The organism is Niabella beijingensis (genome assembly GCF_020034665.1).
GTDB classification, from domain to species: Bacteria; Bacteroidota; Bacteroidia; order Chitinophagales; family Chitinophagaceae; genus Niabella; species Niabella beijingensis.
Genome location: NZ_JAIQDI010000001.1, coordinates 1 through 57,671, shown reverse-complemented (window position 1 = coordinate 57,671; position 57,671 = coordinate 1). Strand labels below are relative to the sequence as shown.

52 protein-coding genes and 3 tRNA genes (1 of these 55 running past the window's edge) are annotated in these 57,671 nt (G+C 47.8%); 29 read left to right on the top strand and 26 right to left on the bottom strand.

Annotation, left to right across the window (positions count from 1 at the left end; all coding sequences use genetic code 11):
• Window positions 1-617, bottom strand: partial view of an acyl-CoA mutase large subunit family protein gene (locus K7B07_RS00275; RefSeq protein ID WP_223706375.1) — the start only. It extends 940 nt beyond the left edge of the window; the window shows 617 of its 1,557 coding nt (coding positions 1-617); its start codon is at window positions 615-617; its stop codon lies beyond the left edge, outside the window.
• 270 nt (window positions 618-887) lie between these two features.
• On the opposite strand from K7B07_RS00275, the gene K7B07_RS00270 reads away from it, so the two are divergent.
• The 3 genes from K7B07_RS00270 (at window position 888) to K7B07_RS00260 (ending at window position 4,893) form a co-directional block, all read left to right on the top strand.
• Window positions 888-2,042 (top strand): acyl-CoA dehydrogenase family protein, encoded by a 1,155-nt coding sequence (locus tag K7B07_RS00270; protein ID WP_223706373.1) that lies wholly within the window; start codon window positions 888-890, stop codon window positions 2,040-2,042.
• A 452-nt stretch (window positions 2,043-2,494) separates the two neighbouring features.
• Window positions 2,495-4,069 (top strand): M60 family metallopeptidase, encoded by a 1,575-nt coding sequence (locus K7B07_RS00265; protein WP_223706371.1) that lies wholly within the window; start codon window positions 2,495-2,497, stop codon window positions 4,067-4,069.
• A gap of 143 nt (window positions 4,070-4,212) precedes the next feature.
• Window positions 4,213-4,893 carry a YggS family pyridoxal phosphate-dependent enzyme gene (locus tag K7B07_RS00260; RefSeq protein ID WP_223706370.1) on the top strand — a complete coding sequence of 227 codons (681 nt, stop codon included), beginning with the start codon at window positions 4,213-4,215 and terminating at the stop codon, window positions 4,891-4,893.
• 1,030 nt (window positions 4,894-5,923) lie between these two features.
• On the opposite strand, the gene K7B07_RS00255 is transcribed toward K7B07_RS00260, so the two are convergent.
• Entirely contained in the window at window positions 5,924-6,628 is a 705-nt protein-coding gene (locus K7B07_RS00255; protein ID WP_223706368.1) for a DUF2490 domain-containing protein, read from the bottom strand.
• Between the two features lie 74 nt (window positions 6,629-6,702).
• Between K7B07_RS00255 and K7B07_RS00250 the strand changes: the two genes are divergently transcribed.
• Together K7B07_RS00250 and K7B07_RS00245 are read left to right on the top strand one after the other, a co-directional pair.
• Entirely contained in the window at window positions 6,703-7,653 is a 951-nt protein-coding gene (locus K7B07_RS00250; RefSeq protein WP_223706366.1) for an exonuclease/endonuclease/phosphatase family protein, read from the top strand.
• Window positions 7,654-7,817: 164 nt separating this feature from the next.
• On the top strand, window positions 7,818-8,264 hold the full coding sequence (locus K7B07_RS00245) for a DoxX family membrane protein (protein ID WP_223706364.1): 447 nt from the start codon (window positions 7,818-7,820) through the stop codon (window positions 8,262-8,264).
• Window positions 8,265-8,282: 18 nt separating this feature from the next.
• Here the strand turns inward: K7B07_RS00245 and K7B07_RS00240 are convergent, their stop codons facing one another.
• The 4 genes from K7B07_RS00240 to K7B07_RS00225 all read right to left on the bottom strand — a co-directional run bounded on the left by K7B07_RS00240 (window position 8,283) and on the right by K7B07_RS00225 (window position 11,691).
• Window positions 8,283-9,350 carry a DNA polymerase beta superfamily protein gene (locus K7B07_RS00240; protein WP_223706362.1) on the bottom strand — a complete coding sequence of 356 codons (1,068 nt, stop codon included), beginning with the start codon at window positions 9,348-9,350 and terminating at the stop codon, window positions 8,283-8,285.
• Window positions 9,337-10,092 carry a nucleotidyltransferase domain-containing protein gene (locus K7B07_RS00235; protein WP_223706359.1) on the bottom strand — a complete coding sequence of 252 codons (756 nt, stop codon included), beginning with the start codon at window positions 10,090-10,092 and terminating at the stop codon, window positions 9,337-9,339. Before K7B07_RS00235 ends, K7B07_RS00240 begins: the two co-directional genes overlap by 14 nt.
• Window positions 10,093-10,162: 70 nt before the next feature.
• A complete protein-coding gene (locus tag K7B07_RS00230; protein ID WP_223706356.1) occupies window positions 10,163-11,260 on the bottom strand; it encodes a slipin family protein in 1,098 nt (365 codons plus the stop codon).
• Between the two features lie 371 nt (window positions 11,261-11,631).
• A tRNA-Ser gene (locus tag K7B07_RS00225) sits at window positions 11,632-11,691 on the bottom strand.
• A gap of 519 nt (window positions 11,692-12,210) precedes the next feature.
• Here K7B07_RS00225 and K7B07_RS00220 point away from each other — a divergent pair.
• Window positions 12,211-13,239 carry a helix-turn-helix transcriptional regulator gene (locus K7B07_RS00220; protein WP_223706354.1) on the top strand — a complete coding sequence of 343 codons (1,029 nt, stop codon included), beginning with the start codon at window positions 12,211-12,213 and terminating at the stop codon, window positions 13,237-13,239.
• Window positions 13,240-13,304: 65 nt separating this feature from the next.
• Here K7B07_RS00220 and K7B07_RS00215 read toward each other — a convergent pair whose 3' ends face one another.
• From K7B07_RS00215 to K7B07_RS00195, 5 genes are all read right to left on the bottom strand, one after another.
• Window positions 13,305-14,384 carry an AAA family ATPase gene (locus tag K7B07_RS00215; protein WP_223706352.1) on the bottom strand — a complete coding sequence of 360 codons (1,080 nt, stop codon included), beginning with the start codon at window positions 14,382-14,384 and terminating at the stop codon, window positions 13,305-13,307.
• A 79-nt stretch (window positions 14,385-14,463) separates the two neighbouring features.
• The gene (locus K7B07_RS00210) at window positions 14,464-14,946 is read right to left on the bottom strand and encodes a ribonuclease H-like YkuK family protein (RefSeq protein WP_223706350.1); all 483 of its coding nucleotides are present in this window, start codon (window positions 14,944-14,946) and stop codon (window positions 14,464-14,466) included.
• Window positions 14,947-14,957: 11 nt separating this feature from the next.
• Complete coding sequence (locus tag K7B07_RS00205) at window positions 14,958-15,710, bottom strand: hypothetical protein (protein ID WP_223706349.1); 753 nt, start codon at window positions 15,708-15,710, stop codon at window positions 14,958-14,960.
• A gap of 95 nt (window positions 15,711-15,805) precedes the next feature.
• Window positions 15,806-15,876, bottom strand: a tRNA-Trp gene (locus K7B07_RS00200).
• A gap of 204 nt (window positions 15,877-16,080) precedes the next feature.
• Window positions 16,081-16,152 (bottom strand) — tRNA-His (locus K7B07_RS00195).
• Window positions 16,153-16,872: 720 nt separating this feature from the next.
• On the opposite strand from K7B07_RS00195, the gene K7B07_RS00190 reads away from it, so the two are divergent.
• Complete coding sequence (locus K7B07_RS00190; RefSeq protein WP_223706347.1) at window positions 16,873-17,301, top strand: GNAT family N-acetyltransferase; 429 nt, start codon at window positions 16,873-16,875, stop codon at window positions 17,299-17,301.
• Between the two features lie 23 nt (window positions 17,302-17,324).
• Here the strand turns inward: K7B07_RS00190 and K7B07_RS00185 are convergent, their stop codons facing one another.
• Window positions 17,325-17,933 (bottom strand): MiaE family protein, encoded by a 609-nt coding sequence (locus K7B07_RS00185; protein ID WP_223706345.1) that lies wholly within the window; start codon window positions 17,931-17,933, stop codon window positions 17,325-17,327.
• Window positions 17,934-18,202: 269 nt separating this feature from the next.
• Here K7B07_RS00185 and K7B07_RS00180 point away from each other — a divergent pair, with 269 nt between their 5' ends.
• Genes K7B07_RS00180 through K7B07_RS00155 form a run of 6 tightly spaced genes read left to right on the top strand, consistent with a single transcriptional unit; the run spans window position 18,203 to window position 24,465 of the window.
• The gene (locus tag K7B07_RS00180; RefSeq protein ID WP_223706343.1) at window positions 18,203-18,610 is read left to right on the top strand and encodes a hypothetical protein; all 408 of its coding nucleotides are present in this window, start codon (window positions 18,203-18,205) and stop codon (window positions 18,608-18,610) included.
• Window positions 18,611-18,615: 5 nt separating this feature from the next.
• Window positions 18,616-19,647: a phosphoenolpyruvate carboxykinase (ATP) gene (locus K7B07_RS00175; RefSeq protein ID WP_223706341.1), complete on the top strand. Its 1,032-nt coding sequence runs from the start codon at window positions 18,616-18,618 to the stop codon at window positions 19,645-19,647.
• A complete protein-coding gene (locus tag K7B07_RS00170; RefSeq protein WP_223706339.1) occupies window positions 19,634-21,052 on the top strand; it encodes a glycosyltransferase family 2 protein in 1,419 nt (472 codons plus the stop codon). The genes K7B07_RS00175 and K7B07_RS00170 overlap by 14 nt, the downstream gene beginning before the upstream one ends.
• On the top strand, window positions 21,049-21,726 hold the full coding sequence (locus K7B07_RS00165; protein ID WP_223706337.1) for a glycosyltransferase family 2 protein: 678 nt from the start codon (window positions 21,049-21,051) through the stop codon (window positions 21,724-21,726). Before K7B07_RS00170 ends, K7B07_RS00165 begins: the two co-directional genes overlap by 4 nt.
• 5 nt (window positions 21,727-21,731) lie before the next feature.
• Entirely contained in the window at window positions 21,732-23,360 is a 1,629-nt protein-coding gene (locus K7B07_RS00160; RefSeq protein ID WP_223706335.1) for an ATP-binding cassette domain-containing protein, read from the top strand.
• Window positions 23,341-24,465 carry a nucleotidyltransferase family protein gene (locus tag K7B07_RS00155; RefSeq protein WP_223706333.1) on the top strand — a complete coding sequence of 375 codons (1,125 nt, stop codon included), beginning with the start codon at window positions 23,341-23,343 and terminating at the stop codon, window positions 24,463-24,465. The genes K7B07_RS00160 and K7B07_RS00155 overlap by 20 nt, the downstream gene beginning before the upstream one ends.
• A 45-nt stretch (window positions 24,466-24,510) precedes the next feature.
• On the opposite strand, the gene K7B07_RS00150 is transcribed toward K7B07_RS00155, so the two are convergent.
• The 4 genes from K7B07_RS00150 to K7B07_RS00135 form a co-directional block, all read right to left on the bottom strand.
• On the bottom strand, window positions 24,511-26,085 hold the full coding sequence (locus K7B07_RS00150) for a RagB/SusD family nutrient uptake outer membrane protein (protein ID WP_223706331.1): 1,575 nt from the start codon (window positions 26,083-26,085) through the stop codon (window positions 24,511-24,513).
• A 12-nt stretch (window positions 26,086-26,097) separates the two neighbouring features.
• The gene (locus K7B07_RS00145; RefSeq protein ID WP_223706329.1) at window positions 26,098-29,082 is read right to left on the bottom strand and encodes a SusC/RagA family TonB-linked outer membrane protein; all 2,985 of its coding nucleotides are present in this window, start codon (window positions 29,080-29,082) and stop codon (window positions 26,098-26,100) included.
• A 285-nt stretch (window positions 29,083-29,367) separates the two neighbouring features.
• Window positions 29,368-29,751, bottom strand: a complete 384-nt coding sequence (locus tag K7B07_RS00140; protein ID WP_223706327.1) for a DUF1801 domain-containing protein — start codon at window positions 29,749-29,751, stop codon at window positions 29,368-29,370.
• A gap of 39 nt (window positions 29,752-29,790) precedes the next feature.
• Window positions 29,791-30,126: a YciI family protein gene (locus K7B07_RS00135; protein WP_223706325.1), complete on the bottom strand. Its 336-nt coding sequence runs from the start codon at window positions 30,124-30,126 to the stop codon at window positions 29,791-29,793.
• Window positions 30,127-30,545: 419 nt separating this feature from the next.
• Here K7B07_RS00135 and rpsO point away from each other — a divergent pair, with 419 nt between their 5' ends.
• Together rpsO and pnp are read left to right on the top strand one after the other, a co-directional pair.
• A complete protein-coding gene (gene rpsO / locus K7B07_RS00130) occupies window positions 30,546-30,815 on the top strand; it encodes a 30S ribosomal protein S15 (RefSeq protein ID WP_223706323.1) in 270 nt (89 codons plus the stop codon).
• A 285-nt stretch (window positions 30,816-31,100) separates the two neighbouring features.
• Window positions 31,101-33,269, top strand: coding sequence for a polyribonucleotide nucleotidyltransferase (pnp, locus tag K7B07_RS00125; RefSeq protein WP_223706321.1), 2,169 nt, complete (start codon window positions 31,101-31,103; stop codon window positions 33,267-33,269).
• Window positions 33,270-33,412: 143 nt separating this feature from the next.
• Here pnp and K7B07_RS00120 read toward each other — a convergent pair whose 3' ends face one another.
• Window positions 33,413-33,841, bottom strand: coding sequence for a hotdog fold thioesterase (locus tag K7B07_RS00120; RefSeq protein ID WP_223706319.1), 429 nt, complete (start codon window positions 33,839-33,841; stop codon window positions 33,413-33,415).
• A 1,172-nt stretch (window positions 33,842-35,013) separates the two neighbouring features.
• Between K7B07_RS00120 and K7B07_RS00115 the strand changes: the two genes are divergently transcribed.
• From K7B07_RS00115 to mqo, 3 genes are all read left to right on the top strand, one after another.
• A complete protein-coding gene (locus K7B07_RS00115; RefSeq protein ID WP_223706317.1) occupies window positions 35,014-35,355 on the top strand; it encodes a YciI family protein in 342 nt (113 codons plus the stop codon).
• Between the two features lie 3 nt (window positions 35,356-35,358).
• Window positions 35,359-36,615, top strand: a complete 1,257-nt coding sequence (locus tag K7B07_RS00110) for an RNA polymerase sigma factor (RefSeq protein ID WP_223706315.1) — start codon at window positions 35,359-35,361, stop codon at window positions 36,613-36,615.
• A 186-nt stretch (window positions 36,616-36,801) separates the two neighbouring features.
• On the top strand, window positions 36,802-38,328 hold the full coding sequence (mqo, locus tag K7B07_RS00105) for a malate dehydrogenase (quinone) (protein WP_223706313.1): 1,527 nt from the start codon (window positions 36,802-36,804) through the stop codon (window positions 38,326-38,328).
• A gap of 307 nt (window positions 38,329-38,635) precedes the next feature.
• Here mqo and dinD read toward each other — a convergent pair whose 3' ends face one another.
• Together dinD and K7B07_RS00095 are read right to left on the bottom strand one after the other, a co-directional pair.
• Complete coding sequence (gene dinD, locus K7B07_RS00100; protein WP_223706311.1) at window positions 38,636-39,493, bottom strand: DNA damage-inducible protein D; 858 nt, start codon at window positions 39,491-39,493, stop codon at window positions 38,636-38,638.
• Window positions 39,494-39,569: 76 nt separating this feature from the next.
• The gene (locus K7B07_RS00095) at window positions 39,570-39,857 is read right to left on the bottom strand and encodes a helix-turn-helix domain-containing protein (RefSeq protein WP_223706309.1); all 288 of its coding nucleotides are present in this window, start codon (window positions 39,855-39,857) and stop codon (window positions 39,570-39,572) included.
• A gap of 207 nt (window positions 39,858-40,064) precedes the next feature.
• Between K7B07_RS00095 and K7B07_RS00090 the strand changes: the two genes are divergently transcribed.
• The 8 genes from K7B07_RS00090 to K7B07_RS00055 all read left to right on the top strand — a co-directional run bounded on the left by K7B07_RS00090 (window position 40,065) and on the right by K7B07_RS00055 (window position 51,319).
• Window positions 40,065-40,454, top strand: a complete 390-nt coding sequence (locus K7B07_RS00090) for a BlaI/MecI/CopY family transcriptional regulator (protein WP_223706307.1) — start codon at window positions 40,065-40,067, stop codon at window positions 40,452-40,454.
• A complete protein-coding gene (locus K7B07_RS00085; RefSeq protein ID WP_223706305.1) occupies window positions 40,451-42,088 on the top strand; it encodes a M56 family metallopeptidase in 1,638 nt (545 codons plus the stop codon). Before K7B07_RS00090 ends, K7B07_RS00085 begins: the two co-directional genes overlap by 4 nt.
• A 34-nt stretch (window positions 42,089-42,122) precedes the next feature.
• Entirely contained in the window at window positions 42,123-43,802 is a 1,680-nt protein-coding gene (locus K7B07_RS00080; RefSeq protein ID WP_223706303.1) for a M56 family metallopeptidase, read from the top strand.
• Between the two features lie 457 nt (window positions 43,803-44,259).
• Window positions 44,260-44,985, top strand: coding sequence for a porin family protein (locus K7B07_RS00075; RefSeq protein WP_223706301.1), 726 nt, complete (start codon window positions 44,260-44,262; stop codon window positions 44,983-44,985).
• Window positions 44,986-45,160: 175 nt separating this feature from the next.
• On the top strand, window positions 45,161-46,243 hold the full coding sequence (gene rhaT / locus K7B07_RS00070; RefSeq protein ID WP_223706299.1) for an L-rhamnose/proton symporter RhaT: 1,083 nt from the start codon (window positions 45,161-45,163) through the stop codon (window positions 46,241-46,243).
• A 22-nt stretch (window positions 46,244-46,265) separates the two neighbouring features.
• On the top strand, window positions 46,266-48,386 hold the full coding sequence (locus K7B07_RS00065) for a bifunctional aldolase/short-chain dehydrogenase (protein ID WP_223706296.1): 2,121 nt from the start codon (window positions 46,266-46,268) through the stop codon (window positions 48,384-48,386).
• 194 nt (window positions 48,387-48,580) lie between these two features.
• Entirely contained in the window at window positions 48,581-49,855 is a 1,275-nt protein-coding gene (locus K7B07_RS00060) for a sugar isomerase (protein ID WP_223706294.1), read from the top strand.
• 135 nt (window positions 49,856-49,990) lie between these two features.
• Complete coding sequence (locus tag K7B07_RS00055) at window positions 49,991-51,319, top strand: FGGY-family carbohydrate kinase (RefSeq protein ID WP_223706292.1); 1,329 nt, start codon at window positions 49,991-49,993, stop codon at window positions 51,317-51,319.
• On the opposite strand, the gene K7B07_RS00050 is transcribed toward K7B07_RS00055, so the two are convergent.
• The 3 genes from K7B07_RS00050 to K7B07_RS00040 are packed head-to-tail and all read right to left on the bottom strand — an operon-like array spanning window position 51,293 to window position 52,955.
• A complete protein-coding gene (locus tag K7B07_RS00050; protein WP_223706290.1) occupies window positions 51,293-51,856 on the bottom strand; it encodes a cysteine hydrolase family protein in 564 nt (187 codons plus the stop codon). The two genes, K7B07_RS00055 and K7B07_RS00050, sit on opposite strands and share 27 nt — an antisense overlap.
• A 21-nt stretch (window positions 51,857-51,877) precedes the next feature.
• Window positions 51,878-52,372, bottom strand: a complete 495-nt coding sequence (locus K7B07_RS00045) for a DUF6691 family protein (protein WP_223706288.1) — start codon at window positions 52,370-52,372, stop codon at window positions 51,878-51,880.
• Between the two features lie 19 nt (window positions 52,373-52,391).
• Window positions 52,392-52,955 carry a YeeE/YedE family protein gene (locus K7B07_RS00040; protein ID WP_223706286.1) on the bottom strand — a complete coding sequence of 188 codons (564 nt, stop codon included), beginning with the start codon at window positions 52,953-52,955 and terminating at the stop codon, window positions 52,392-52,394.
• Window positions 52,956-53,261: 306 nt separating this feature from the next.
• On the opposite strand from K7B07_RS00040, the gene K7B07_RS00035 reads away from it, so the two are divergent.
• Complete coding sequence (locus tag K7B07_RS00035) at window positions 53,262-53,798, top strand: NADPH-dependent FMN reductase (RefSeq protein ID WP_223706284.1); 537 nt, start codon at window positions 53,262-53,264, stop codon at window positions 53,796-53,798.
• Window positions 53,799-53,822: 24 nt separating this feature from the next.
• Here K7B07_RS00035 and K7B07_RS00030 read toward each other — a convergent pair whose 3' ends face one another.
• Window positions 53,823-54,392 (bottom strand): hypothetical protein, encoded by a 570-nt coding sequence (locus K7B07_RS00030; protein ID WP_223706282.1) that lies wholly within the window; start codon window positions 54,390-54,392, stop codon window positions 53,823-53,825.
• A gap of 65 nt (window positions 54,393-54,457) precedes the next feature.
• On the opposite strand from K7B07_RS00030, the gene K7B07_RS00025 reads away from it, so the two are divergent.
• The gene (locus K7B07_RS00025; RefSeq protein ID WP_223706279.1) at window positions 54,458-55,078 is read left to right on the top strand and encodes an HD domain-containing protein; all 621 of its coding nucleotides are present in this window, start codon (window positions 54,458-54,460) and stop codon (window positions 55,076-55,078) included.
• 43 nt (window positions 55,079-55,121) lie between these two features.
• On the top strand, window positions 55,122-55,565 hold the full coding sequence (locus K7B07_RS00020; protein WP_223706277.1) for an SRPBCC family protein: 444 nt from the start codon (window positions 55,122-55,124) through the stop codon (window positions 55,563-55,565).
• Window positions 55,566-55,595: 30 nt separating this feature from the next.
• Here K7B07_RS00020 and K7B07_RS00015 read toward each other — a convergent pair whose 3' ends face one another.
• From K7B07_RS00015 to K7B07_RS00005, 3 genes are all read right to left on the bottom strand, one after another.
• A complete protein-coding gene (locus K7B07_RS00015; RefSeq protein ID WP_223706275.1) occupies window positions 55,596-56,021 on the bottom strand; it encodes an SgcJ/EcaC family oxidoreductase in 426 nt (141 codons plus the stop codon).
• A gap of 162 nt (window positions 56,022-56,183) precedes the next feature.
• Complete coding sequence (locus K7B07_RS00010; protein WP_223706273.1) at window positions 56,184-56,582, bottom strand: cytidine deaminase family protein; 399 nt, start codon at window positions 56,580-56,582, stop codon at window positions 56,184-56,186.
• Between the two features lie 43 nt (window positions 56,583-56,625).
• Complete coding sequence (locus tag K7B07_RS00005) at window positions 56,626-57,237, bottom strand: GrpB family protein (protein ID WP_223706271.1); 612 nt, start codon at window positions 57,235-57,237, stop codon at window positions 56,626-56,628.
• Between the last annotated feature and the right edge of the window lie 434 nt (window positions 57,238-57,671).

Sequence of the window (57,671 nt, the reverse complement as noted above, 5' to 3'; positions counted from 1 at the left end):
ATGGAAATGGTATTCCATTTGGGCAGTTCTTTTGAACACCATTCAAAGATATCGGTGATGATCCGCATGGAAGGTTTGGGCGGATAGCGATAAGTGCCTCTTGCGGCATATTCTTTCAGAATATCGTTCTGGATGGTGCCGGATATTTTTGACAGGTCAGCCCCCTGGGTCTTTGCCTGCGCCACATACAGGGCCAGCAAAATAAAAGCAGTAGCGTTAATGGTCATGCTGGTAGATACTTCTTCCAGCCGGATGCCGTTGAACAGCTCTGCCATATCTTCAATACTGTCGATGGCCACACCTACTTTTCCCACCTCGCCTTCTGCGAGGGGATGGTCGCTGTCGTAACCGATCTGCGTGGGGAGATCAAAGGCCACGCTTAATCCCATTACGCCCTGCGACAATAAATAATGATACCGTTTATTGCTTTCTGCGGCTGTGCTGAAGCCGGCATACTGGCGCATGGTCCATAGCCGGCCGCGGTACATATCGGGTTGTATTCCGCGGGTAAACGGGAATTTTCCCGGCAGCTCCTGCTCCTGTTGCGGTGCGTCATCAGCCGTGTACAGGGTGTTTACCGGTATGTCGCTGTCTGTATAGATTTTTTTTTCTTCCATGTTATTTTTTTACTGATGCGTCCATAATAAGCGGCTGACACCTGAATGCTTAAAGCTGATAGCTGATCGCTTCAGCCTGTCGCCCTATGCACCACAGCACAAGTGTGCGACGCAACACCGATGCCCTCTGTTCTGCTGCCCGGTCCATAAAAAACAGGGTTGCACCAGTCTGAGAATTGTTTCGCATCAATTTCGGGGAGGTAAATATATGAACACTTGTTCGTTTCAGAAAACAGTCTTTTATATTTGTGGAAACAAAACGATGCACGCATGGATTTTCAATTGTCAGAAGAGCAAAAAATGATTCAGCAGGCCGCCCGGGATTTTGCCAACCAGGAATGCCTTCCGGGGGTGATCGAACGCGATGAGCAACAGAAATTTCCTAAGGAGCAGATCGAGAAACTGGCCGACCTCGGCTTTATGGGCATGATGGTAAAGCCGGAATACGGAGGTGCGGGGCTGGATACGATCAGTTATGTGCTGGCAATGGAGGAGATCTCAAAAGTGGATGCCAGCGTAAGTGTTTGCATGAGTGTGAACAACAGCCTGGTTTGCTATGGGTTGCAGGAATTTGGCACGGAAGAACAGAAACAAAAATACCTGGTGCCCCTGGCGCAGGGGAAAAAAGACGGGCAGCTTTATATCGGGGCTTTTTTACTGAGTGAGCCGGAAGCAGGCAGCGACGCCACTTCCCAGCAAACCACGGCGGAAGATAAAGGCGATCATTATATTTTGAACGGCACCAAGAACTGGATCACCAATGGCAGCAGCGCTTCCGTTTACCTGGTGATTGCCCAGACCGACCGGTCGAAGGGCTCCAAAGGGATCAATGCGTTCATCGTGGAAAAAAGCTGGCCGGGTGTTACGGTGGCTGCAAAAGAAAATAAGCTGGGCATCCGGGGAAGTGATACCCATACGATCCTTTTATCGGATGTAAAAGTACCAAAGGGAAACCGGATCGGGGAGGATGGCTTTGGATTTAAGTTTGCGATGAAAACACTGGCCGGAGGCCGCATTGGTATTGCCTCCCAGGCCCTGGGCATCGCGGGCGGTGCGTTTGAACGGGCAAGGAATTATGCGAAAACGCGGAAATCCTTTGGCACGGAAATTATGAACCACCAGGTAATTGCCTTTAAGCTGGCGGATATGGCGCTGAAAATTGAAGCAGCGCGCCTGTTGTGTTTGAAAGCGGCCTGGGAAAAAGATCAGCACCTGAATTATGATATCAGTTCGTCGATGGCAAAACTCTATGCTTCTGAGACTGCGATGTGGGCAGCCGTGGAAGCCGTGCAGGTGCATGGCGGGTATGGTTTTGTAAAGGAATACCATGTGGAGCGGCTGATGCGTGATGCCAAGATCACCCAGATCTATGAAGGCACCAGCGAGGTGCAGCGGATCGTGATCAGCAGGGGGATCCTGAAGTAGTTTGAACCATGAACCATTAAGGCATTAAGGATCATTTAGGGGCCTGGTGGTTCTGAACTTCTAATGGTTTAAGTGCCGGATCATGACAGGAGGAGGATCTTGAAGCAGGGTGCTTTTTTGTGTATTGGCGTTCCTTGCGGTTAGAATTTAATTGTGAAGTGCGCAGGGGATCCGCAAAGTCCGAAAAGGAGAAAGACCTCCGCCAGATATTTATGTGAACCTTGCGCATGCTTAGTGTTCCTTTCACTTAAAATTTGCCACGAAGGGCGTGAAGCGCCAAAAAGATCGTTACGGAGTGGCGAAGCCGCTACAGCGACTGCAAAAAAACCGTGCTGCTGTGTTTCGGCGGCTTATTCTCTATGCACAATCGTTTGCGCATTTTTTAGCGGTACGATCCGCGAGCCAGAGCGGAAATAATCTGTATTTTACCGCAATCATCAAATCATATGAATATGAGAATCGGACTGCTTATTGTTTGTTTTTGCGGATGGCTGGCTGCCGGGGCGCAAACTCCGGATCTGCAACAGGTCGAAAAAGATCTGAAGGTTTTTAAAACGCCCCTGGCGCTGGAATTAAAAAAACGCGTAAAGAAAAAAGATATTGAACGAATCAATGACCCGCAGCTGAAGGCTGCTGCCTTGCTAATGGCGGATAAAAAATACCAAACGGACTACCGCGTAGCCGATTATTCCGCCTGGCTGAAGCCCACCACACTCGGCAGGGAGCTGATGATCGGAGATGGTTACAGTAAATATGAAGGCATTACCGGTATTTATCTTCCCGTTGGCCGACAGGTTGTACTGGTCGATGGGATCCCCAAAGGAAAGGAAATACGGCTGCTGGTACCCAACTGGAACCGCCGCGCGCCGGAAGGTATAGAGCCCACAAAAGATCCTGCCGGATGGGGCATCAAACGGCAGGAGTTCCCGTTAAAGAACGGCGTGAATATTATTGAGCTGAAACAGAACGACGGACTGGCCTATATCGATTACTATTCCGATACACCGGAGAAGGAACGGCCCGTGCGCGTGCATTTTGTAAACGGAAAAGTGAACGGTTACTTTGATATTACTAAGAATAACGATGCCGACTGGAACCAACTGATCGATCATGCTATTTACCCGGTGATCGATGCAAAAGGACGGCATATACAGATTGCGTATCCTGCGGAAGATTGTAAGAAATACGCATACGGAAGGGGCGTGGAGCTCATCAGCAATTACGACTCGCTGGTGTACCGTCAGCACCGCATTCTCGGGCTGATCAAATACAATAAAGTGCCGAAGAATCACATACTGGCGCGGGTGAACTACAATTACTATATGTTCCGCGACGGGGACGGCGTGGCCTATATGGGTACCAAGCCGGGCAATGCCATGCCGCTGGTTGCAGACCCTTCCCGAGTAATAAAAGGAGATCCCTGCTGGGGCTTTAGTCATGAAGTAGGGCATGTGCACCAGCTGCGGCCTTATCTCAACTGGGGCGGACTGGGAGAAGTGAGCAATAATATCTTTTCCCTTTATGGAACCACATCTTTCGGGAATAAAAGCCGCGTATCCGAACAAAAAAGTTACCAGAAGGCGCGCGACAGCATCATTGCCCGCAAGATCTGTTACCTGCAGGATAAGGATGTATTCAACCGGCTGATCCCTTTCTGGCAGCTGCAGCTTTATTTTACCGGTCCGGGCGGATATGCCGATTTTTATCCGGATCTTTTTGAAGCCTTTCGTCAGCAGGGCGCTGCTGAAACCGGCAAAGAACACCGTTCCGGCGGATGGGGCAACCGGGGTAAGAATCCCGCGGCCTACCAGCTGAATTTTGTAAAAACAGTTTGTACAGTGGGGAAAACGGACCTTACGGATTTCTTTGATAAATATGGTTTTTTCTATGTAGGGAAGTTTGAATTTGGCGATTACGGTAATTACAATTACGAAATGACGGAGGAGATGGTCAATGCCTGTAAAAAAGAGATCGCTGCCATGAACCTGCCGAAACCTAAAGTGGATCTGACGACGCTGGAGGATTAACCGGTGAGGTGATTAAGAAGCGAGAATTGAGAGTTGAGAAGTGAGATCTGAAGTCTGATATCTCAACTCTGAGGTCTGATGTCTCAATGCTGAACTCTGATATTTGGTACTGCTGTCTCTGACGGAATGCGTATTTTTACCTTATGTCGGTAAACGAAAGAAATTATAAAGAGATCCTGGCGAGAACGGAAGCGGCAGGAGCGGTACTGGTAGCGGTTTCCAAGGTAAAGCCGGTAAGCGATATAAAGGCCCTTTACGATCTGGGCCAGCGGGATTTCGGAGAGAATTATGTTCAGGAGCTGGTAGAAAAACAGGCGCTGCTGCCGGGCGATATCCGCTGGCATTTTATCGGTCATCTGCAATCCAATAAAGTAAAATACATTGCACCGTTTGTGCACCTGATCCATGGCGTGGATAGTTTTAAGCTGCTCGAGGAGATCGATAAGCAAGCGGCCAAAAATAACCGGGTTATTGATTGCCTGTTGCAGGTGCATGTGGCGCAGGAAGCGACAAAATTCGGATTCGACAGTGAGGAAGTCGTGCTGCTGCTGGATACCATTGACAAATACAAACAATTGAACAAACTGCAGCATGTGAATATTTGTGGCTTAATGGCCATGGCTAGTTTTACCGATGACCTGGAAAAGCTCAAACAGGAATTTGCGACGATGAAAGCCCTTTCCGAAAAAAATGCTGAACGACGAACGTTAAAGGTTAAACCTGAAACGCTTTCCATGGGCATGAGCGGCGATTATGAACTGGCGCTGGAATACGGAAGCACGATGATACGGGTGGGCAGTCTGTTGTTTGGTGCGCGGGGGTAATACCTACTAAGCAACAAAGGCCCGGAGACGCACGAAAAGAAGATGTAGGAATCTTAGTGTTACTTAGTGTCTTAGTGCCTCAGTGACAAAACAGCCACGAAGTCTCAAAGGCTCAAAGACACACGAAGGGAAGGTATAGGAGTGGTAGTGTTTCCTGATGTCTTAGCGTCTTGGTGGCAAAACGGCCACGAAGACTCAAAGGCTCAAAGATACACGAAGGGAAGGCATAGGAGTCTTAGTGCTACTTAGTGTCTTAGCGTCTTGGTGGCAAAACAGCCACGAAGTCTCAAAGGTCCAAAGACGCACGAAGGAAGGGAGTAAGAGTCTTAGTGCTACTTAGTGTCTTAGCGGCTTGGTGGTAAAAAGGCCACGAAGACTCAAAGGCTCAAAGACATACGAAGGGAAGGCATAGGAGTGGTAGTGTTTCCCGGTGTCTTAGTGCCTCAGTGGCAAAACGGCCACGAAGTCTCAAAGGTCCAAAGACGCACGAAGGGAAGGCATAAGAGTGGTAGTGTTTCCTGGTGTCTTAGCGGCTTGGTGGTAAAACGGCCACGAAGACTCAAAGGTCCAAAGACGCACGGAGAGAAGGTATAGCAGTCTTAGTGTTTCTTGGTGTCTTAGTGCCTCAGTGGCAAAACAGCCACGAAGACTCAAAGGCTCAAAGACGCACGAAGAGAAGGTATAGCAGTCTTAGTGCTACTTAGTGTCTTAGCGTCTTGGTGGCAAAACAGCCACGAAGACTGAAAGGCTCAAAGACGCACGAAGAGAAGGTATAGGAGTGGTAGTGTTTCCTGGTGTCTTAGCGTCTTGGTGGCAAAACGGCCACGAAGACTCAAAGGCTCAAAGACGCACGAAGAGAAGGTATAGGCGTCTTAGTGCTGCTTAGTGTCTTAGCGTCTTGGTGGCAAAACGGCCACGAAGACTCAAGGCTCAAAGACACACGAAGGGAAGGCATAGGAGTCTTAGTGTTTCTTGGTGCCTTAGTGCCTCAGTGGCAAAATGATCACAAAGTCTCAAAGGCCCATATCTTCTAAAACCGCGTATACGCCGCTACCTGGATCACGCTGTTCATGGTATTGGAGGAAGCGCCCTTCACGGCCTGGTTCAGATAACCGGCTTCAATATCGAATTTTGGAGAAGTCCGGTACCCCACTGCAATATAGGCACGGTTCTGGTCGAAGAAAGAACCATTCAGCCGGTCCTTGTTCTGAAGATTAAAGAACAACTCATTCTGTAAAGCAACAAAGGGTCCTTTTCTAAATCCCTGTTCTGTTCTCACCAATGGCTGCACATCGCGGAAGAAATACCGGAAGCGCTGGGAAAAAATATCTTCATCCGTTCTGCCGATAAACCGTTGCTCGAGCCGGAAACGGTGACTGAGCGATCCGGTAAACACCGGATGACTGATGGTATATTGCTCCCAGATCCGGTGCTCGGTCAATGTCTTTCCATTTGTGATATCCGGCGCCGGAAAGGTAGGGGTATACAGGTATCCCCCGGTGGCAGTCTGGTTGGATTTGATATAATAATTTACACCCGGCCGTAACAAGACGTTGCGGATCCCGTTCCAGTCATCATGGGTACGTACCTGTATGTCAAAATACAGGCCCCATTTTTTACTCAGTTTGGCATTATTGAACCAGGCAGCCCAGCCGGTCTGTTCATAACGGGTCTGGCAAAATACAATCAGGGGCAGGGCAAATGAGAGCAGCAGAAGGAGTGTCCTTAAAATCATTTTTTATCAGATGGATTGGTTCAAAAATAGCGGGATTTTTTTTAAAACAGTCTGAATGTATAAATTGTTTAAATTTGAGTATAGAAAAAACACTTATGAAACACCTGCTGCCTGCGCTGCTGCTATTTTGCTGGAGCTGTACAAAAAACAAACCGGAGAATAAAATACCATCTCCAGATGACACCCCGCATCTTAAAAATTATTCAAAAACACTTCTTATTGCCAACTGGAATGTTGAATGGTTCGGGACCACGTTGTACGGCCGGAACCCGGAACTCCAGGCGCTGAACGCGGGCAGGGTCTTAAAATACCTGGCTGCGGATCTTTATGGCATCTGTGAGGTAGTGGATACTGCCCGTTTCGGCAAGATGATCCGTGATCATCTCGGTAATGAGTTTAATTATGTGATCAGCCCTTATCCCAGGATCGATCAGAAGCTGGCCTTTGTATTTAATAAGAATATTTTCAGGAATGTTTCTGCGCGTCCGTTTATGAGCCAGAGCACTACAGCGGCTGTCAGCTTCGCTTCAGGGCGGTTCCCTTTTTTATTGAGTGCGGAAGTTGTGGTGAACGGAAGAAGGAACCAGGTGAACTTTATATTGATGCATGCAAAAGCAAATGCCGATACGGAGGCATACAACCGGAGAAAAGAGGGCAGTGCCGAGCTGAAGGACAGTCTGGATGCTTATTTTAACGGAGCTCATTGTATGGTGTTCGGTGATTTTAATGATCAGTTTAACGGAAGCATTGTACGGGGCAATCCCTCTCCCTATAAAAATTTTCTGGATGACAGCAGCCGGTACAAAGCACTTACATTGCCTTTAAATGCTCCCGGTTATCAATCGACACTTTCTTTTGCCAATTCGGTCATCGATCAGCAGCTGGTCTCGGGAGAACTGCGCCGCTGGTATAAAAACAATTCGGTCAAAATAAGAACGGATGTCTACTCCGTGGTGCCGGACTATGGCGAACGTTCCACATCCGATCATTATCCGGTCACTTCTGCTTATGATATAACGGAATAAAACGCGTGCCAGCAGTAATTTGTTCCTGTAAAGCCGGATAGGCCATCAGAGCTACCCGAAAGTGACTGATTTACTGAGCGTTAAAAAAACAGGGATCGCTTAGAGAAATCGTAACTTTGTATTGGTTCTTTGTTTGTAAATGGTTCACCTTAAAATACAGCGTTATGACACTGATTCAACGTATCGAGTTCTGGGGTGAAAAACATCACCCGGCCTGGATGGATGTTGTCCGTATCGCATTGGGAATTTTCCTGATCGTGAAGGGCGTGCAGTTTATTAACAATTACAATGTGCTGATGGACCTGATGCCCAAATGGATGTCGTTCAGTTCTTTTATGATGATCCTTGTTGGTCATTATATTGTGGGGGCGCACATCCTGGGCGGGGTGCTTCTCACATTGGGACTTTTAACGAGGGCTGCCTGTCTGATGCAGATTCCCATATTACTGGGAGCCGTCTTCTTTGCAAGTGGGTCGGGCAATGTGTTACATCCTTTTTCCAACCTGCTCATCGCGGTTGTGGTATTGTTGCTCCTGATCTATTTTTTAGCAGCCAGCAACGGCCCCTGGTCGCTGGATGCCATTCATGCGGGAGAGGAGGAAAAGAAATAATGGGGGCGTAACATACGACTATTGCTGTTGGTAATAGGCAGTACGCATGCGTACCAGGATCTGGTTAACGGCATTGAGATCCGGGGTGTAGGGCAGGGTGCTTTTAAGATAAAGTCCTTTTAGACCCTGCATCATCTTGTCTGCCTCCTGTACCAGTTCGTCATATTCGCGTTCCCCGTTTTTTATCTGCAGCAGCAACGGGCGGTCGGTTCTTCTGACATTGATCCTGTTCTCCGAAACGATCTCTTCTGCCATCCTGAGCAAACGGAATACATGCATCATATTTTTCGCATCGTAGTTCTTGCCATGATCCATGGTGCTCTGATAGCGCGCGGCATTCCGCTCTTTCTCCCAATCCCGGTATTCTTTGTATTTTTTACAGTATACCGAATAACCATCCCGGTTAAAATAAAGGAGGCCAATGGGTACTGCCTCCCGCGGGATGGAACTGGTACAAACATCATTGGAAATCTCTTTTCTGAATATTCCGCTATATTCATTCCGTGATGAATGATATAACAGGTAGCAATCCCTGAAGTGGGAGAGTGCTGCCAGTCCCATTGATTCCTGCGTAAACGACTGTTGCCTGAGATAATCTGCTAAAGGAATACTGTTTTTACCGGTATAAACATAGCAGAAGTCTGCCGGGGTTTTTCGTTCATCGCCCATAGGGTTAACGATCTTTTTTTCCAGTCCACGGGCTTTTTTGATCTGGCTGTAGGCATAGTTGGCAAAGGTTTGCTCACAAAGCCGGGATAAAAAAAGTTCTGCGGATAAAAGGTTCATTAAGGGATGGCGTAACAGGATGCAATCCTCCGGTACCGCCAGCAGTTCCAGGATATTGGGATTGTTCCTGGCCAGCAGTTCCATAAAACGTTTTAATTCGTAATACACAATATCATTCGTTTCATTGGCTACCTGCGCTGTATATTCCATGGAATAATACAGCTCCTGTGGCAATACGAACACACCTTTAATATCGGTGTCCGAAGCAGGTGTATCCAGGCCGTAAGCCCTGCTGCCGGAGATCACCTCCAGGATGAGCCAGCCATTTTTCTTTACGTCATTTATGCTAAGTGGTTTCATTAAGCTTGTTTATAAAATAACGATCCAGCGCGTCCATACCGGTATTGTTCACTTTCAGCTGCTCCCTGGGGGCAGCCAGGTGCTCAAACTGTTTTTCGATCCACTTCAAAAGCGCGGACGGGCCCTTGTGATAATAGCTTTCCGGTTTTGTAGCTTTTAACGCCACCAGTTCCATGATGGTTTTATTCATAGCAGCATTGTTGTAGCGCAGCAGTTTGTTCAACTCCATGGGCACTATCTGGTCATTATGAAGGATCCAGTTGCAGGACAGGAGCGAGCGCAGCATATAAAAAAGACTTTTTAATTTAAAAGAGTTTCCGGGTTGTACCTGCTCCCTGAATTTTAATGCCAGTGAATAATGATGAAAAAAAACAGCGGTTGGTGAGTAATAGGTTGCTATCAGTTGCCGGAATTCCTGTTTAAAGCCGGGCGCCGCAAAATAAACGATCGGGGATTGAAAGCGCTCGATCAGCGGCACATTGGATTTTTTCAGCAGCAATAAACATTTCTTCAGGTCCCAGCCGGTAATATCAAGTTCGTTTTCCATAAAATCGATCGAATCTTTTTTTACGGATAACGAGAGATACCAGTTCCGTTCATGACGGTAAATAAAACGTACATCATAATCGCTGTCGGGAGAAGGGAATCCCCAGGCCCGGCTGCCGGTTTCGCAGGCATACAATAATTCTATATTTTTCCGGTTCCCGATTTCTTTCAGATTCCTTTTTATGATGGTGCGCATGTCTTATGATTTGAAAAATCAAAATTAGATGAAAACACCTGTAAGGGCTTCTAAACCTTACAGGTCCCGTTTATTTGTTCGGAATAAAGATCTGTTTCAGCTGATCGATCAATACCCCGTTGCCGTTAATACTGATGTTGCTGATCTTGTCTGCGATCTTTTCTACATATTCCATTTCTTTCAGTTTCCAGAGCATTGCATTTTCTTCCATCAGCCGTGCGGTATTCAGCAGGCTCCGGGTGCTGGCGGTCTCTTCTCTCCGCATAATGGTATTGGCCTGTGCCTTTTTCTCTGCCACCAGTACCTGGTTCATGATCTCCCGGATATCACCCGGAAGAATGATGTCCCGGATACCAAAACCGGTTACCTGTACGCCGAGCGCTGTTGCTGCTGCGGCCACCTGCTGCAGTACAACGGGGGCCATGCTTTCTTTTTTTTCCAGTAACTCGTCGAAGGCAAAGCCGGCCACATATTCCCGCAGGGCCTGCTGGATGGCTACATATAACTGCCGGTCATAGGCGGCATTTTCCAGCAATGCTGTTTCGGCATTGCTGACCCGGTATTGTGCCCATGCATTGATCCGCAGGTTGGCTTTATCCTTTGTCAGGATCTCCTGTCCATTGATCTCAAGCTGCTGTTGCCGGGTATCTGCTTTTGCTACATGAATGGTAATGGCATTCTTCCACCAGTAGTGCGTACCTGGTACCAGTTCGCCCTGCGGTTTGCCGTCTACAAATAATAATGCTTTTTCATAGCTTTCCACTTTGTAGGTCCGTACATAAGGTGTCACCAGCTTATGTTCCAGCAAGGCCCGGTCGATATGCTCCGTGATCCCGATCTTTCCCAGATCCGCTTTTATAAAATCATACCGGATCGCCGATTTCCAGAATGCATACCGGCCGGCAGTAAGCACTTTCTGAAACAACCCGTTTTGAAATTGCAGGGCTATTTCATGATCGGCCACTTCAATTACTTCCAGTGCAGTTGCCAGTTCGGTGTCTTGCAACAGCAGGTTCAGTTCCACCGGAGGCAGGAACGGCTGGGTGCAGTCATAAACGATGGCGTTTTTCTGCCACAGCCAGTAGGAGCCCTCCCGGAGTATTTTCTGATAAGCCCCTCTTTTAAATACCAATGCCACCTGGTGTGCATTTACGGTTACTTTTTTCATGATCTTATGGTTTAAAATAGTTATGTTGTTTAAAACACCGCTCCTCTCCGGAGAAAGGAGCGGTTGGAAAATGCCGGCCGGCTCCCACCCATCCGGTACGGAGGCCGGCTTCAGACCGGTGTTGAAGACCGGTTTGTTTTTGGAGCGGAAATTATTGTACCCTGTTCCTGAACAAAGCGATCTCCGGTGCCTGTCGTTTACGCCCGCCTGCTGGTGCTTTCCGGGCTGCCATCTGTTTAATGCATCAGTGACGCTGAACAGAAGAGCCGGGGCCTGCCGTCATTTTCCGGTATACATCTTTTTTAAGAAGTGATGCGCTTCTTCTAAACCTACATCCACAGTGTAGTGTTCTACCATTGAACTATCACGTGTGAAGCGTGAGCGGGATTCGAACCCGCAGCATGTCTGTTGCTCTTCCACTGAGCTATTCCGTTTTACAACGGAAAGGGGAGTCGAACCCCTGCCCCACAGGTTATGGTGCTATGCCGTATTCCTAACAAGAGCATACAGAACGTTACAACGCCTGCACTGCGGTGCCCGAAATGCACCCGCCTGGCTTTTAAGAAACGGTCAACAGCGCGGTTTGCCTTTCGGCAATAAGTTGTTCAAAGAACGTTGTATCGCTGCGGCAATACTTCCTTTTTGATCTCGTCACTCCTATGGGATTCGAACCCATACGTTGCTGGTGCAACAGGCCGGCTCCAAATGCGCTTCCCTACTGCCTTCTTCCGGGTTCGGTGCTTCTGCAAAATCTGGTCATTTAAATGCATGGTCTAAACGACATCTTCCGGCCACTCCACGGCTCCGTTAAACTTTTTCCGCAGCACTTCCCTTTATGCTAAGGAGTGAATAAAAGAACTCGTTTTGTTGACAATACAAAGCTGGAACACAAGTGTGCAATCTTTTTGCATAGTCAAAAAAATAATTTATTTTTCCTCAAATTTTTTTCTATGCCGGTTAACCGCAATGCGCTGATCCGCTACCGCACCATTGATAAATGCCTGCAGAACCGTCGCCGCAAATGGACCATCGAAAACCTGATCGATGCCTGTAATGATGCCCTTTATGAATATGAAGGCATCGAAAAAGGAGTTAGCCTCCGCACCATACGCATGGACCTGAATGCCATGCGCAGCGATAAACTGGGATATAACGCGCCGATACTGGTGGTAGACCGGAAATACTATACCTATGAAGATCCGGAATACAGTATTTCGAAAATTCCCTTATCACACCAGGACCTGGACGTGCTGCAGGATGTGTCCTTTCTCTTACAGCAGTTCAAAGGCTTTAGTCATTTTAATGACCTGGATGAGCTGTTGCAACGTCTGGAAGATAAGATCTACACAGAACGCGAGCAGGAAACCCCGGTGATCGATTTTGAAAAGAACGAGCTGCTTACCGGTATTCACTGGCTGGATCCCCTGCATAAGGCGATTATTAAAAAGCGACCCCTGAAGGTTACTTATCAAAGCTTTTCCGCGCGCCAGCCTGCCGACCTGGTGGTGTATCCTTATCTGCTGAAGGAGTTCCGGAACCGCTGGTTCCTTTTGTGCATGCACCGGAAGGGGAAGGAACTGCTGACGCTGGCATTGGACCGTATCGCGGCAGTAGCCGGACTGCCGGATGAGCCCTACCTGATCCATAAAGGATTTGATGCTTCCTCTTATTTCAACGACATCATCGGTGTAACAAGGAATGTGGCCGACCGCCCCACATTGATCACCTTTATGGCCAATACCCGGCATGCGCCCTATATCCGCACCAAACCACTTCATCCATCGCAGCAGGTTATTGCTACAGCAAATGGGTGGACCACTTTTACCATCGAGGTGATCCCCAATTTTGAGCTGGAACGGGAACTGCTCGGTTTTGGGGAAGGGCTGCGTGTGCTCGCCCCGAAGTCGATGGTGCGGATCATCAAGCAACGCATCCGGAAAATGCAGGAGCTTTATACGACTCCGGCGTCTGATAGCTAGGATGCATCTTTGCGCCACAATCTGTTATACCGGCCAGTAGATTTCCATTGCCCCGGCTGGAACGATCAAACCCGGCTTTCCATTGCTGCCAGCTGAAAACCGATAGAAGCAGGCTTTACCTGTTTGGCTGCAGCCGGTTCCGCATTACAGATCTCTGCCAGTGTGCGTGGCTCCGTAATGGTTTGCGGGTAACCCAGGTAACAAGCCAAAGCGCGGGCCTTTTCCACACCCAGTCTTCCGAATTCATATTTTGCAATGAGCCGGCCCTCCCGCAGCAGCGCCCCGTCAATAAGCGTAAGCGCGCTATTGAAGGTGCAGATCAGCTGTATGTTTAAAAAGTCGGCCAGTAACCCGTCTGATATGTTTAATAGATTGGATACTGAGGAATCGGAACTGTAACGGCGGTCCATGATAATGTTTTCCGCATCTTCTATGATCAGTACCGTGTCGGGGTTATTGATCAGCAACTGGATAAAATCAGGACTCATTAAATTCCCCGCAACGGAGGGGGAGAGAAAGAGCACCCGCTTCCGGATTTTTCCGACCAGGTACCGGAGGTAGGAAGTCTTTCCCGTTCCGGGCAACCCGTGCAGCAGTACGATGCCTTTGTCGTTTTTCCGGTTCAGCCGTTGACGGATACAGGCGTCGATATCCTTGAAATCATCTTCATAAAAAAGGCCCAGATCCAGTTTGTTCCTTTTTATTTCCATTGACTTTAATAGCAGTCTGCTTCCGTCGCGTACAATCAGGTTGATCTCCAGCGGTTCCTTTTTTTTCTTTTCCAGAAATGGCTGCAACAGGTTCACGATCTCCGTAATGAGGGAGGTATTATTCCCGTCGTGCAGGATCTCGCACCAGTATTCATCCAGCTCAATGATACAGCATTTGTTCAGAAGAAAGACAGCTGTATCGTACTGGAACTTTCTGTTTTTACGTTTGAACCACTGGTGCTGAAAAATATGCCTGGTCTGGCCGGCCAGCAGCTGTTTTAACGGCTCAAATGCCTTACTGCCATCGAGCTGATTGATGAGCAATGTGCTGGGCAACTTGTCAAACTCATTCAGATACAGCACTTTTGTATTGATGAATGCATCACCAAAGAGTTCATTGGTATTGATTACCTTTTGTATAAATGTTTGATCCATTTTTTCTTTTTTTAAACTTTATGACCTCGCAAAACCGGAGGCCATAAAGTGTTTGGTAGGGGTGTTTTTCGCAACGGCCTTATTGAACAACTTTGTTGGCGCAGCTGGAACTGGCAAAGGCGAATGGTTTTGCTTTACAGGTCCAGCCCATGCCCGAAACATAGCCCATCGCTTCGCTAAGTGCTGCATTACTTTTATATGCCGCAGAAGTATTAATGTCCACATGGAGCTCGGGAGCGATGCCGTGCTGTTCAAAGACGGTATTCAATTGTAAGGTCAGCTGAACGGTTTTATCCACCTCCATTAACATCCGTTCCCGGATGCTCATTTTCCTGCGCAATAACTCCTTTTGCAGGAACAGAAAGGCGCCCTTTCCTTTCCGTACAAAAACGATCACGGTTGCAAACTCAATAACCGCGCCTTTTACCTGGCTGTCGGTGCCCAGGCAAACCTGTATGGTATTGCCGGCTTCCTGTTCCGCCACTAATGCTTTGTTCACTTCTTCAGCAACCGGTCCGTGCAGAAATGTTCCGCCGAACCGCTGCCATTGCTGTTGTTCCATCGGTTTAAATTTTAATCATGGATCTGTTCTTCTTTTATTTCGTCCAGCCATTGGGTTATACATTTCTTTTTAAAAAACGCTGCTTCTTTTGTTTTCGGATAATACCGGTAGTATCTGTATCCTGAACTTCCGTTCCTTAATTTTTCGAGCTTAAGATCATAACAGCGTTGCTTCAGGTACTGCCAGATCTGTTCTATTTCAGACTCAAGCTCCGGATCGGTAACTCGTTTTTTGTCGATCATATTCGGCTTTACCGTTAAGATAAACCGCCAGGGTTCTGAAAAAATATAGCGTTTCGACAGGTAGCCATATTTATCCGTTTGCCACTGTTCATAAAAGAACTGCTGCTCCTGTGATGAAAAACCCAGTTTTTTGAATTGCCATTCGCAGGGTGCCAGCAGGCGCTGTTCTCTTACTACATAGATCTTACGCCCCCGTTTCCTTTTCTTAATCGTAAAGTCCTTCTTCCAGCTGTAGTCGGTGGTGTTGATCTTTTGTAATAACTGTTCAAAGAATACGCACTGTTTTCCTGCTGCCACATCTTCCCGCAATACAAAGAAGCGTTTCCAGCCTCTCTGAATAGGGGGGATCAATGGCTCCCAGCCCAGGTTCCTTCTTTTTTCATGTAATGTGTCCAGTCTGAAATCCAGTTCCAGCAACTGTTTGTCGAAGTCTTCATACCGGAGTCTTGTTTTTTGTCTCCCGGTACGAAGCCTGTAGGAAAGAATTTCTGTTCCAAATTGTTTAATAAGTTTTTTGTCCATAATGAATGTGTTTGTGCATTTAACCATCGCATCGGCTGATGCGTTTTGCCTGTCATTATGAACATGAATTCTTTTTTCATCTTTTTTATTTTTAGCATGGGTTACAGGAATCGAACCTGTGTCGATGATTTTGGAGATCATTATAATACCATTATACCAAACCCATATGTTTGCGGTGTTGGTTTATCGGCCCCGGCCATTATCGGAGGAACCCACATCTCCTCATTCGTAGTGGGATGTTCTGTTCCATTGAACGATAAACCAATCCCGAAACGGTACGGCTTTCAGATTTGAACTGAAAACGATCATCCGCTACTTACCTTTCAGAAAGAAAGGGGAATGACTATGTTACCCTTACACCAAGCCGTATTGGTTGACCCCGGGACTCGAACCCTGTTCTCCACATCCACAATGTGGCGCTTTACCTGTTAAGCTAAGGCCAACATAAACACCCCGCTGCATCTCACGGGTGTGTTTTCTCCTTTTTCTGCAACTAATAATTTATCTTAATCTTACGGAGGCCGGATCATTAACCCGCGCTCCGGAAGATCCGGTTTTCGTATGGTTGTTTTTTTTCCGGCCGGTGATTTTTTCTACGATAACAACCAGCAGGATAATTATGTAAATGATGTTCATTGTGTACCTCCTTTTTAACTATTAAAAAACCCGGTCTTTTTGGGACCGGGTTCTTACAACATCCTGCTGCTTTACGCAGGATACCTGTATAAAAACGCTGGTCTCCTTTTTTGGGATTTACGAAAATGCATAGTTCCTCCGTTTGGCAGGTTGGGGAACAGTGCCATTGTTGTAAATCGACTGGATGAGTTGGTCCGATTCATTTTATTCTGTATAAACAAAAACCCCGCAATCTCTTGCGGGGCCTGGGTTCTATTAAAAAGTTTCTTTTTAATTTTCTGCAGCAAATGCCCCGCAACGGGTATCCAGTCCTGTCGGGCTGAACCACGCTTTTGTTTCAATATGTAAAAAATTGCGTTGCATCTTATGTTGTTTTTATTTGCGTATGCAAAGGTGTAAAACCTTTTTTATATAGCAAAATTTTTTCGGATGTTTTTTTTGAATAGTATTAAATGGATGACGGGTTTTGTTGTTGCTTCTTATGAATGCTGTTGTTGTTTTTTTGTTTTTGGAATAAATTTGAAGTATGATCACAATTGAGCAAATTGAAATGAATCACCCGTTTTACGGGCAGGAGCAGGATTTAAGAAACCGTATCCTGCTACGGCCGATCGGGTTGCCGGATCATAGCTGGGAGATGGATGATCACAAAGCCTGGCATTTTGTTGCGGTGGAAAATGATAACGTGGTGGGCTGTGTCATCCTTGTACCGTTAAACAACGGACAGGCGCAGCTAAAGCAAATGGCGGTTGAAACAACCTATCAGTCTAAGGGAATCGGGCGGCTGCTCGTGGGTGCATTGCTGGCATTTGCAAAGGAACAGCGGCTCAAAGAGATTGTTTGTCATGCACAGGATACCGCAATCCCTTTTTATATAAAGAACGGGTTTGAAATTTACGACGAGCCGTTTGTGGAAGTAGGGGTACCACATCATCATATGCGGATCGCTTTGTGAGGCCGCCCATTATGTGAAGCTGATTAATGGATACGATCACCACGCAGTTCCATTTCCTGCATGATCACTGCTTCATGGCCCAGCCATTCGGCCCAGCGCTTCCTTACTTTTTCTTTGGGCAGGTAAGCTTCCGCCAGCTCAATAAAGAGGGTATAATGCCCGGCCTCACTTTCCATAAAGCGCCGGTAGAACTTGCTTAAATAGGCGTCGTTCAATCCTTCGCTCAGCCGTTTAAAACGTTCACAGCTCCGGGCTTCGATCATGGCCATGGTTAACAATCTGTCAAGAAAAAAATCATCCGGGCTTCCGCCTTTTGCCTGGAACTGCAATAATGCATTTACATATTCATCCTTTCGCTGACGTCCCAGTTTCAAACCTCTTTTTTCCAGTTCCTGCAAAACAAGGCGGAAATGCCCCCATTCTTCTGTCACAATAGGCGCCAGTTCTTTCACCAGTTTTTCCCGGTCGCTGTATCGTTGAATGAGCGAGATACAACTGGTTGCCGCCTTTTGCTCGCAATAGGCGTGGTCCGTGAGTATGGCTTCCAGCGATATTTCTGCAAGATTTACCCAGCGCGGGTCGGTAGGGAGCTGTAAGCCCAGAATGTTTTTTGTGTCCTGTGAAAATTCCATATGCTGCGAAATTAAAGAAATTATATCCAGGCCGGCGTACCAGGTAGTAAGCATTTTGTAGCCGTATGCCGGTCCCGGACCATTTTATATTTTATGGTAAAGCCCTCTTTTAATACGATGTATAATTAATCCTGAAGCGTTAAAATCGATTGCAGACACTGGTGTTCCATTACTACCTGAAATGAGTGAGTTTGTCTGAATTGTGGTGGGATTCTGGCTTTTATTCCATATTTATCATTACTTTAGGCAAAAAAATCACCTCTTGCTTTATGTTTGTACTGAACCCACGTCTCGCTGCTGATGTATTTGACGGAGAATATATTATTGCCAACTTAGACACGGGGCTTTATTATAGTGTGCAGGGGCTTGCTGTTTCATTGCTCAATGCACTTCCCTTTGAGGATGAAGTCCGTGTTGTCCGGTTCTTTTGCGAAGCATTGCCACAGGATACTGCGGCCATTGAAACCGAGCTTCCATCTGTTTTCCGGCAACTGCTGGATGAGCACATCATTCTTAATGTAGAAGGGACGGATATTACAGCTGCGGATCAGCCGGATATTCCGGTCCGGTACGAAATTCCGCGGCTCAATCGTTATGCGGATATGCAGGACCTACTGCTGCTGGATCCGATCCATGATGTGGATGAAGAGGGGTGGGTGGTACAGAAAGACTCCTAAAAGATATGTTGCTTCTTACGGATTATTTTTCACGTCTTCTTTCTTTGTTCACAGCGTTGCCTGCTTATCATACAGACTGTCTATCGCTGGCCGGAAGGAGCGTGCGCCTGAATACGCCTTCAGATATATTAAGGGGCAGGTTACTGCCGGCATTGTCGCATCTTCTGGTTGAAGGGGAACCCGAAACAACCGGGCTGACGATCTGGTACGCAGTGGATGCAGATCTGCCTGACCGGGTAACGGCACCGCCGTGGCCCGGGTTCAATGCACAGGGTTTTAATGCGGCACTCGATCAGGAAGCAGTGCAGCTTTTCTTTCAACCCTGGCAGCGGCAGTTGTTCCTTTATTCAAGGCAACAGCGTACCGGGATCTACTGGGTACAAACAGCAGCGGATCTTCCGTGGTGGGAAGCCAGTTTTCCATTCAGAGCCCTTTTTCATTTCTGGACGCGGGATCTGCCTGCACAGTTGGTGCATGCCGGTGCGGTTGCCAAAGCAGGAAAAAGTGTGCTGATCACCGGACCCAGCGGATCGGGAAAGTCCACCTCCTGTCTCACATTGTTGCGTTCGGGGTACCAATACCTCGGTGATGATTATGTATGGGTGGAATTAACCGGCCACCCTGTGGTATATACACTGTATCAGACAGCCAAAGTGGAGCCGGACAATCTCAAAGAACGTTTTTCAGATTGGATGCCTTATGTGGTCAATAAAGAATTACTGGGGCAGCAAAAGGCCATTTTTTATATCCGGGAGTTATGGGAACGATCATTTATTCCAGCGGCAGCGCTGAGCGCAGTATTGCTGCCAAGGGTGACGTATCAGGAACGTTCGCTGTTTGAACGCATCAGACCTGCACAGGCATTGCTGGCGATGGCGCCTACAACTTTACATCATTTGCCGCACCATCGTCAGGCCGCCTACCGGAAGCTGACGCAGATCAGCACTGTACTGCCCGGCTTCCGGTGGAGTTTAGGAAGCGACCCTCAACTGTTTGAACAATCAATCGATCAATTATATTCTGATGAATTGTCCTGAGATCAGTGTTATCATACCTACACATAATAACGGAGCGGAACTTTTTCGCGCCCTGGAAACGGTGGCAGGCCAGGACGCAGTGCTTGGAGGCCGGTGCCGGCTTCAGGTCATCGTTGTGAATGATGCATCCGATGCCGCTTCCCAACCATTGCTGGAACAGCTTGCGGATGTATATCCGCAGATAACACTTATAGCTCATGAGGTACAGAGGGGCCCTGCTGCAGCCCGGAACACTGGTATCGGTGCTGCCACCGGTGAGCTGATCAGCTTTCTGGATGCCGATGACGAATGGCCGCTGAATAAATTAAGTCTTCTGCTTCCTGTGCTGGAGGATGCATCGGTGGATGTGGCAGGTGGGAAGATAAAATATCTTCTCGGGGATGGTGTACCGGAGCTGGAGATGAACTATGAAGATCATGAAAACAGGCTGAGTCATGTTCACCTCGGCGCCCTGCTGGTACGAAGGTCCCTTTTTCAGCAATCGTTATTTTTTGATGAAAGCCTGCGTTACAGTGAAGACATTGACTGGTGGCTGCGGTTAAAGGAGCAACAGGTGAAAATAGTGCTGCTTGAAGCGACGACGCTTTTATACCGGGTACATGGCAGTAATATGTCGGTGCATAAAAGTATCCGGGAACTGCAGCTCTTAAACGTATTGCATAAAGCTGCGCGGCGAAGAGAAAATAAAATGCTTATGCCCCATATACCTCAATTAAAGGACTACCGGATCGGGAAAGCGGATCCGCTGATCAGCATTATCCTGCCTTTGTATAATGGAAAAGATCTGGTGACGAAATCGATCGGAAGTGTACTGGCACAAACATATACCCATTGGGAACTACTGATTATAGATGACGGGTCAACGGATGGCGGGGATGCGTTTATTCGTCGCCGTTTCCCGCAGGCAACAATGATTTCACAGGAAAATGCCGGCGTGGCAGCAGCCCGGAATAAAGGAATTCAGCATGCCCGCGGGGAGATCATTGCTTTTATTGACCAGGATGATGAATGGATGCCGGACAAATTGCGCGAGCAATGGGAGGTGCTGAAGCAGGACCCTTATTGTGCTTTTGTTACCTGCAATCAGCATTTCGCCTGTGCGGCGGATACGGTGCTGCCTGCCAATTTTAGTGAAAAGCTCCGCGAAGCGCACCGGGGCCTGGTGCCCAGCGCCCTGCTGATCCGTAAACAGGTGTTGCAGGATGTGAATAATTTTGATGAATCGCTGGATGTAAGCAGTGATTTCGACCTGGTCCGCAGGCTGCGTAACGCCGGTTTCCAGGAGAAAAATGTAGAGCGCCTGTTGCTCCGGAAATGGTACCACGGGGGGAACGCCAGTCTTAATAAAACAGTAATGCGCCGGGAGATACTGGGTTTGCTTCACCGACAAATCAGGAAGCTATGAATGCTCCGTTGATCGACGTTGTTATTGCCGTATACAATGGCCGGAAGTTTATCCGGGAGGCTATCGAATCGGTGCAGGCGCAGACCTGGAAAGCGCTGCGTATAATCGTTGCTGACGATGGTTCTGAAGATGACACCACCGATATTGTTGCGTCCCTGATGGCCGGTGATTCCAGAATCCGGCTGTTAAAATGTCCGCACCGGGGGGTGTCGGCTACACTCAATACAGCTATTGCACAGGGGGCGGCGCCCTATATCGCTTTTTTGGATGCGGATGATTTATGGGAACCGGAGAAGCTGGAGAAGCAGCTGGGCGCGTTGCGCACTGGTACTGCGGCGGCCTGCTTTTGCCTGATACGGGAGTTTGAAACGCTCACCGGGAACGGAACTGTTACCCAGCGCGCCCGCTCCGGATCACTGAAAGGGTATTCAAAAACGGCTTTTTTGGGGAGGCGGGAGCTCTTCGATAGGTATGGTGGTTTTGATCAGCAGGTTTCCATAGGTGATTTTGTCGAATGGTTTAGCCGGATCATACGGGCGAATCTTGAGGTGCTCCTGCTGGATGAAGTGTTGGCCTACCGCCGGGTACATCATCATAATATGACCCTCGGGGTCGATAAAACGGCTTTTTTAGGATTGCTAAAAGCTCATTTGGATGAAAAACGAAAAAACTGATTTTTATGCAGGTGGAACGGACCGGTAACTATCTGAAATGGTCCGGGTTTCTAAGGATGATTCCGGGAAAACAGTTAATGGCAACTTTTTTTTACGGGACATTCCGCATACTTGCTGCAACGATCTGGCCTTATTTCCTGTATCGTTATCTTAAGAGTGCTTCATTGCCCCGCTTTACGGATCTGCTTCCCGGTGTGTTGGTGGTGCTGTTGCTTTTTGCCGGAAGCGGCATCGCATCCTACCGGCAGTCTGCGATTAATATCAGGCTGCTCAAAAACTTTTCTCTTGAACTGGCCGATCGTATCTGGAAAAAAATGAATGCACTTGACTGGCTTACGTTCCACCAGAGGAACCGGGTGTACTATTTTGATATGATGATGATGGAGGCCTGGCGCTTGCGCAGCGCGATGGGCGCCGTGCTTGAGGTGCTGGCCGTTAATGGCATTATTGCAGCAGCTCTTATCGTTGTTATTGCCCTGATCAGCTTTCCGCTGTTCCTGTTGTGTCTCGGTGCCCTGGGAGTACTGGGTGGATTGCATCTTTATTCCATGCGCCGGCAGCGACCCGCTGTACAACGGTTTCACGCAGCCTGGCGCGCGCAGCATCATTGGGTGGCCAAGAGTGTCGATCAGTTCGATCTGATCAAGATGGGAAGAGGGTATGCCTGGTCTGCTAACGAGAACCGCGTAGCCACCAACCATTTCCTGGAGGCCAATTCGGATAAACTCCGGCAGCAGTCCCGGTGGCGCATCATCAACCAGGTTGCCGGCAATCTGGTACGGATCATTATTTTCCTGGTGGGTATCTTCTGGCTGCGCCAGGGAGCTGTACAGTTCAGCGAGCTGCTTCTGGTGTTGTTGCTTGTGAGTATTGTGCAAAGCAACCTGATGCAGGTGCCGGGCGCTGTAAGCCAGCTGCTGGAAGGACAGGATGCAGCGCTTACCCTGGCAGCATTCTTCGATCTTAAGGAAGAGCGGATCGCCGATCCGGATCCGTCCGGAGTTCAATCGGTCGAACAGTTATCCTTTAAAGGGGTCAGCTATTTTTATAATAATGATGCAGGAATAAAGGAGCTGGATCTTGACCTGGAACGGGGCAGGGTCTACCTGTGGCGGGGGCCGAATGGCAGCGGGAAATCTACGGCTGCCCACCTGTTGTTGGGCCTGTTGCAGCCGCAAGCAGGCCATTTGTTTGTGAATGGAGCGCCTGCAGATTGGGAACTGCTGAAAACGCTGCGTCCCCGCTTTGGCTTTCTGGATCAGGATGCACCGATCTTTATGGGTAGCATCAAAGAGAATGCGGTCTTTGGGCATGAAGCACCGGAAAGAGCCTGGGCAGGATTGGGGGACTCCTGGCTATCGCATTTACTACCCTCCGGAGTCATTGAAGAGCGCCATGTTGGAGAGCGGGGAGAAGGATTGTCCGGCGGTGAAGCAAAACGTATTGCCCTGATACGCGAGCTGCTGCGTTCGCACGATATATTAGTACTTGATGAGCCGCTCAATCATTTGGATGAGGCGGCCGTTCAGCTGCTCAAACAGGAAATGACCCGTTTAAAAGAAAGCAGGATCATCGTTATTATTAGTCACCAACCCGGTTTTGAATCTATTGCTGATGAAATTCGTTCTTTCTGATCTCGTTGACAACCTGAGCGTTGAACAAACGCTGCTGCTACGTGCCTGTCTTGCCAAAAGCAAAACAGAGCGTGAAGGTTATGTACGTGCATGGGAAAACGAGGTGCAGATCATGGATCTTGATTTCAGCTCTTCGCGGCTGGTACCTTATCTGCTGTACAAAAATCAGCAGGAGGGGATCAGTTGCCGGCATGATAAGCGGCTTAAAATACTTTATAAGTACTGGTGGCTGAGGACGCAGCACATCAGCAACCAACTCCGTCAGGTGCACCGGGCCTTTCTGGCGGAAGGGATTGCGGTGGTTGTCATCAAGGGCGCATCCATCAGGCAATACTATCCGCGTGCGGAGTTACGATCCATGAGCGATTTTGATCTGCTGATCCCGCAGCAAAAAATGCAGGAGGCCATCGGTATTCTCCGGCGGATGGAATTTGTTCCCCATCAGATACTGATGGCCTGCATACAGGAAGTACCCGGACTGCTGTTCGATTTTGGGCATGCTGTTTCCTGTACCAATCCTTCCAGCGATACATTTATTGACCTTCACTGGAAGATCGGATCCAACTGTACGAAACAATTCACCGAAAGATTGTGGCTGCACCTGGTTCCCTGTCCGGAGCTGCCGGGCGGAAAAAAACCGGCACTTGCTTACGAGGTCTTTATGATCCTCATCCATGCGGGCGATAAAGCCAACCGGCATAACCTGAACTGGATCATTGATATTGCTCAATTGCATGATCAGCTGGATGCGCCTCTCTGGCAACAGGCCCGGCAGCTGGCGATTGAAGAAAAGAAAGAAGACCTCTTCGATTATGCCTGCAGGGTGTTATTGCAATTTGGCCTGCCTGTGCCCGATCCCGGAAAGGTAAAGACACCTCCAAGACTGATCTATAAAGAAGCCCGCAAAGGAGGTATTCACCGGGTGCTTAATGGCCCGCGCACGGTGAGAAACCTGATATGTATCATTACCCGTCTTTATCCGCATGCATCCCTGTGGCAGCAATGTTATCAGTTTGTACGGAGTGTGAGATTTGTCTTTATTTCCAGGCGGATTGAAAAACGTATCGATGGTACCGACGGCCAGGTTGTGCAATTGCGCAAATAAAAAAGTCCCCGGAGGGGGACTTTGGAAAATACATTGCAAGACCGGTCAATACCCGGGGTTCTGTGTTAAATTGGGATTTACCGCAAGCTGCTGGCTGGGAATCGCAAACACAAGATATTTGGGATCGGAAGCCGTCGGTTTTTCCTGGAAGGGTTCGAGGAATTTTCCAAAGCGGATCAGGTCCTGCCGCCGCCATCCTTCCCAGTATAGCTCACGCCCGCGTTCGTCCAGTAAATTGTCAAGCGTCAGGGAGGCAAATGGTGTTACGCCGCGATTGGTCCGGATCGTATTTACCTTGGCCAATGCTTCAACGGTACTGCTGCCGGTGCCGCCTCTTAATACCGCTTCTGCCTGCATAAGCAGCACATCAGAATAGCGGAACACTACCCAGTCGTTGTTCTTTTGTCCGGAGCTGGAGTAATCGTAAGCATATTTCAGGGGGCGTATACCTGCGGTTTCCAGTGTAGCGCCCGAGGTACGGATCGTTACTTCCCTGGTGAAAACCAACGGTGTATTGGCCGGGTTTCTTGCCATCAGCGGTTTGTTGTTTTTCCAGTCGTATTGCTGTCCAATAAAAAAGCCCACATTCTGCCGGTGATATTCTAGTTTTTTGTTGTTGGTGGTATCCGCGGGATAGTTGTAATAGATACCTCGTCTTTCATCTGTGGCACCAAACTTATCATAATAGTCGGAGAGTGTGCACCAGCCGTTCCAGCCGCCAGGCGTCATATTATAATGCGCGATCGTATTCCAGGTTCGGTCAACCGCGCCCCCTCTTTTGCCGTTCTCATTGTATAAGGTGAAAATGTTTTCACTGGATACTGCGTCATTGTTGGGTGCGAAGTTATCGAAGTATTTGCCTTTTGCAGCAACGCTATAAGTGCCGGTACCCGTAATTGCTTTTGCAAGCGTAATAACCTGGGTCATATCTGCTACATCAAACGTGGGCGATTGCCGGTTTAAGAACGTTCCTTTATTCAGATAGATCTTCATCAGTAATGTTCTCGCAGCATTCTTGTTGGCAACGAAGGCTGATGTGAGCGTTCCGTTGGGAAGGGTAGCTATGATCTCGTTGAGCTCCTTAACAATATAGTCGATCCCTTCAGCTGCGGACAGTACTTTGGGCGCGATCCTGAAATCATCCAGAGCCTCTCCCTCTCTTATTGGTACAATACCATAGAGGTCGATCATGTCAAACATCGCCAGGGCACGAAGGAACCTTGCCTCAGCTTCTTGCTGCTTACTCGGATTAAAGCGTAACACATTCGTGGCGTTATAGATGGTCGTACCCAGGCTGACAAATGTATTGTTCATAAAAGCATTGTCGGCATTCCAGCGATGCAGGTGTACAGCCCTGTAGATGCCGTTATCGTCCCAGTCGCCACCCCGGGTCGGCGCCATTGCGGCATCTGTTGAGATTTCCTGTAATACCCAGCGCTGGTCCTGCTGATAGGGTACCAGCAATGAGGAATAGGCGGTGATCAAAAGCCCGTCGGCGCCTACGTTTGTGGTGCCTTCTTCCAGTTCTCCCCGGAACTCTTCATTGAGCTTTGTGCAGGAGGAGGCCCCAAAAATGACGGAGCCTATAAACAGTGAGTAGAATAAATATTTAGATTTCATATGATTCATTATTTAGAGCGAAAAGTTTACACCAAGAAGAATTGTCTTTGCAGGGGGATAAGGGAGGTATTCGATACCCAGTGACGGAATACCGTTGGTAGAACCATCCGTATTTACCTCCGGATCAAATCCGGTATACTTGGTCAGTATGAACAGGTTCTGCCCGGTCAGCGAAATGTTGAAATTCTTTAACACATTTCCAATGTCACCCACCTTGTAGCTCAGGGTTACGTTCGCCAGTTTAAGGTAGTTGCCTTTTTCCAAATAACGGGTTGAAGGCGATGCGGAATTGGAGGTAGACTCTTTAACACTTGTATTGAAGAAACTTGTTCCGATATTTCTTGTGGAAAGATTGCTGATCCCGAGAGATGTGGCTGCGGTATTGTTGAACAGGTAGTGTCCCATTGCACCATTCATATTTGCACCCAGTGAAAACTTCTTATAGGTGAGATTGGTGGATACGCCCAGTAATGTTGTAGGATTGGGACTTGCTGCATAAAACTTGTTCACAGAAGGATCGTTGTCGGAACTGATACTGCCATCCAGCCCGCGGTACATGCTCATACCTGTATTGGGGTCGATGCCTGCATATTCGGCAAGGTACCAAACGTTCAGGGGCTGACCATTTGCCATTCGTTGTCCTAAAACACCAGAGAAACCCTGACCTCTTAATGCGCCGGTTTCATAATACCCGACCAGGCCGCTTACGCTGTTTTTAAGAAAGGTGGCATTTCCTGTTACATCCCAGTTCCAGTCGTTTTTTCGAATGATATTCCCGGTAATGGCGATCTCAACCCCTTTGTTCACGATCTCTCCATCAAGGTTTACCCAGATGCGGCCGGCGGGAGCTGGTTGCGCCAGTGTTTGCTCAAATAAGGCATCTGTGGTCTTCTTGTTAAAATAGTCCACCGAACCGTAAATGCGGTTGTTAAAAAGGGCAAAGTCGATACCGGCATTGATCGTGGCGGAGGTTTCCCATTTCAGATCGGGGTTACCATAGTTGGCCTGAACAATGCTTTGACTGGCGAAAGTAAGGCGGTCTTTTGATGCTCCTGATGGGAATTCCTGGTTCCCTGTTTTACCCCAGCCCAGTCTTAATTTTAACTGGTTGATGTTGGGATTGTTTTTAAGAAAATTTTCTTCGTTGATATTCCAGGCAAACGCAACTGAAGGGAAGATGGCATATTTATTATTGGCACCGAATTTTGTAGACCCGTCTCTTCGCACCGTAGCCGTTAAAAGATAGCGGTCCAGGTAATTAAATGCGCCTCTTAAAAACAGGGATTGTAATTGATTGCTAGGACTTCTGTAAGAGGTTACTTCGCGCGTGCTGATGGTTGAATATTGCAGGTAATCAAAATAATCCAGCCCCAGGTAAGTAAATCCGTTCCCGTACATCATGCTCTGTCTGTAGTCGAAGTCAAGATACTCGTATCCGGCTACAGCATTGATATTAAGATCGGATGAAACCTGCTTATTGTAAGATAAGGTATGCGTCATCTGCTGATCGGTCTCTGAATATTTTCCCAGGAAGGCCTGCTCCTGGTCGTTTGATGCGGTAGGATTAATCATTGTTCCGCGTACCATGGCATTGCGATCTCCTGTAAGTCGCGTAACACTATATACAAATTTATATTCAAGATCATCGGTGATCTTATAGGAAGGAGCGATCATGGCCAGGATGGTATTATTGGTGCCAAGGTCTTTGTAGGCGGCTAAACTGGCCAGCGGATTCCTTTGGTTTCCGCTTACAAATGTAAAATCGCCGTTTTCATCTCTGAATGGCTGTGTTGGATTCCATTGTAATGCCTGTGATATAATATTTCCTTCAGCACCCACACCCACATCGATGGGTGCAAACTTCTGATCGGTCTGCGTTACAAACATTCCAAAGTCCAGTCCCAGTCTCCGGTTCTCCAGAAATTTGAAATTGCCGCTGAAGTTGGCGGTATATTTTTTCATCTGGGAGCCGACGATGATCCCCTGCTGATTGAGGTACCCGCCGGAAAGACGGTATTTCCCGTGCTCTGTGCCACCTGTGATATCTGCGTAATAATTTTGCGTGGGCGCTACTCTGGTTATTTCTTTAAATGCATTCACATTGCTGCCGAAGTCGGAGTTGGCCGCCTCATTGGGTGTATAGAAGTTCAATGCTTCCCTGAACTGTGCGGCATTCAGCACTTCGGGCTGTTTCCTCAGGCTGGAGATGCCGGTAGAGGCCACTACCGAAATCACCGGCTGACCAACTTTTCCTTTTTTTGTATTGATCAAAACAACACCGTTTGCACCACGGGAGCCGTAAATAGCTGTTGCCGATGCGTCCTTTAAGATATCCATGCTGGCAATATCATTCGGGTTAAGGTAGTTGAGCGGATTGCCCCGGTCTGAGGAAAAGCCGCCTCGTCCGGGGGGCAGGGCCGTATTTCCCGACAGGGGAATACCATCCAGTACGAATAACGGGTTATTACTGGCACGTATGGATGAATTACCACGGATACGTACCGTGGTGGCACCTCCCGGTTGCCCGGTATTGTTGATGACCATCACACCCGGTGTTTTTCCCTGGATCAATTGATCGGGATTGGTCATAACGCCTTTATTGAAATTCTTTTCACTGATGGTTACCATCGCACCGGTAAGATCTTTTTTCCGGGCGGTGCCATAACCGATCACTACTACCTCATCCAGCGCCTGCTGGCCGGGCTGCAGCACTACGGATAGTTCGCCTTCAGTAATGGGAACATCCTGTGTAACAAAACCGATAAACGAAACCTGTAATGTTTTTGCATCTCCCGGAACATTGATGGTAAATGTTCCGTCATCTTTCGAAAGGGTAGCAGTCTGACTGCCCTTGATCTCCACGGTAGCCCCTGCCACCGGTTGGTTTTTGTCATCCAGCACTTTCCCCTGTATGGTCTTCGTTTGGGCAATTGCGGTGAAGGATGCCAGCGAAAACACAAATGCCATAAGGCATTGCACAAGCAATTTGATTTTCATACGCTTTTAATTAGTTAAAGAATGTTTAGAATAGCACAACCGCGCATCGTTATTTCTTCATGTACCTGATACACATTGTGGGTTAAAAATATCTAAAAGGAGTGATATAAAAAAATCTAAATCAATTAAAACGCATTCATTGACTGCTGTCGATACGAGGAGCGCGCATGCCGGTAAAATACGGCTCCGCTCCACAGGGTATTCTGCAGAATGTTGGTATTGCGGTCTTCCTACGGCGTATTAAATAGCGTAATGCAGGATGTCTTTCCGATAGGTAGCTACTCTTTATAGCAGTGCTTTTTTGCGTTGCCGGTAATGTTTCAATGCTTCTCTTAAAAGCGTGGCGATCCCTTCCGACTGTATCTGTTCCGCGCTGCTGACAGGAATATAGCGTGTTGTTTTTGCAGTGCCTTGCAGCAGCCGGCCCGGATCGGAGAGCTCCGGCCCTTTATTAAACCCCAGCTTCAATCCTTTTTGGGAGGGGATGATGACACAGATAAAGTCGGTATAACTTTGGCCGTAGGTATAGGCGATCATTTTTGCAGGAAGATCCAGCTGTTCGGTGATCTGTGGCAGCTGTTGCAGCAATACCTGGCGAAGCAGCAACGCATTGCCTTGCACCTGTTCCGCGTATTGCGCTAAAAATGTTTCCACAGCGGTTGCATGCATCTGAACGTGTTTTTACAGTGACAGGAAGATGACACTCCGTTATTGATTTTGATATTCCCGGATCTCAATGCGGCCGTCAAATTCGAAAATGGGGCAGGAGCGCATCATGTCTGCGGCGGCGTCAAGGTCGGCAGCAGTGATCAAAAGAAAACCTCCGACAATTTCTGTTCCGTTTTTATAAATGTCAGCTGCCGGGGCTGTTTCCAGGTCTTTTAAGATCCGGCCGTTCAGGGTAAGACCGCTGCCGCCGCTGATCTGTCCGCTCCAGCGCTCCATCCATGCGGCCCAGTTTTGCCGGTGCTGTTTTATGGCGGCCTCGTCATGCGGTTCCTGTCTTCCATCGGGTTCCCTAAACAGGGCAATAAATTTTTTCATTTTTTAAGGGGCGTATTTTAAGCTGTTAAACCTGCTGAATTTTTTACCTGATCCGTTTTCAGAAACTGTTCCGGGCGATCGCTCTGCCGGGATTCAATGATGCTGCCAATGCGGCGGGCTTTTTCCAGAAAGAGGGACAATTCTTTTGTGTCAACAATTTTATCGGGCAACATGATCACAAAGTTAGGAGAGGAGGCGGGAAACGGGCATCTGTTTTCTCAACCTAAAAAACCGGGAAAGGAAAAAAGGTGGTTGGTTCGATTTTTTTATGTAATAATTTGATAATTAATGGTTTGTTTTGTTGATTCTCTTAGCCGGGCCGCAGCAACAATTTATTTGAAATTTCCCTTTAATGCGTTACCTTTGCAGCCGAAAATATTGAATAGAAAAAAATCGGATGACCATTTAAAAGTTTAAAGATGCCAATCACAAAAGAAAGAAACGAAGCAATTTTTACCGAATTTGGCGGTAAAGCTACCAACACCGGTTCTATTGAAGGACAGGTTGCTCAGCTTACTGAGCGTATTGCACAGGTTAGTGCACATTTAAAAGAAAACAAAAAAGATTTTTCCACTCACCGCGGCCTGATGCAGCTGGTTGGCAAGCGTAAAAGCCTGCTGGCATACCTGCAAAAACACAATCTGACAGGTTACCGCGCATTAATTGAAAAACTGGGTCTTAGAAAATAAATGTTACCAACGCCATAGGGTATTGGTGAATGTTTTATCCGGTTTTTGATTGTTGCGATCAATGCTATTATAATATCTATTCCCAATGTCCGGCGGATGTTGGGAATAACTGTTTTTATACCCTTTGTCTTTTGAGGCGGGGTTTGCCAGAAAAAGGTCCGGATTTCCTGATACGATAAACCACCGTGATCATTCTTTAATGATGCGGAGCACGTACAGAAGATTCATTTTTGTACAGCAGGATTGCCCCGGGCCATTAATAAATTTAAAATTCAACTTTATTTTATGTTACAACAACCTATCAGAAAGGTATTTAATATAGGCGATGGCCGGGAAGTGACTATTGAAACAGGTCGCCTGGCACGTCAGGCCGATGGATCCGTAACGGTATCCAGCGGAAAATGTATGATACTGGCTACCGTGGTAGCCAATAAGGAAGCAAAAGAAGGACAGAGCTTTTTTCCGTTAACGGTAGATTACCAGGAAAAATTTGCTTCTGCCGGCCGTATCCCGGGCTCTTTCTTTAAAAGAGAAGGCCGCCTGAGTGATTCGGAAGTATTGATCTCCCGCCTGATCGACCGGGCATTGCGCCCCCTGTTCCCCGAGGACTATTTCTGTGAGGTACAGGTGCTGGTAACACTGATCAGCAGTGATCCCGAAATCCTTCCGGATGCAATGGCCTGCCTCGCGGCTTCTGCTGCACTGGCAGTTTCTGATGTACCCATTAAAGAAATAATCAGCGAGGTTCGGGTTGGCCGTGTTGACGGACAATTTAAAATTAACCCGAGCCGTTCTGAAATGGAACAGTCGGACATCGATTTCATCATCGCGGCTACTGAAAAAAACCTGATGATGGTGGAAGGTGAATCAGAAGAGTGCAGTGAGGATGACCTGATCGCTGTTCTGGAAGTGGCACATGAGGCGATCCGTGTTCAGATCAAAGCACAGGAAGAACTGCGGGCTTTAAAGGGTGTTACCGGAAAACGGGAATATACCAAGCCGGTGCAGGACGAAGCCATCCGTGAAAAAGTATACAGCTATGCACAACCCAAAGTGTATGAAATAGCTAAAGGAAAATTAAGTAAGCACGATAGAAGCGACAAATTTTCAGCTGTTTATGATGAGTTAGTGGCTCTTTTTGAAGAAGGGGCTACAGAAGAAGATCCGTTTACATCAGAAAAGAAAAAGATGGTGTCCAACTATTACAGCGATCTTCAGTATGATGTGGTAAGAGATATGATCCTGGATGAGCGGGTACGTTTGGACGGCCGCGCGCTGACCGAGATCCGCCCTCTGGATATGGAAGTGGATGTACTGCCTTCTCCGCACGGATCAGCTTTGTTTACAAGAGGTGAAACACAGTCTATTACAACTGTTACATTGGGTACTGGTTTAGATGAGCTGCTGGTTGAAACAGCTGCAAAATCCGTTTATTCCAAATTTATCCTGCATTATAATTTTCCTCCTTTCTCTACCGGTGAAGTAAAGATGATGCGCGGCCCCGGCCGTCGTGAGGTAGGACATGGAAACCTGGCAATGCGTTCCCTGAAGCAGATGATGCCAAAAGAAGGAGAGGACTTCGGCTACACCGTGCGTGTGGTAAGTGATATCCTTGAATCAAATGGTTCCAGCTCTATGGCTACCGTGTGTGCCGGTTCACTGGCCCTGATGGATGCAGGGGTACCTTTCCCCAAGCATGTTTCTGGTATTGCTATGGGATTGATTACCAAAGGAGATAAATTTGCTATCTTAAGTGATATCCTGGGTGATGAAGACCACCTGGGTGATATGGACTTTAAGGTTACCGGTACCCGTGATGGTATCTGCGGCGTGCAGATGGATATTAAGGTGGACGGACTTCCGATGGAGGTAATGAAGCAGGCGCTCGAGCAGGCAAAGGCAGGCCGTTTGCATATCCTTGATGCCATGTATACCGCAATGCCGGAAGCACGCGAAGAAGTGAAAGCACATGCCCCCCGGGTTGTGAAAATGTTTATCGATAAAGAATTTATCGGTGCAGTGATCGGACCAGGTGGTAAAGTGATCCAGGAAATGCAGCGCGAGACCGGTACCACGATCAATATCGAAGAAGTGAACAACCGCGGCGAGATCAGCATCTTTGGTGTGGAAAAAGCCGCTGTTGAAAAAGCAGAGAACTGGATCAAGGGTATCGTGGCAGTGCCTGTGGTAGGTGAAGTTTATGATGCAGTGGTAAAAGGTATCAAGGAGTTTGGTGCATTTGTAGAATTCCTCCCCGGCAAACAAGGGCTGGTACATATCAGCGAGATCAGCTGGAAACGCCTGGAAACGCTCGAAGGGGTAGTGAAGGAAGGCGACTCCATGAAAGTAAAACTGATCGGCACTGATCCGAAGTCCGGCAAATTCAAATTATCCCGGAAGGCGCTGATCCCGCGTCCGGAAAAGAAAGATGCTCCGAACGCTGAGAACAACTGATCTTTCTTGGTATAATATAATAATAAGAACCCCGCTGAGTGCGGGGTTTTTTATGTGTGGCTGCTTTACCCCGGATCTTCATTTTAGCTTCCTGAAAAAAATAAGATACAGATTTTCTATTGTCTGATAATTATATTTTTATGTCATTTAAATGTTCTTTTTTCTATGATCACTACCGTTAGCCGGCTGATGCAGGTCAGCTGCTGTTCATCATTATAGATCCGGATATCCCATACATGGGTCTTGCTGCCCAGGTGCAATGGTGTACAGGTGGCATGCACCGTACCGGAGGCAACCGGTTTCAGGTGATTGGCATTCACCTCCAGTCCTACCACCATAAACTGATCGGTATCCACTACAAGACTGCTGGCATAGGAGCCCACGGTTTCGGCAAGGACTACGGAAGCACCCCCATGCAGGATGCCGTAAGGCTGGTGCACTTTAGGGGTTACCGGCATGGCTGCGGTAAGACTGTTGTCTGTAAATCCCGTGAATGTTATACCAAGATAGCTGCCCATATAATCCTGTGGCGTGTTCAGCAGCGCTATATCGACAGGTTTCTTCCAGATCATAGCTTTTTTGTTAAATATAGGTCTTTCACGGGAACGATTCAAGGTTGCGGGGGTGTGCGAAGGGCAGGCGACCCTTAGTTTTTAGCGCTGTCTGTATGGAAGATCATGTGCCGAACCTACGGTTCTCTACGTACTGCAGCTGCTGCTCAAACGGGTTAAAACCCGTATTTGAGTATCCTTTCGAGGCGCTGCCTCTTTTACTATTGCTTCTCATTTAGATGCATGGGGCCAGGAAGAGCGCAGTAAAGGTCTTTTGAAAACCGCTCACCGATTTCTCAGACTGGGACAGAAGACTTTCGTCTTTCCGTCATAATCCGTGAGAGCAATTCTTCGTGTATCTTGGTGCCCTCGGGTCTTGGTGGCCTTTTTCGCCACAAAGGCAGAAAGCCACGAGGAACCACTAAGCTTTTTTTTTACGATCCTCCGAATATTTGCAGACTTTAAAGGTCTCCTGAAAATGGCCCGGAGATTTCTCAGACTTGCACAGAAGGCTTCAGTCTTTCTGTGATAATCCGTGTAATCCGTGAGAGCAATTCTTCGTGTATCTTGGTGCCTTCGGGTCTTGGCGGCCTTTTTCTCCACAAGGGCACAAAGCCACGAGGAACCGCTAAGTTTTTTTTACGATTCTCTGAATATTTGCGGACTCTAAGGGCTTCTGAAAATGGCCCGGAGATTTCTCAGACTTGCACCGAAGGGGGCAGTCTTTCTGTGATAATCCGTGTAATCCGTGAGAGCAATTCTTCGTGTATCTTGGTGCCTTCGGGTCTTGGCGGCCTTTTTCGCCACAAAGGCAGAAAGCCACGAGGAAATACTAAGCTTTTTTTTACGATCCTCTGAATATTTGCGGACTTTAAATGTCTCCTGAAAATGGCCCGGAGATTTCTCAGACTCGCACAGAGGCTTCAGCCTTTCCGTGATAATCCGTGTAATCCGTGAGAGCAATTCTTCGTGCATCTTAGCGCCTTCGGGTTTTGGTGGCCGTTTAACCACAAAGGCGCCAAGACTCCAAGAAACACTAAGACTTTTATCCTCTTCTTCGTGGATCTTCATGCCTTTTCGGGTCCTGGTGATTCCTGCTTTCCATAAAAAATTTCCGGTATTTATGTCCCCGTTATTCATCCCTGTTTGTCATTAACCTGCTAATAATTTATTAATTTCAAAAAAATAAGATCATGAAAGAATTTTTACTGCTCATCCGGGAAAACCCGAGTTATGGAACCGAAATGAGTTCCAAGGAAATGCAGGATTGCATTAACGAACATATTGCCTGGGTGGAGGAGCTGACAAAAAAAGGAAACTACAAGGATGCCAACCCCCTCGAAGCTGCCGGTGCGGTTATCAAAAACAACGTGATCACGGACGGACCGTATATCGAAAGTAAAGAATGTGTAAGCGGCATTTATTTTCTGAAGGCTGATTCCCTGGAAGCGGCAATTGAACTGGTAAAGGACTGCCCGGATCTGAAGCGCGGCAATACGATTGAGGTGCGGGAAATTATGCAAATGGACGTATAGTGCATGACGGGATATACGGTTACACATACATTGGCCGACCGTCTTTTCAGAGAGCAATCCGGGGTAATGACCGCCGTATTGATAAACCGGTTTGGTGCAGCACATCTGGATACGGTTCTGGATGCGGTACAGGATGCCTTTGAAGCGGCGCTGAAGCGGTGGCGGTTCTCGGGTATCCCGGATAATCCGGAAGCCTGGCTGATGACCGTAGCACGCAACAACGCCATCAACAGGATCAACCGTGACAAAAAACTTTACCCGGATTCAGCATTACCCGAAATGCAGGAACAGGCAATACCGGAACCGGGGTTGCCTGCCTCCTTTGTGCAGGACAGCCAGCTGCGGTTGTTACTGGCCTGCTGTCACCCGGAGCTTTCAGAAAAAAGCCGCATCATCATTACCCTTTCCGTATTATGCGGCTTTGGTACCACGGAAATTGCGGGCGCACTGCTGATGCAAAAAGAAGCAGTAAAAAAATCGCTGACCCGTGCAAAAGCCGTGCTGCGGAACTCCGGCCGGCTTTTTGAAACGCCGCTGGTTGAAAACCTGCAAGCACGCAGCGATACGGTACATACCGTGTTGTACCTTATTTTTAATGAAGGATACCGGACCACCCGGGGAACAAGCGGCATCAGTCATGAGCTGTGCTTTGAGGCCATGCGGCTGACGAAGATCGTTTATGAGCATGACACAGGGAACGGCGCATCCGCGGCATTACTGGCATTACAGTTCTTTAATGCGGCCCGGTTCCCGGCCCGGATCAGCGCGGAAGGTGAATGGCTGACCCTGGAAGAACAGGACCGGAGTCTGTGGGACCAGGCACTGATCGGGGAAGGGTTTTATTACCTGCCCAGACAACAACCACCGCTGAACCGGTATTACCTGGAGGCGTTGATCGCATCCGTTCATTGTACCGCCGCTTTCTTTTCCGAAACCAACTGGCAGCAGATCGCTGTCCTGTACCAGGCGCTGGAACAGCTGGTTCCGGGGTCGGATATTATCGTGCTGAACCGGATCATTGCAGAAAGCTATACGGGGATGAACTTAAAGGAGTTGCTGGATCGCCTGGAAACCCTGCACTCACTGATCGCAGATGGAAAGGGCTTTGAATGGACCATGGCCCGGGCCCATCTGCTTTGCCGGCTGGGGCTCAGGGAAGCCCGGCAGGCTGTGCTGGGGGAGGCGCTGACGTATGCACGCACGGTGGCCGACCGGCAACTGGTGCTCCGGAAGCAGGGGGAGGAATGTCTCCCTTTATAAGCCGGGACAATTCAATATCTGCCGATTTTTACCTCCCTGCTCAAAAAACACACAAATGACTGTTCGTTTTGCTGATGAGCGGGATCTTTTCCTGAAATAAAATAAAAGTATAACGTTTTCGAAAGCTGTATTTTCTTTGGTTCTTTTTAATTTTGCACCACTTTTAAACGAATAAAATCGCGGAACGTGGCTAAAAGAAAAGAAATAGAGACCGATGTGGTATTGATTGGTGCCGGTATCATGAGCGCGACCTTAGGCGCTTTTATCAACGAACTGGAACCGGGACACTCCATCCATATCTTTGAGCGGCTGGGGCGGGTAGCCGGTGAGAGCTCAGATGCCTGGAACAATGCGGGCACCGGACATGCGGCTTTATGCGAGCTCAACTATACCCCCGAGCAGGAGGATGGGTCCATCGAAACCAAAAAGGCGCTTGACATTATCGAGCAGTTCGAGCAATCCAAGCAATTCTGGTCCTACCTGGTAAAAGACGGACAGATAAAGGACCCGAAAGACTTTATCCGTACCGTACCGCATATGAGTTTTGTGCGCGGGGAAAATGATGTAAAATATTTAAGGAAGCGTTATAAAGCCCTCCAGCAATTCAGGTTGTTCAGGGGCATGGAATACTCCGAAGATCCGGAGGTGATCAAAAAATGGATCCCCCTGGTAGCGGAAGGACGGGATGCATCCGAAAAAATTGCCACTACCTATACGGAGCTGGGTACCGATGTGGATTACGGGGCACTGACGCGGATCTTTATCGACAATATGATCGCCCGGGGAAATACCGAACTGCATCTCCTGCACGAAGTGTATGATCTCATCCGGCAGGACGACGGGCGCTGGAAAGTAAAAGTGAAAAACCTTTCCACAGGAGCGAAGACGATCTATTATTCCCGCTTTGTATTTATCGGAGCGGGCGGTGGCTCCCTGCACCTGCTGCAGGACAGCGATATCCCAGAAAGCAAGCTCTATGGCGGGTTTCCGGTAGGCGGGCAATGGCTGGTGTGCACCAACCCGGAAGTGGTGAAGAAACATAACGCAAAGGTATACGGACAAGCATCCGTGGGAGCACCACCCATGAGCGTGCCGCACCTGGATACGCGGGTAATGGGGGATGATACCTCCATCCTGTTTGGCCCCTTTGCCACGTTCTCCACCAAGTTCTTAAAAGAAGGGTCCTACTGGGATCTGTTCGAATCGATCAAATACTGGAACATCGTTTCCCTGATGCGGGTGGGGCTTAAAAATTATGAACTGGAAAAATACCTGGTACAGCAATTGAGCCTGTCCTTTGAAGACCGTATTGACGCATTGCGGGTATTTTATCCGGAAGCAAAAGCAGCAGACTGGAAACTTGAAGAAGCCGGTCAGCGGGTGCAGATCATTTATAAGGATGCGGAAAAAGGTGCGTCATTACAATTCGGAACAGAGATCGTTACCAGCGAGGATGGAACGATCGGCGCCTTACTGGGTGCCTCTCCCGGTGCCTCCACTTCCGTATCGATTATGCTCACGTTGCTGGAACGTTGTTTTCCCGACCGTTTCAACGGAAAATGGAATGAGAAATTAAAAGCGATGATCCCCTCTTTGGGACAGGACCTGGAAGAGAACGAAGCCCTGTGCTATCAGATACGTACAGAAACCTGTGAGCTGTTGCAGCTTGACTGGAAGGAACCGGTACCGGCAGGAATGGAAGTAGGAGTCTGAATGGGGTAGTCACAAGTAAGCTGTTTTTTTGTTTGGCCTGCCCTGGCAAATAATCCAGTGCTGCACCGTCATCCCATCGTATGATGCAATCGCTTTTTCGGTATCGTGCCATATCTGTCGAGGAAACAAAGCCAGTCTTGCTGATTGTCTTCGTACAAAATAATCTTAACGCCTTTAACTTGTATCTTCTCGGTTTTTTGCCATATCAGGCTTTGCCTGATCCCATCTATTAATCGCTCCAATTTTAGATACAACGCTATTTTTTATGCAGCTGGATAATTCATATGCAAAGTAAAAAAGCAAATAATTATCCTTTCTTTTTATTTTGTATTTTCTTAACTTCTTTCAGTACTTTCTTCTCTTCACTTTCCAGTCTTCTTTGTACTTTCTTAACATCTTCTGCAGTAGGCAGTTCTTCGGGAATTACTCCTCTATCCTTAAGCATTGCTCTTACGGCTTTGTTGTTTTCAACGTGCTCTTTAGAAATTTGTATATCGCCCTTTAAATCTTTGTCCACTACATTATGACTGGTTAATTCAGTGGCAAAATCTTTCGCCTTGATGGTAAGTGTGGGAAGGAAATCAGCCAATGGCCTGCTTTCGGGTATTTTCAGAACCCGCTTCATATCGTTGGTGCTTTTGCCGCCAAAAAGCGCCTGGTCCCCCTTAGATCGGATAACGGCAAAGCTTTTTTCATCAACACCTCTTTCGTAAATAATTCCCGACAATTTCTTTTCAGACTTGGATAGTTTTTCGCGTGCTGTTACCCTGGCTACATCAAGCAGCCGTCGTTCTATTATTTCCTGCTTTCGGGTTTGAACGGCAAAGTAGGTCTGGGCAAATGCAATTTCGCTTTTGGTGGTAGCATCGCCATTCTGAGCTATTAAATAACAAGCGTATCTTGTGAGCGCAAAATCAGTAATTTCTTTTTCAACCCCGCTGCCGATCTCGACCATTTTCCCGATATCGGCAAAATGGTTTTTGATGGCTTCTCCTGCCTGTTCGCACGACTTTTTGGCCTTGTCAATTACATTCTTAAAGTTATCCCACTTTGCATACCCCAAAATGGATTGAAGCTCGCGTGCGCTCCAACATTCAATGCCATCAAAGTCATAACAGGCGCTTTCAAAATGTTCGAATAGTTCCTTAATATATTCCTTCTTCATAAACTTCGCTTAATTTGTGCGACAGTAAACAGCAACACAATTCTACTACTTCCCCTCAATCAATCTTTCCAACTTCTCAATCATCTCTTTCTCCTGCTGAAGCATACGTATTGATGTATGCAATATCCGCTGCCTCATCAAAATTCTGGAAAGCTTCCACCGGTATCTTCAGCACGGCAGAGATCTGTTGCAGCAGCGGCACATCAATGGTTTCCTTGGTTTCCAGTACAGATATTTTCTTTTGATTCCTCCCGATAGCTATCGGGACGTCACCCAGTTCCAGCGACAGTGTTTCCTGTTTGATGCCCGGCATTTCGCGGAAGCGTTTCACATTCCGGCCTTCGTGTATTTTATTGTTTGGCATAGTGTTAAAAGTTCTTATAGAACAAATTTAATTTATTTGTATCATAAGCAGAAGGGTAAAGACTGGTAAAAACGTGGCAATAGTTGTAAAATACATGCATACGAACCGGTTTTAAAGGACTCTTGTTACTCCCGGAATAATTCTAAAAAAAATTTGTCCGTTTCAATTTTAATTCTACATTTGTAGAAATAAATCTATATTTGTAGAATGATCAAGCTATCACCATCGGAAGAACAGTTAATGGAATACATCTGGAAAGCAGAGAAGGCGTTTATGAAAGAGCTGATCGATAGCTTTCCGGATCCAAAACCCGCCAGCACAACCGTGGCCACACTGTTAAAGCGGATGACGGACAAGGGGGTTATTGGCTATACCCAGCAGGGAAACTCAAGAGAATATTATCCATTGATCAATAAGGCGGATTATTTTTCAAAGCATGTGAACAAGATGATCAAAAATTATTTTGATGATTCGGTACTGCAGTTCGCTTCTTTTTTTACAAGAGAGGCCAAGCTGAACCGGGAGCAACTGGAGGAGCTGAAACGGATCGTGGACGGACAGATTCAGTCGTTATCTGATCAAAAAAAGAAAAAATGATCGGTTATCTTTTAAAAGTGATCACCTGCAGCGGCCTGCTGTATGTGTTTTATGTCTTCTTCCTCCAGAAGGAAAAGATGCTGGTGTTTAACCGGTTTTACCTGCTGGCTTGCCTGGTTGTTCCGTTTTTGCTTCCCTTACTGAAGTTGGAAACAACAGTGCCGGATTACCTGGGCCTACCTGCACCGCCATTTGAAGAACTGCATATGATCCCTGTCGACCCTGTAAAGCCATCACAGGAGCAAGCGTTGCCCGGTTTGGCACTTTCCACAACGGGAAAAAAGAAGGGGATGGATACCGGGGCGATTGTTTTCTTTAGCATATCGATACTCTTACTGATCCGGTTTGTGCGGAATTTATTGTATTACCGGCGGTTGCTGCACCGCTATCCCAAAATAAAAAAAGAACATTGCTCCATTGTTTTGCTGGATGCAGATGTATCACCCCATTCTTTTTTGCGTACGATTTTCCTGAATCGCCTGGAGTATGAAGGGGGCCGGATCGACGATGCTGTTCTGATGCATGAAGAAGCTCATATAAAACAGCGGCATTCATGGGATATCCTGTTTACAGAGCTGCTTATAGTTGCTTGCTGGGTCAATCCTTTCCTGTTCTTTTTTAAAAGACTTATCCGGACAAACCATGAGTTCCTGGCGGATGCCCGTGTTGTTCAATATACCGGTAACAGGAACCACTACCAGGAACTGGTATTAAGAATGGCATCGTTGAAGGCAGGTATACCGCTTTCCAGCAGTTTCTATTCAGTAACAAAAAAACGCCTTATTATGCTTTACAAAGAAAGTTCAACAAAGGTCAAACGTACAAAAGGATTGATTGCGCTTTTTGTATTTATTCCATTGCTGGCTGTTTTTGCGAACCCGGTAAATGGACGGGGCCTTAAACTAAACGAACCGGTCACCTACGGGAATATGGCGGACCTGATAAGGGCCGCTCAAAAAAAGGTGGCGCAGCTTGTTGTTCCGGATTTCAGCTACGACACTGAAGCAGTAAAAAGCTCAGGAAAAGATCCTAAACCTTTACCTGCAAAAGAGGGCGCTGAAAAAGAAACGATACCGGCAGGTAACAGTTCGGAGGAAATTAAGAATACCACAACGCCGGAACCAATGCCGTCCCCAGTGGTCAACCTGCGGGTACAGGGCGATTCTTCGGAGATCCCCTACAGGTCCTATCCTGTAAATAAGGGACTGGCTGAAGCAAAAATGATGGAATTCGGAAAATTTATCGAAAAGTATGTGATGGAGGATAAAGGAGAAAAAGTTTTCTGGTATAAACAAATGTTACGCCCGGCACTCGACCTGTATTTTGGTATGACGGATGAACAGCGCGGGACGGTAAACGAAAAGCTACCGGGTATTTTCCTGGCGGCAAAGCAAAATCAGCTCGTACAGGTAAATGAGAAGTATAAAAACAACGATCGACGCATCATTGTTGTTTATCCGGATGGCAGAAAAGTGACAACGTCTGTTGCTACCGACGAGGACCGGACACGCTTTCTGGAAGGGTTGGGATTGCATCTTGGAAAAAAGCGCTTTGCCGATTATGCCTCCAGAACCTATGTGTACAATGGAAAGCCTGTTACAGGGTATGGGATGTTGTACATGGCTAAAAGATAAAAAACAGAACGGCTAACAACTGAAATTTTTTAAAATGATCGCTTATCTTTTTAAAGTCATTTTCTGCAGCGGCCTGCTGTATGTATTTTATTTCTTCTTCCTGCAGAAGGAAAAAATGCTGGTGTTTAACCGGTTTTACCTGCTGGGCGGTATGCTGTTGCCATTTTTAATTCCGCTGGCTGTAATAGAGGTACGGCTGAAACCAGTGGTGCTACTGCCATCAACGGCTACTGTCATTCCCCCGGTACCTGAAATCACCCCCTGGCCGGAGCTGCTGCTGCAATGGGCTTTTGTGACGGCAGGCGTGGTAAGTGTGGTATTGCTGCTGCGTTTTGCGCTGCACCTGTACCAGATAAGGCAGAAGATAAAGGGAAATGAGCAACGTGTTTTTGAAGGCGCAACGCTGGTATTGTCGGAAGCGCCGGTTATGCCGCATTCCTTTTTTAACTATATCTTTTTGAAGAAGGCAGATTTTGACCATCACAAGGTTGAAGCAGCCATTCTTATGCATGAGCTCGCGCATGTGCGCCAGAAACATACCTGGGACATTGTGCTGACAGAATTAATTGGTGCGCTGATGTGGTTCAATCCCTTTGTGTTATTGTACCGGAGGGCTATCCGGCTCAATCACGAGTTCCTGGCAGACCAGGCAGCAGCCGGCGGACAGGAACACCGGGTGGCCTACCAGCAGTTGCTGTTAAAAACGATTTACGTAAATCAATCCATACCGCTTGCAAGCAGTTTCTATTTTTTAACCACAAAAAAAAGGTTACTTATGTTACAGCAAGAAACAAATCGGTTCAGAACAGGTATTAAAGCGGTGATGGTCGCTCCGGTACTGGCCCTGCTTATTTTTGTATTTGCGGAGCGGGTATATACACAGGAGCCACCGCCACCGCCGCCCAAAGCACCAAAAGAACAAAAGCTCCCGGATGCTGTTAAAAGTCTCAGCGTGATAGCACCTAAGGGAAAAGCGGCTGCCGTTTTAACGTACAGGAACGGGAAAACAGTGAAAGCAGATATCAGCAGCGCGGAAAAACAGGCGGCGTTTGAAAGAAAATACGGCGTAAAAATTCCGCCGCCGCCACCACCTCCTCCGTCCAGAAAAGGGCAGCCGGCAGGGGGGAAGGGCGCCAGTGCGGGAGAAATGAAAACATATGTAGATTTTTACCAGGCCGCTCTAAAAGAGTCGGAAGATCAGAAGAATGGCAACGGAGAGCACCTTCAGCAGCTTGTAAAGATCTATCTTAAAATGACGGAATCCCAAAGGGCCGCCGTACCGGAATTGCCATCGCCGCCGCCACCTCCGACAGTACCGGAATTGCCACCACCGGCACCACCGGCAGAGGAAGAACAGGCCATAGCAAAGATTGGGTATATAAACGATGAAACAATTGCGAAGATCAGCCCGGTGGAGCGTGTTACACTAAAGACGACAGGCACGGTCAATATGGATATGGCACCGCTCAAAACGAAAATCGGGCAGATCAACGAACCTGTTGAAGTACGAAAAAAGAACCTGGGGACGGTTACGCCCTTGCCTGCAAAAGAAGCGGTATGGGAACGTGGAAAAAGCCGGCCGGCAAAACCGGCCCCGGCCGTAAAGAAAGTGCCCGGGGCAGCACCGGTTAAAATAAAAACAGGCACTATCAAAGAAGTGCCCGCCTCATCCCGTCCGGTAAAAGAAGACCCGCAACAATTGAAGCTCGATTGATATATTACACAAAGATCCGGAGCACTGCTTATTCAGAAGGTCAACACAAATGTTGACCTTTTTTATTGATCCGATCCATATATGTATAGGACCTGATCCGTTTTATTTTTTGTGTCAACCCGGGTCGTGTCATCTTTGAATTGACACCATTCCGGTTGACACAAAATTGTGTCAATGCGTTTTGTGTCATTGTAATGTTGACACTGTTTTTTTTGACACAACATTTTCCGGAGGGACGTTTATTTACAGGCAGCTTAGTCTGAGTTCATGGAACTTGCCTGTCATTTTTAACAATTCTTTTGTATCGTCAGCATAAAATTTTCGTGCTCTATCTCTTAAAATATTAAATAAATGATAAAGCTTTTAAAGTGAGCTTCATTGGTGCAGCGCTTGCTTAAGGAATGTTGTCTGGTTTAGTTGGGAACAACTATAATTAATTTAATAAAATCCTTAAGTTATGAAACGAAGTAAACTTGTTCTGAGATCTTTCCTGGTGGCGGCTGCAATTACCGTAGCCGGTTCGGCAATGGCGCAGGTGGAAGTAGGGGTGCGCGCGGGTGTAAATCTCTCTAATCTTACCATTAAAGATGCAGATGGAAACACAGTGGATGGTGCCAAGCTGACACCGGGATTTAATGCCGGTCTTACTTTCGATATTCCTGTTGCAGATGAGTTTTATGTACAACCAGGCGCATTGTTCAGTATGAAAGGGGCCAAGCTGACAAAAGATGCACACGAATATTTTAATGCAGATATTTATTCTCCGGCGGCCTCAGGCGATTACACAAAGATCAATACCTATAACCTGGAAGTGCCGGTGAACTTTATCTTCAAACCCGCTGCCGGGAACGGGAACCTGCTGATTGGTGCAGGACCTTATTTCTCTTATACTCTTGGAGGTAAATTTAAACGCGTAACGGATGTGGCAGGTACGGAAACCGGAGATCTTGAATTTGCCAACGACTATAATGATTTTGGCAATGATCCGGATAAAATGACCTTTGGTAAACGTGCAGAGGTTGGTGCCAACCTGCTTTTCGGATACGAGTTTGCCAACCGCTTTTCCGTACAGCTGAACGGACAACTGGGGCTGACCAATCTGGAACCGAAGACCGACGGACGGAAACCCGACGAGGTTTTAAGGAATAACAGTTTTGGTCTTTCGTTCGGATATAAATTCTAACCGTACGCTACAACTATAATTTGACAACCGCTTCCGGCAGGAGGCGGTTTTTTTATGCAATCGTTACCGTTTTTAAAGATATTGTTAAAACGGCAGCGGAGGCATGACAGTACATGACGGTGGTGTGTTTTAAACCGGATAATTTTGGCTATTAATGATTGCTTAAAAAGAATTCATGAACGCGCTATTAGGAGTTATATTTCACTTTATAGGAGGGTTTGCCTCAGGAAGTTTTTACATCCCTTATAAGAAGGTAAAAGGCTGGTCCTGGGAATCGTACTGGCTGGTGGGTGGCGTCTTTTCCTGGCTCATAGTACCGCCATTGGCGGCCTGGCTGACCATCCCTGATTTTTGGGAGATTATCCGGAATACAGGCAGCAGTACTATCGGTTATGCTTACCTGTTTGGAATACTCTGGGGCATCGGCGGATTGACCTACGGATTGGGGGTACGTTACCTGGGTGTATCACTCGGCAGCAGCATCATCCTGGGGTTATGTATGGTATTCGGTGCATTGATCCCGGCGCTTTATTACCAGCTGAATCCCGCTGAAGGAAAAGATACCATCGGTCTGCTGTTTGACACCAGCTGGGGCCGGGTGGTAATGCTGGGGCTGCTGGTCTGTATTGTGGGTATCATCATTTCCGGCAGGGCCGGGGTGCGGAAAGAAAAAGAACTTGCCGGACAGGAGCACGATCACCTGTCGGGTAAGGATGAATATAAGTTCGGGCTGGGGCTGATGGTGGCCATCGTTTCCGGTGTGCTGAGCGCCTGCTTTAATTTTGGGATCGAAGCAGGGAAGCCAATGGCGGATACCGCAAATGCCCTTTGGAAAGCAGCCCATCCCGGTCAGGGCGAATTCCTTTATCAGAATAATGTTTCTTATATAGTAATCCTGTGGGGCGGGCTCACTACCAACCTGATCTGGTGCCTGATATTAAATGCCCGGAATAAGACCTTTGGTGACTATACCAACAAAAAAACACCCCTGCTGTCTAATATTATTTTTTGCGCGCTGGCGGGTACCACCTGGTTCCTTCAGTTCTTCTTCTATGGAATGGGCGAGAGCAAGCTGGGGAACGGTCCGAGCTCCTGGATCCTGCACATGGCCTTTATTATTCTGATCGCAAATGTATGGGGGCTGATACTGAAAGAATGGAAAGGCGTAAGTAAGAAAACATTGGTTACTGTGGTGATGGGCATCATCGTGATCCTGATATCCGTACTCCTGGTCGGATACGGGAATTCATTAAAATAGCATATAAAAAAGAATCAGAGATATGAGCGTAGAAGCTAAAGTATTTAAACATGTGAGTTATTTATGGGATGACGCAACAGCAGCACAGCTTGCGGGCGACGAGGTGGCATTGCTGATCTACCGGTCGAACCTGTTGGGAGCCGATCTCCGGCTGACCAATTACGGGGGCGGGAACACTTCCTGCAAGGTAATGGCAAAGGACCCGCTTACCAATGCCGAAAAAGAAGTGATGTATGTAAAGGGCAGCGGGGGCGACCTGGGCACGCTGAAAAAAAGCGGGCTGGCAGCGCTTTACGTAGACCGCCTGAGAAGCCTGAAGGCCATTTACAGAGGTATCGAGCACGAGGATGAGATGGTAGAGCTGTTCAATCATTGCATCTATGACCTGGCTTCCAAAGCTCCGTCCATTGATACGCCGCTGCACGGCTTTCTGCCGTTCAAACATATCGATCACCTGCACCCGGATGCAGCCATTGCTATTGCAGCGGCCAAAGACGGAAAAAAAATCACCGAAGAACTGTTCGGTGGCACCATCGGCTGGGTACCCTGGCAAAAACCGGGCTTTGACCTGGGACTGCAATTAAAGCAATGCCTGGATGAAAACCCCGGTATCCGCGGCATCATGCTGGGTTCGCATGGTCTTTTCACCTGGGGCGATACAGCGTATGAAAGTTATATTAATACCCTGGAGGTCATCGAAAAATGTGCAGACTATATTGAGCAGCATATTGGTAAAGAGCGTCCCGTTTTTGGCGGTGAAAAAGTAACGGCATTGCCCAAGGAAGAACGGTTAAAAAAAGCAGCAGCGCTGGCACCGGTACTAAGAGGATTCTGCTCTTCATATACCCGGATGGTAGGGCATTTTACCGATGATGAGCGGGTTTTGCAGTTCATCAATTCCAACGACCTGGACCGCCTGGCACCGCTGGGCACTTCCTGCCCCGACCACTTCCTGCGTACCAAGATCAGCCCGTTGGTGCTGAACCTGGAACCAGGGGAGAACCTGGATGCTGTTGCTGCCGTTAAAGAAAAGATCGCGCCGTTGTTTGAAGCTTACCGGAAGATGTATGCCGATTATTATAACACCTGCAAACATCCGGACAGTCCGGCCATGCGGGATCCCAATCCGGTGGTGATCATTTACCCGGGAGTAGGGATGTTTACTTTTTCAAAGGACAAGCAGACGGCACGCGTGGCCGCAGAGTTCTACACCAATGCGATCAATGTAATGCGCGGGGCGGAAGCCATTTCCGAATATACCTCATTGCCCCGCCAGGAAGCATTCAATATTGAATACTGGCTGCTGGAAGAAGCCAAGCTGCAACGCATGCCCAAACCCAGGCCCCTCAGCGGCCGTATTGCCCTGGTTACGGGTAGTGGCGGCGGTATCGGCAAAGCCATAGCACGCAAGTTTGCCCAGGAAGGCGCCTGTGTGATCATCAATGATATCAACCAGGAGCGGATCGATGAAACAACAACAGAATTTCAGAAAGAATTCGGTAAAGATGCGGCTGCATCCGTGGTACTGGATGTTACCAGTAATGATTCGATCGAATCCGCGATCCATCAGGCCGTACTGGCTTTTGGCGGACTGGATATTGTGGTGAACAATGCCGGCATCAGTATTTCAAAATCCATCACCGATCATACCATCGAGGAATGGGACCGCCTGTATGATATCCTTGTAAAAGGCCAGTTCCTGGTTTCAAAATACGGTGTTGCGGTAATGCGCAAACAGGAGATGGGCGGCGATATCATCAATATCGTTTCCAAGAACTCGATCGTTTCCGGACCCAATAATGCCGGTTACGGTTCTGCAAAGGCAGCACAGGCGCACCTTTCACGGTTGCTGGCAGCAGAGCTGGGCGCTGATAAGATACGTGTAAACTCAGTGAACCCTGATGCGGTGATCGCCAATTCCAATATCTGGGCAGGCGGCTGGGCCGAAGGGCGTGCCAAGGCCTATGGGATCACAGTGGAAGAGCTTCCTGCGTATTATGCAAAACGCACCCTGATGAATGAAGTGATCCTGCCGGAAGACATTGCCAACGCCTGCTTTATCTTTGTAAGCGGCTTGCTGAATAAATCGACCGGTAATGTGCTGAATGTAGATGGTGGTGTGGCCACCGCTTTTGTACGATAATAAAGTCTTCATATAACAAGCAATACAAGAGTTGATGATTTTCTAATCGGTCAACTCGTTTTTTTAAGATCTTTAAATAACAGCTGCATTAAAAGAAACACAGGTATCGGCGGAATAATATGTGAACGGAAAGTATCCTGCTTCTGCCGGAATCTTTTAATGCTCGTTTGTAGGACCGATATAAAAGTAGTTTTATGTTACTGAAAAAAACGCAATTAGAAGCGCATAACGATGCCTTGTTGACCCGGCACCAGCGGAATTTTGAATTTATATCCGGCAATATTCCGGATGCAGAAGCGATTATAAAAAAGCTTACCGACTTCCAGGTGGGGATTCCTTCCTGGGCGCTTGGGAACGGCGGTACCCGCTTCGGCCGGTTTGCCGGAAGAGGAGAACCCACCACGCTGGAACAGAAAATGGAAGATGTGGGATTACTGCACCAGCTGAACCGTTCCAGCGGGGCTATCTCCCTGCACATTCCCTGGGATATTCCCAAAGATGCGGCGGCATTAAAACAACTGGCTGTACAGCTGGGACTGAAGTTTGATGCGATGAACTCCAATACCTTCCAGGATCAGCCGGGGCAGGCACACAGTTATAAATACGGATCGCTGCAGCATGTGGATAAAGCGGTACGCAAACAGTCGATCGATCATAATATTGAAGTGATCCAATATGGAAAAGAGCTGGGGTCTGAGGCGCTCACCATCTGGCTGGCGGACGGTTCCTGTTTTCCCGGTCAGCTGAATTTCCGTAAAGCGTTTAATAATACATTGGAGAGCCTGAGTGCTATCTATGAAGCATTGCCGGAGAACTGGAAAGTATTTGTGGAATACAAGGCATTTGAACCCAACTTCTATTCCACTACAGTGGGCGACTGGGGGCAATCCTTCCTGTTTGCCAGCAAACTGGGGGATAAGGCGTATACACTGGTGGATCTCGGGCATCACCTGCCCAATGCCAATATCGAACAGATCGTGGCATTGCTGCTGAACGAAAAAAAATTAGGCGGTTTTCATTTTAACGACAGCAAATACGGCGATGATGATCTTACCGTAGGCAGCATTAAACCTTACCAGTTATTCCTTATCTTCAGGGAGCTGGTAGACGGGATGGATGCGCGAAACATGAATCATGCAACGGACCTGGGCTGGATGATCGACGCCAGTCATAATGTAAAAGATCCGCTGGAAGATCTGCTTCAAAGTGTGGAAGCCATTCAAATAGCTTATGCGCAGGCGCTGCTGGTGGATCCGGTAAAACTAGGCACTGCGCAGGAGCAGAATGATGTGGCACTGGCACAGGAAATCTTACAGGAGGCCTACCGCACGGATGTGCGTCCGATACTGGCAGAAGCCAGACTAAGGGCCGGTGCTGCGCTGGATCCCATCGGGCTGTTCCGGCAACTGAAAGTGCGGGAGGAACTGGTGAAAGAACGCGGAGAGCGCACCGTAGCAACGGGACTGTAGCTCAAAGCTATCAGCCTTCAGCGATCAGCCGGCAGCTGTTCGATGATCCGTCGTCGATTTTAGGACACTGTCTGATAGCTGACAGCTGATAGCTGACATCTTTTTTACTATTAAATATTTATACCTTACATACAAATGAGCGCCATACCGGGAATAGCGGTTTTTGACATCGGTAAAACAAATAAAAAATTCTTTTTTTTCGATGAGCAGTACCAGATTGTGGAGGAGGAAGTACAGGGCTTTCATGAAACAAGGGACGAGGACGGCTTTCCCTGTGATGATATTGCGCGCATCAGTGAATGGGTAAAAAATAAACTGACAGAAAAAGGGGCCGATCCATCCATCGATATAAAGGCAGTGAATTTTTCAACCTACGGTGCCAGCTTTGTGCATCTTGATGCTGCCGGCAAACCCGTAGCTCCCTTATATAATTATTTAAAACCCTTCCCGGAAGACCTGGCCGATCTTTTTTACTACCGGTACGGCGGGAGGGAACAATTTGCTACTGATACCGCTTCGCCTGTTTTAGGCAACCTCAATTCCGGACTGCAACTGTACCGGATCAAAGAGCAGCTGCCCCATTTATTCAGTGAGATCCATACCTCACTGCACCTGCCCCAGTATCTGGGCTTCCTGGTACATGGAAAATTGTTATCGGATATTACCAGCATCGGCTGTCATACGGCACTCTGGGATTTTAGTAAGAACAATTATCACCGCTGGGTAGCGGAAGAAGGCCTCAGCGATCTGCTGGCTCCTTTATTTCCTTCCGATGCCACGATCGAAACGATGCTAAACGGCCGGCCGCTGAAATGCGGTGTGGGACTGCACGACAGCTCGGCTGCCTTTATTCCCTACATGCAGATCGTACAAGAACCTTTTGTTCTGTTGTCTACCGGCACCTGGAGCATTTCGATGAACCCGTTCAACCATACGCCGCTTACCACAAAAGAGCTGCAGCAGGACTGTCTGTCTTATCTTACGTACAAGGGCACACCGCTTAAGTCCTCGCGGTTATTTGCAGGGAATGAACATGAAGAGGCTGTAAAACGACTGGCTGCATCCTATCATATAAACACGGCGTATTTTCATGATATTCCTTTTCAGCCGGAGCTGGTGGAAGAGGGGGAACCGGAACGGATCCGTGAAGATTTTGATTTTTCCGGTGAAGCTGACGTGGACAAGACCTATCATGACCTGGTACAGCACCTGGTGCGAAAACAAAAACGATCGACACAGCTGGTGCTGGAAGGATCGGAAGTAAAACGGTTATATGTGGACGGCGGCTTTGCCCGCAATACTATTTTTATGAACCTCATTGCCCGGGCCTTTCCACAGCTGGAGGTATATGCGGCTTCTGTATCGCAGGCTACTGCTGCAGGGGCGGCACTGGCCATCCATGCGGCCTGGAATACAACACCACATGTAACACAGCTGCTAAAAGTGCAGCGGTATACCATATAAATCACCGGGGCATTCAATAAACGCACCACTGGCTTTTAGCAGGGCAAAGGTCCCTTTTTTTATTGCCTGCTTATCATCTGCCGAGCCTATCAGTTCCGGGCACAGCGTTACCTGGTATCCCTTTGAAAGTGCGTCCAGTGCCGTTTCCTTTACACAGTATTCAGTGAGGAAACCACAGAGCAGCAGGTGTTTGAGCTGTTGCTGCTCCAGATATTCAGCAAATCCTCCTGATGAAAAACAACTGTGCTCTTTTTTAGCAAATTCAATGATACCGTTGTTCGAAGGCAGGATGCTTTGATGTCCTCCGGTGCCCGGTATACATACCGACAGATTTTCCCCGAACTGGTGAGGGAAATAATCAGACCGGACAGCAAGCAGGGGTACGGATATCTTTTGATGGGCCAGTATATTAAGGCGTTCCGCAACAGCTGCGATATCTTCCTGTACAGGATGTCGTTTCCCATAGGCAAAAGCAGGATCGGCAAAATCCTTTTGCGCATCAATGATCACAATAGCCGTTGCACCTGGTGAATGCATGTGGTTTTATTATTAAGAATTTTAATGCGGCAGCTTTTCGCGAAACCGGCCATAGACCCAGGTTCCGGCAATGGCACTCAGTAAAGTAACGATCACTACGGTAGCGCCTGTTCCGATCTGGGCGAACAGCGGGCCGGGACAGGCACCCGTAAAGGCCCACCCGATGCCAAAGATCAGTCCGCCAAAGATCTGTCCTTTATTGAATTTCTTATCCGGGATCCCGATCTTTTCCCCGTCGATGGTTTTGATATTGAATTTTTTTAGCAGCAGGATAGAAACAATACCTACCACCACGGCACTGCCGATTACCCCGTACATATGGAAGGATTGCAGGCGGAACATTTCCTGTATACGGAACCAGCTGATGACCTCGGCCTTTGTAAAAACGATACCGAACACAATGCCGGCAATAAGAAACCGGATATTGGCCCGCCATTTCGGGAAGGACGATCCGGTGGTTGTAACGGAAAACTCATCGCTGCCCGTTGCTGCTGTATGTTGCTGATCTGATTGCATCAGGATACTGTTTTAGGAGTTATAACGAAAGGATCCAGGGAAGGAGCAGGTTGGCCGCCAGAAAGCCCCCCAGCATAAAACAAATGGTAGCTACCAGGGAAGGCCATTGCAGGTTTGATAACCCCATAATGGAATGCCCGCTGGTACAGCCCCCGGCATACCGTGTTCCGAACCCTACCAGGAATCCGCCTGCTATCATTAACAGGAATCCTCTTGGCGTGACCAATGCGGGCCAGTTAAACAGGTCACGAGGTACGAGATGGTTAAAATCCGTAACCTGTTGCGCCGCCAGTGAGGCCGCCAGCTGTGGTGCTATTTTTACCGGCCCAGGTGCTGTAAGCCATTGTGCAGCTACCATGCCGCCCAGGAAAATACCAAAAACAAAAAATAAATTCCACACTTCCTTTTTCCAGTTGTACCGGAAAAAAGGAATGTTGGCCGGGATGCAGGCCGCACAAATATGTCTTAAGGAGGAGCTGATGCCAAAAGGCTTATTGCCCAGTAGTAAAAGCGCCGGTACCGTAAGCCCGATGACCGGCCCTGCCACATACCAGGGCCAGGGTTGCTTGATGAGTTCTAACATCAGAAATGTTGTTTAATCTGCTAAGCTATTGAATATTTTGATTGTTTGGGGAAATAAGGATAGGCATCAGTACCAGGGCAGTTTTCACGCGGGCGTTGATATGATTTTTGACCGATATTGCATAGCCCCAGGCAAATATCGGTTGCGCCCATAAGATAGGATGACGCGCAATATGTTGCTATCTACGGAAGTGTTTCATTTGTTAAACAGGTGCAGCAAGATCATTCGTCTATTGCGGAGCTGCCGATTATAGTTATTTTTATAGCCTGCCAGCGGCGTTGTTTACCGGGGCAAAGAATAAGAACTATGCATACAAAAAAAACGATCCTGGCGATCATCGGCAGTGCCAGCGCAGCCTCCAGCTGTGAAAAGCTGGCGGCCCGTTTTGCAGAACAGCTCTCCGAAGCTGCCGAAGTTGTTCGGTACAATACATTAAAAGTATTGCCTCATTTTGACCCGGACCTGGCTGTTACAGCACCGCCGGAGGAAGTGGTGCGGCTGCGCAACTACATCGCTGATGCGGCAGGGGTGCTGATCTGCACACCCGAATATGTTTTCAGTATTCCCAGCGGATTGAAAAATGCGATCGAATGGTGCGTGGCGACAACGGTCTTTTCGGAAAAACCTGTCGGACTGATCACAGCAGCCGCAAGCGGTATAAAAGGGCATGAAGAACTACAGCTGATCCTGCAGACTGTCGGCGCCTCGTTCACCGAAGCCACCACCTTACTGATACAGGGCGTAAAAGGTAAGATCAACCAGGAGGGGCAAATAACGGATACACAAACAGCGGAAGCCTTTGCCCGGTTTGTAAGTGCCTTTAAAGAACAGGCTGGTTTGTAAAGAAAGCTGCCCGGAATAGGAGGGTCAGGTGAACTGGAAGGTAAAGTAGGCTTTGTTACAGGCGGGACATCTGAAGGCTGCTATATCGCGTTCACCTTCCGGTAGTCCGTATTTTCTGAAATCCATGTATTCCGATTTTTCTGCTACTTGTTTTTCCCAGTAAGTGTTATTTTCTGTAATGTGAAAGAGTTCTTTTTCATCGGCAGGGTAGCCCGTAAATTCCGTCAGCGTATTGCAGCAGAGCGGCCGGTCATCGTATTGCAGGAACAGGGGGAGCTGCGGTGTCTGCCGGTATTGCTTCAGCAGTTTTTGCAGCAGCGCATCGTATGCCTGCGGGGTGGTTTGCTGCGCCGTTAAATAGTCCCTGATCGTTTGGCTGTAAGCCCATTCCCCGGATGGTATCAGTGGCTGGGTTTTAATACAGTCTGCACAAACGGCATAGATATCATCATCCACCGTGCCGTCTTCCAGCATCAGTTTTCCCTGGTAGGTATACAGATCGACACCGGTACTGTTACATACATGACATTCGGTATAATAGTCGTCCAGCACTTCCAGCGCAGCATCTGCAATAAATTCAAAAATCTGTCCCATAAAATTTTATTTGCAATATATGGTTGCTCAAGTTACGTCAAAAGAAAGAAACGCCGTGCGGGCTCATGAAGAATGTACTGTCGGGTTTGTACCTTTGGTGTATGGAACAGCTGATACAACAAATTGAATTTATTAAAGAGATCGATAAACTGAAGTATATCCTTCGTCGCACGAAACTGCTTCACAGCGACCGGCGGGAGAATGATGCCGAACACAGCTGGCATTTAGCCCTGATGGCGATTGTACTTGCGGAGCATGCCAATGAGCCGGTGGACCTGCTGAAGGTGTTGAAGATGGTACTGATCCATGATATTGTTGAGATCGACGCCGGTGATGTATTCATCTATGATACAAAAAAGAATCATACCAATACCGGGGAGGAATTAAAAGCGGCCCGCAGGATTTTTGGAATGCTGCCGGAACCGCAGGGAGACGAACTGATCGCTGTCTGGGAGGAGTTTGAAGCCGGACACACACCGGAGGCAAAATTTGCAAGGGCACTCGACCGCCTGGAACCCTTGTTGCAGAATACATCAAACAATGGTGGCACCTGGAAGGAATTTGATGTACGCTACGACCAGGTGGTGGCTAAAAAGAAAGCGATCGCCCGGGGCTCCGATCGTATCTGGGCATTTGCAGAAGACCTGCTGAAACAAAATCTTGAAAAAGGAATTTTAAAAAAATAAACAGGCTGTTTCCTGTGGAGATATGCCTGTGCCGATGTTAGAAATGGAAAAGCGGATCATAGAAAAAAGTGTACTCATTGATGCCGGAAGCGACAGGATCTGGGAAACGCTTACGCTGCCGGAATTGATGCTGCAATGGATGGGTGAGCCGGAAATGGAACTGCAGGTGATCATCCAATGGAACGCGGGGCAACCGCTGATCATAAAGGGCGTTCATCATGTCCCGTTTGAAAACACCGGGAAGGTGCTGGCTGTGGAACCCGGACGGCGTCTTCAATACAGCCAGATCAGTTCGTTATCGCGGCTGGAGGATAAAGACAGCAACTATTCTGTGTTTGAGTTTATATTAACACCCGAAATACCCCGGACAAAGCTATCACTTAGTATAAAAGGTTTTCCTACTGAAACGATTTACAAACACCTGGCCTTTTACTGGAATACGACCTTGTATAAAATAAAACAGGTGGCCGAAAACGGAACCCGGTAAATCGCCGTCATTCGGTTTCCGAATGCTCTTTTATTTTGACAATAACCGTTGCAGCCAACCGGGTTTCCGGATCCGGCTGTTCTGGAATGAAGCAATTTTCCAGTCGCCGTTTTGCTGACGGATGAATACATTGGTATTGATCGACCTCCTGCTTTGCGGCAGTTGCTTCTGCCAGCGGAACCGGATACCCCCGGTGGCGATCACAATGGCCGTATCCGGGTTCACGAACTTGATCTGCAGCAGGTCGGATTCTAATACAGCTCCGCGGAAGAGCTTCAGGTTTGAAAGATGAACATGCGCGTCGAAATTTTCTTCAATGCCTTTAAGATGTTGCCCGTTGAAGGTGATGTAATCGCAATCTTCCGTAAAAAGATCTTCGAATAACCCGAGGGTAGGGTGTTGAAACATTCCTTTTATCTTTTCCAGTTTGGTCCTGATGATCTGTTCGTCTGTCATATTTTTTTTAACGAAGCTATAGCCTGTTGACCGCCGGTATAACTGTTTTCAGGTAACAAAACAAAAAGAGCGGATAACCGGCGAAATAAGCCGGTAAAGAGATTGTATGATCTATCCAATTATAAGTGTTAATGAAGGAGGGCTGGCGCCATCCTTTAAATGTTACCATTGGTCACTCAGGGATTTTTTCCAATCGTAGGGGAGTATTTCGGAAAGTAGTACCTGCACGCCATCCTGTACTTCGATGATGGTTTGTAAATTAGTGCTGGACAGCTGGCTGATCAGTTCCCTGCACCGGCCGCAGGGCGGCACGGCATGACCTTCGCTGTCTACTGCAACCAGAGCTTTGATCTTATGCTCGCCATGTTTCAGCATTTCTGCAATGGCGCTGTGTTCTGCGCAAAAGCCCATAGAGCAGGCGGTGTCGATGCTGATGCCGGTGTAGATGTTTCCGTCGATCGTTTCCAGTGCGGCGCCTACGCCTCCGTAGGTGATAAATTCATTGAGTTGTTTTTCATTGGTAATAAGTCGGGCCATTTGTTTCAGGATTGTTGTGTCCATCTTCTTTCGGATTTATAGGGTTACTGAAAAAGGAGCGGTGATCTTATGCCGGGTTATTGTTGTGCTGCTGCAGGTACCAGTTCACTGCATTGCGTTCTTCTGTTTTTATGAAAGCGTCTTTTGCTTCATTGTATTCAATACCATCCTTCCATTCGCGCAGACTCAGTGCTTCTTTTAACTGCTGATAGGCGACCCGTATAATAGGATGTGCGCGGAGATAATCCCTGAAAGCGATATGGCGCGTCCAGTGTTCGGAGTGAAGTGGCAGTGCATGGATATGCGCCAGCCGGGGCGGTTGTTCGTTCAACGCATCAGGAATGGGATCTTCCGGTCTGATGTAAACGGGAAGCGACAGGCTTTTGGGGCTTGTTTTAAGTTTTACAAAAAAGCGGCGATAGGGCATTGCTGTATTGTATTTTTCAAAGTAGATATATTCCCTGGCCATCAGTAGTTGCGGGGTGCTGCTGAGATCGGCTTCGTTCTTTAAGCCCACGAGGATATCGATAATGGGTTTGGCCGCCAGTCCTTCCACGGAGGTACTTCCGATGTGCTCAATTTCGGGATGTATCGGTCCGGTGAGTGCTGCCAGTTCTTTCTTTATAGCTTCGAAATGTATTCTCCATTCCGGGTTATGGGGTTCAATAGTAATCTTCATCTTTATGTATGTTGCTCAAAGTTAGCCGGTTCTCCGGGAGTGATGCGGAAGATGGGTGCTATTCTGTATGAATGGTGCGGGCTGTGCCGTAAATGGAAGAACGAATGCTGTTCAGAAAAAAATAAAAAATAAATTTGCTGGTTTGAAAATCCTCCCTATCTTTGCAATCCCAATTCAAAAACGGCAGTCTTAAATGCGCCGGCAAGTTCTTCAAATACAGATAGTTAGGTTGAAAAAAATCAAAAATATTTTCTCAAATATTTTTGTTAGTTTGAGAAAAGTGTGTATCTTTGCAACCCCAAAACGGAGGGTTTGGTAGGGGTTGAGAGTTTGGGAAGTTAGTTCTTTAAGGTAAAAATGGTACAGGCGGTTGGCGCCAGGTTTGGTGGTTCGATTCCACGGTATTATCGAAAGTGGCGGAGGGGAGTTGATTC

Bases quoted from the DNA above. Each gene is read 5' to 3' on its own strand.
- K7B07_RS00270 (WP_223706373.1), top strand. From the start codon at position 888: ATGGATTTTCAATTGTCAGAAGAGCAAAAAATGATTCAGCAGGCCGCC.
- K7B07_RS00265 (WP_223706371.1), top strand. From the start codon at position 2,495: ATGAGAATCGGACTGCTTATTGTTTGTTTTTGCGGATGGCTGGCTGCC.
- K7B07_RS00260 (WP_223706370.1), top strand. From the start codon at position 4,213: ATGTCGGTAAACGAAAGAAATTATAAAGAGATCCTGGCGAGAACGGAA.
- K7B07_RS00255 (WP_223706368.1), bottom strand. From the start codon at position 6,628: ATGATTTTAAGGACACTCCTTCTGCTGCTCTCATTTGCCCTGCCCCTG.
- K7B07_RS00245 (WP_223706364.1), top strand. From the start codon at position 7,818: ATGACACTGATTCAACGTATCGAGTTCTGGGGTGAAAAACATCACCCG.
- K7B07_RS00240 (WP_223706362.1), bottom strand. From the start codon at position 9,350: ATGAAACCACTTAGCATAAATGACGTAAAGAAAAATGGCTGGCTCATC.
- K7B07_RS00235 (WP_223706359.1), bottom strand. From the start codon at position 10,092: ATGCGCACCATCATAAAAAGGAATCTGAAAGAAATCGGGAACCGGAAA.
- K7B07_RS00230 (WP_223706356.1), bottom strand. From the start codon at position 11,260: ATGAAAAAAGTAACCGTAAATGCACACCAGGTGGCATTGGTATTTAAA.
- K7B07_RS00220 (WP_223706354.1), top strand. From the start codon at position 12,211: ATGCCGGTTAACCGCAATGCGCTGATCCGCTACCGCACCATTGATAAA.
- K7B07_RS00215 (WP_223706352.1), bottom strand. From the start codon at position 14,384: ATGGATCAAACATTTATACAAAAGGTAATCAATACCAATGAACTCTTT.
- K7B07_RS00210 (WP_223706350.1), bottom strand. From the start codon at position 14,946: ATGGAACAACAGCAATGGCAGCGGTTCGGCGGAACATTTCTGCACGGA.
- K7B07_RS00205 (WP_223706349.1), bottom strand. From the start codon at position 15,710: ATGGACAAAAAACTTATTAAACAATTTGGAACAGAAATTCTTTCCTAC.
- K7B07_RS00190 (WP_223706347.1), top strand. From the start codon at position 16,873: ATGATCACAATTGAGCAAATTGAAATGAATCACCCGTTTTACGGGCAG.
- K7B07_RS00185 (WP_223706345.1), bottom strand. From the start codon at position 17,933: ATGGAATTTTCACAGGACACAAAAAACATTCTGGGCTTACAGCTCCCT.
- K7B07_RS00180 (WP_223706343.1), top strand. From the start codon at position 18,203: ATGTTTGTACTGAACCCACGTCTCGCTGCTGATGTATTTGACGGAGAA.
- K7B07_RS00175 (WP_223706341.1), top strand. From the start codon at position 18,616: ATGTTGCTTCTTACGGATTATTTTTCACGTCTTCTTTCTTTGTTCACA.
- K7B07_RS00170 (WP_223706339.1), top strand. From the start codon at position 19,634: ATGAATTGTCCTGAGATCAGTGTTATCATACCTACACATAATAACGGA.
- K7B07_RS00165 (WP_223706337.1), top strand. From the start codon at position 21,049: ATGAATGCTCCGTTGATCGACGTTGTTATTGCCGTATACAATGGCCGG.
- K7B07_RS00160 (WP_223706335.1), top strand. From the start codon at position 21,732: ATGCAGGTGGAACGGACCGGTAACTATCTGAAATGGTCCGGGTTTCTA.
- K7B07_RS00155 (WP_223706333.1), top strand. From the start codon at position 23,341: ATGAAATTCGTTCTTTCTGATCTCGTTGACAACCTGAGCGTTGAACAA.
- K7B07_RS00150 (WP_223706331.1), bottom strand. From the start codon at position 26,085: ATGAAATCTAAATATTTATTCTACTCACTGTTTATAGGCTCCGTCATT.
- K7B07_RS00145 (WP_223706329.1), bottom strand. From the start codon at position 29,082: ATGAAAATCAAATTGCTTGTGCAATGCCTTATGGCATTTGTGTTTTCG.
- K7B07_RS00140 (WP_223706327.1), bottom strand. From the start codon at position 29,751: ATGCATGCAACCGCTGTGGAAACATTTTTAGCGCAATACGCGGAACAG.
- K7B07_RS00135 (WP_223706325.1), bottom strand. From the start codon at position 30,126: ATGAAAAAATTTATTGCCCTGTTTAGGGAACCCGATGGAAGACAGGAA.
- rpsO (WP_223706323.1), top strand. From the start codon at position 30,546: ATGCCAATCACAAAAGAAAGAAACGAAGCAATTTTTACCGAATTTGGC.
- pnp (WP_223706321.1), top strand. From the start codon at position 31,101: ATGTTACAACAACCTATCAGAAAGGTATTTAATATAGGCGATGGCCGG.
- K7B07_RS00120 (WP_223706319.1), bottom strand. From the start codon at position 33,841: ATGATCTGGAAGAAACCTGTCGATATAGCGCTGCTGAACACGCCACAG.
- K7B07_RS00115 (WP_223706317.1), top strand. From the start codon at position 35,014: ATGAAAGAATTTTTACTGCTCATCCGGGAAAACCCGAGTTATGGAACC.
- K7B07_RS00110 (WP_223706315.1), top strand. From the start codon at position 35,359: ATGACGGGATATACGGTTACACATACATTGGCCGACCGTCTTTTCAGA.
- dinD (WP_223706311.1), bottom strand. From the start codon at position 39,493: ATGAAGAAGGAATATATTAAGGAACTATTCGAACATTTTGAAAGCGCC.
- K7B07_RS00095 (WP_223706309.1), bottom strand. From the start codon at position 39,857: ATGCCAAACAATAAAATACACGAAGGCCGGAATGTGAAACGCTTCCGC.
- K7B07_RS00090 (WP_223706307.1), top strand. From the start codon at position 40,065: ATGATCAAGCTATCACCATCGGAAGAACAGTTAATGGAATACATCTGG.
- K7B07_RS00085 (WP_223706305.1), top strand. From the start codon at position 40,451: ATGATCGGTTATCTTTTAAAAGTGATCACCTGCAGCGGCCTGCTGTAT.
- K7B07_RS00080 (WP_223706303.1), top strand. From the start codon at position 42,123: ATGATCGCTTATCTTTTTAAAGTCATTTTCTGCAGCGGCCTGCTGTAT.
- K7B07_RS00075 (WP_223706301.1), top strand. From the start codon at position 44,260: ATGAAACGAAGTAAACTTGTTCTGAGATCTTTCCTGGTGGCGGCTGCA.
- rhaT (WP_223706299.1), top strand. From the start codon at position 45,161: ATGAACGCGCTATTAGGAGTTATATTTCACTTTATAGGAGGGTTTGCC.
- K7B07_RS00065 (WP_223706296.1), top strand. From the start codon at position 46,266: ATGAGCGTAGAAGCTAAAGTATTTAAACATGTGAGTTATTTATGGGAT.
- K7B07_RS00060 (WP_223706294.1), top strand. From the start codon at position 48,581: ATGTTACTGAAAAAAACGCAATTAGAAGCGCATAACGATGCCTTGTTG.
- K7B07_RS00055 (WP_223706292.1), top strand. From the start codon at position 49,991: ATGAGCGCCATACCGGGAATAGCGGTTTTTGACATCGGTAAAACAAAT.
- K7B07_RS00050 (WP_223706290.1), bottom strand. From the start codon at position 51,856: ATGCATTCACCAGGTGCAACGGCTATTGTGATCATTGATGCGCAAAAG.
- K7B07_RS00045 (WP_223706288.1), bottom strand. From the start codon at position 52,372: ATGCAATCAGATCAGCAACATACAGCAGCAACGGGCAGCGATGAGTTT.
- K7B07_RS00040 (WP_223706286.1), bottom strand. From the start codon at position 52,955: ATGTTAGAACTCATCAAGCAACCCTGGCCCTGGTATGTGGCAGGGCCG.
- K7B07_RS00035 (WP_223706284.1), top strand. From the start codon at position 53,262: ATGCATACAAAAAAAACGATCCTGGCGATCATCGGCAGTGCCAGCGCA.
- K7B07_RS00030 (WP_223706282.1), bottom strand. From the start codon at position 54,392: ATGGGACAGATTTTTGAATTTATTGCAGATGCTGCGCTGGAAGTGCTG.
- K7B07_RS00025 (WP_223706279.1), top strand. From the start codon at position 54,458: ATGAAGAATGTACTGTCGGGTTTGTACCTTTGGTGTATGGAACAGCTG.
- K7B07_RS00020 (WP_223706277.1), top strand. From the start codon at position 55,122: ATGGAAAAGCGGATCATAGAAAAAAGTGTACTCATTGATGCCGGAAGC.
- K7B07_RS00015 (WP_223706275.1), bottom strand. From the start codon at position 56,021: ATGACAGACGAACAGATCATCAGGACCAAACTGGAAAAGATAAAAGGA.
- K7B07_RS00010 (WP_223706273.1), bottom strand. From the start codon at position 56,582: ATGGACACAACAATCCTGAAACAAATGGCCCGACTTATTACCAATGAA.
- K7B07_RS00005 (WP_223706271.1), bottom strand. From the start codon at position 57,237: ATGAAGATTACTATTGAACCCCATAACCCGGAATGGAGAATACATTTC.